41 protein-coding genes and 1 pseudogene (1 of these 42 running past the window's edge) are annotated in these 45,820 nt (G+C 40.2%); 20 read left to right on the forward strand and 22 right to left on the reverse strand.

Translation table 11 applies throughout. The features are described from left to right. The 3 genes from GN217_RS09175 to GN217_RS09185 form a co-directional block, all read right to left on the reverse strand. Window positions 1-581: the 5' portion of a PucR family transcriptional regulator gene (locus GN217_RS09175; RefSeq protein ID WP_156856387.1), read on the reverse strand. Its footprint begins 298 nt before the window's first position; 581 of the gene's 879 nt are visible here — the first part of the coding sequence; it begins with the start codon at window positions 579-581; its stop codon lies beyond the left edge, outside the window. Between the two features lie 143 nt (window positions 582-724). Further along, window positions 725-973 carry a DNA alkylation repair protein gene (locus GN217_RS09180; protein WP_156856388.1) on the reverse strand — a complete coding sequence of 83 codons (249 nt, stop codon included), beginning with the start codon at window positions 971-973 and terminating at the stop codon, window positions 725-727. A gap of 116 nt (window positions 974-1,089) precedes the next feature. Then, window positions 1,090-2,433: a sodium-dependent transporter gene (locus tag GN217_RS09185; protein ID WP_156856389.1), complete on the reverse strand. Its 1,344-nt coding sequence runs from the start codon at window positions 2,431-2,433 to the stop codon at window positions 1,090-1,092. A gap of 268 nt (window positions 2,434-2,701) precedes the next feature. On the opposite strand from GN217_RS09185, the gene GN217_RS09190 reads away from it, so the two are divergent. Further along, window positions 2,702-4,009: a S8 family serine peptidase gene (locus GN217_RS09190; RefSeq protein ID WP_156856390.1), complete on the forward strand. Its 1,308-nt coding sequence runs from the start codon at window positions 2,702-2,704 to the stop codon at window positions 4,007-4,009. A 296-nt stretch (window positions 4,010-4,305) separates the two neighbouring features. Here the strand turns inward: GN217_RS09190 and GN217_RS09195 are convergent, their stop codons facing one another. The 5 genes from GN217_RS09195 to GN217_RS09215 all read right to left on the reverse strand — a co-directional run bounded on the left by GN217_RS09195 (window position 4,306) and on the right by GN217_RS09215 (window position 8,875). Then, complete coding sequence (locus GN217_RS09195; protein ID WP_156856391.1) at window positions 4,306-4,599, reverse strand: helix-turn-helix domain-containing protein; 294 nt, start codon at window positions 4,597-4,599, stop codon at window positions 4,306-4,308. After that, window positions 4,596-4,769 (reverse strand): YvrJ family protein, encoded by a 174-nt coding sequence (locus GN217_RS09200; protein WP_156856392.1) that lies wholly within the window; start codon window positions 4,767-4,769, stop codon window positions 4,596-4,598. The genes GN217_RS09195 and GN217_RS09200 overlap by 4 nt, the downstream gene beginning before the upstream one ends. Next, complete coding sequence (locus GN217_RS09205) at window positions 4,766-5,401, reverse strand: sigma factor-like helix-turn-helix DNA-binding protein (protein ID WP_156856393.1); 636 nt, start codon at window positions 5,399-5,401, stop codon at window positions 4,766-4,768. Before GN217_RS09205 ends, GN217_RS09200 begins: the two co-directional genes overlap by 4 nt. Before the next feature lie 478 nt (window positions 5,402-5,879). Continuing rightward, window positions 5,880-7,838 carry a TRAP transporter permease gene (locus GN217_RS09210; RefSeq protein WP_156856394.1) on the reverse strand — a complete coding sequence of 653 codons (1,959 nt, stop codon included), beginning with the start codon at window positions 7,836-7,838 and terminating at the stop codon, window positions 5,880-5,882. Between the two features lie 80 nt (window positions 7,839-7,918). Further along, the gene (locus GN217_RS09215; RefSeq protein WP_156856395.1) at window positions 7,919-8,875 is read right to left on the reverse strand and encodes a TAXI family TRAP transporter solute-binding subunit; all 957 of its coding nucleotides are present in this window, start codon (window positions 8,873-8,875) and stop codon (window positions 7,919-7,921) included. Window positions 8,876-9,146: 271 nt separating this feature from the next. Between GN217_RS09215 and GN217_RS09220 the strand changes: the two genes are divergently transcribed. Then, the gene (locus tag GN217_RS09220) at window positions 9,147-10,325 is read left to right on the forward strand and encodes an LL-diaminopimelate aminotransferase (RefSeq protein WP_156856396.1); all 1,179 of its coding nucleotides are present in this window, start codon (window positions 9,147-9,149) and stop codon (window positions 10,323-10,325) included. Between the two features lie 200 nt (window positions 10,326-10,525). On the opposite strand, the pseudogene GN217_RS18950 reads toward GN217_RS09220, so the two are convergent. Both GN217_RS18950 and GN217_RS09240 read right to left on the reverse strand, forming a co-directional pair. Beyond that, window positions 10,526-11,035: pseudogene (locus tag GN217_RS18950) on the reverse strand (transposase); the annotation flags it as partial. Window positions 11,036-11,263: 228 nt separating this feature from the next. Beyond that, on the reverse strand, window positions 11,264-12,061 hold the full coding sequence (locus GN217_RS09240; RefSeq protein WP_198042624.1) for a MurR/RpiR family transcriptional regulator: 798 nt from the start codon (window positions 12,059-12,061) through the stop codon (window positions 11,264-11,266). Between the two features lie 123 nt (window positions 12,062-12,184). On the opposite strand from GN217_RS09240, the gene ptsG reads away from it, so the two are divergent. From ptsG to GN217_RS09270, 6 genes are all read left to right on the forward strand, one after another. Further along, window positions 12,185-13,735 (forward strand): glucose-specific PTS transporter subunit IIBC, encoded by a 1,551-nt coding sequence (ptsG, locus tag GN217_RS09245; protein WP_156856401.1) that lies wholly within the window; start codon window positions 12,185-12,187, stop codon window positions 13,733-13,735. 6 nt (window positions 13,736-13,741) lie between these two features. Continuing rightward, a complete protein-coding gene (locus GN217_RS09250) occupies window positions 13,742-14,428 on the forward strand; it encodes an N-acetylmannosamine-6-phosphate 2-epimerase (RefSeq protein WP_156856402.1) in 687 nt (228 codons plus the stop codon). Window positions 14,429-14,470: 42 nt separating this feature from the next. Continuing rightward, window positions 14,471-14,962: a PTS sugar transporter subunit IIA gene (locus GN217_RS09255; protein WP_156856432.1), complete on the forward strand. Its 492-nt coding sequence runs from the start codon at window positions 14,471-14,473 to the stop codon at window positions 14,960-14,962. 33 nt (window positions 14,963-14,995) lie between these two features. Continuing rightward, window positions 14,996-16,177: an N-acetylglucosamine-6-phosphate deacetylase gene (gene nagA / locus GN217_RS09260; RefSeq protein ID WP_156856403.1), complete on the forward strand. Its 1,182-nt coding sequence runs from the start codon at window positions 14,996-14,998 to the stop codon at window positions 16,175-16,177. An 87-nt stretch (window positions 16,178-16,264) separates the two neighbouring features. Further along, on the forward strand, window positions 16,265-16,996 hold the full coding sequence (nagB, locus tag GN217_RS09265) for a glucosamine-6-phosphate deaminase (protein ID WP_156856404.1): 732 nt from the start codon (window positions 16,265-16,267) through the stop codon (window positions 16,994-16,996). A gap of 261 nt (window positions 16,997-17,257) precedes the next feature. Next, window positions 17,258-17,575 carry a DUF3870 domain-containing protein gene (locus GN217_RS09270; RefSeq protein WP_156856405.1) on the forward strand — a complete coding sequence of 106 codons (318 nt, stop codon included), beginning with the start codon at window positions 17,258-17,260 and terminating at the stop codon, window positions 17,573-17,575. A gap of 58 nt (window positions 17,576-17,633) precedes the next feature. Here GN217_RS09270 and GN217_RS09275 read toward each other — a convergent pair whose 3' ends face one another. From GN217_RS09275 to GN217_RS09325, 11 genes are all read right to left on the reverse strand, one after another. Continuing rightward, complete coding sequence (locus GN217_RS09275) at window positions 17,634-19,076, reverse strand: NAD-dependent succinate-semialdehyde dehydrogenase (protein ID WP_156856406.1); 1,443 nt, start codon at window positions 19,074-19,076, stop codon at window positions 17,634-17,636. 24 nt (window positions 19,077-19,100) lie between these two features. After that, a complete protein-coding gene (locus GN217_RS09280; RefSeq protein ID WP_156856407.1) occupies window positions 19,101-20,312 on the reverse strand; it encodes an acyl-CoA dehydrogenase family protein in 1,212 nt (403 codons plus the stop codon). Between the two features lie 17 nt (window positions 20,313-20,329). After that, window positions 20,330-21,472: a CaiB/BaiF CoA transferase family protein gene (locus tag GN217_RS09285; protein ID WP_156856408.1), complete on the reverse strand. Its 1,143-nt coding sequence runs from the start codon at window positions 21,470-21,472 to the stop codon at window positions 20,330-20,332. A gap of 233 nt (window positions 21,473-21,705) precedes the next feature. After that, window positions 21,706-23,112, reverse strand: a complete 1,407-nt coding sequence (locus GN217_RS09290) for an APC family permease (RefSeq protein ID WP_156856409.1) — start codon at window positions 23,110-23,112, stop codon at window positions 21,706-21,708. An 86-nt stretch (window positions 23,113-23,198) separates the two neighbouring features. After that, entirely contained in the window at window positions 23,199-25,160 is a 1,962-nt protein-coding gene (locus tag GN217_RS09295) for a hydantoinase B/oxoprolinase family protein (protein WP_156856410.1), read from the reverse strand. Beyond that, window positions 25,161-27,203 (reverse strand): hydantoinase/oxoprolinase family protein, encoded by a 2,043-nt coding sequence (locus GN217_RS09300; RefSeq protein WP_156856411.1) that lies wholly within the window; start codon window positions 27,201-27,203, stop codon window positions 25,161-25,163. A gap of 38 nt (window positions 27,204-27,241) precedes the next feature. Continuing rightward, window positions 27,242-28,594 (reverse strand): aminotransferase family protein, encoded by a 1,353-nt coding sequence (locus GN217_RS09305; RefSeq protein ID WP_156856412.1) that lies wholly within the window; start codon window positions 28,592-28,594, stop codon window positions 27,242-27,244. A gap of 255 nt (window positions 28,595-28,849) precedes the next feature. After that, window positions 28,850-29,200: a hypothetical protein gene (locus tag GN217_RS09310; protein WP_156856413.1), complete on the reverse strand. Its 351-nt coding sequence runs from the start codon at window positions 29,198-29,200 to the stop codon at window positions 28,850-28,852. A gap of 201 nt (window positions 29,201-29,401) precedes the next feature. Beyond that, on the reverse strand, window positions 29,402-30,355 hold the full coding sequence (locus GN217_RS09315) for a bile acid:sodium symporter family protein (RefSeq protein WP_156856414.1): 954 nt from the start codon (window positions 30,353-30,355) through the stop codon (window positions 29,402-29,404). A 93-nt stretch (window positions 30,356-30,448) separates the two neighbouring features. Beyond that, window positions 30,449-30,754: an MGMT family protein gene (locus GN217_RS09320; protein ID WP_156856415.1), complete on the reverse strand. Its 306-nt coding sequence runs from the start codon at window positions 30,752-30,754 to the stop codon at window positions 30,449-30,451. Between the two features lie 603 nt (window positions 30,755-31,357). Next, complete coding sequence (locus GN217_RS09325) at window positions 31,358-32,227, reverse strand: LysR family transcriptional regulator (RefSeq protein ID WP_156856416.1); 870 nt, start codon at window positions 32,225-32,227, stop codon at window positions 31,358-31,360. A gap of 175 nt (window positions 32,228-32,402) precedes the next feature. Between GN217_RS09325 and mmgD the strand changes: the two genes are divergently transcribed. The 5 genes from mmgD (at window position 32,403) to GN217_RS09350 (ending at window position 38,784) form a co-directional block, all read left to right on the forward strand. Continuing rightward, window positions 32,403-33,512: a citrate synthase gene (mmgD, locus tag GN217_RS09330; RefSeq protein ID WP_156856417.1), complete on the forward strand. Its 1,110-nt coding sequence runs from the start codon at window positions 32,403-32,405 to the stop codon at window positions 33,510-33,512. A 39-nt stretch (window positions 33,513-33,551) separates the two neighbouring features. Further along, complete coding sequence (locus tag GN217_RS09335) at window positions 33,552-34,991, forward strand: bifunctional 2-methylcitrate dehydratase/aconitate hydratase (RefSeq protein WP_156856433.1); 1,440 nt, start codon at window positions 33,552-33,554, stop codon at window positions 34,989-34,991. 33 nt (window positions 34,992-35,024) lie between these two features. After that, window positions 35,025-35,927, forward strand: coding sequence for a methylisocitrate lyase (gene prpB, locus GN217_RS09340; RefSeq protein ID WP_156856418.1), 903 nt, complete (start codon window positions 35,025-35,027; stop codon window positions 35,925-35,927). Between the two features lie 233 nt (window positions 35,928-36,160). Beyond that, entirely contained in the window at window positions 36,161-38,104 is a 1,944-nt protein-coding gene (nrdD, locus tag GN217_RS09345) for an anaerobic ribonucleoside-triphosphate reductase (RefSeq protein ID WP_156856419.1), read from the forward strand. Window positions 38,105-38,118: 14 nt separating this feature from the next. Beyond that, entirely contained in the window at window positions 38,119-38,784 is a 666-nt protein-coding gene (locus GN217_RS09350) for a 4Fe-4S cluster-binding domain-containing protein (protein ID WP_232334388.1), read from the forward strand. Between the two features lie 147 nt (window positions 38,785-38,931). On the opposite strand, the gene GN217_RS09355 is transcribed toward GN217_RS09350, so the two are convergent. Then, window positions 38,932-39,729, reverse strand: a complete 798-nt coding sequence (locus GN217_RS09355) for an arginase family protein (protein WP_156856421.1) — start codon at window positions 39,727-39,729, stop codon at window positions 38,932-38,934. Window positions 39,730-39,975: 246 nt separating this feature from the next. Between GN217_RS09355 and GN217_RS09360 the strand changes: the two genes are divergently transcribed. The 7 genes from GN217_RS09360 (at window position 39,976) to ssuE (ending at window position 45,710) form a co-directional block, all read left to right on the forward strand. Then, a complete protein-coding gene (locus tag GN217_RS09360) occupies window positions 39,976-40,770 on the forward strand; it encodes an amino acid ABC transporter ATP-binding protein (RefSeq protein WP_156856422.1) in 795 nt (264 codons plus the stop codon). Window positions 40,771-40,798: 28 nt separating this feature from the next. Then, window positions 40,799-41,803 (forward strand): LLM class flavin-dependent oxidoreductase, encoded by a 1,005-nt coding sequence (locus tag GN217_RS09365; protein WP_156856423.1) that lies wholly within the window; start codon window positions 40,799-40,801, stop codon window positions 41,801-41,803. A gap of 31 nt (window positions 41,804-41,834) precedes the next feature. Then, the gene (locus GN217_RS09370) at window positions 41,835-42,506 is read left to right on the forward strand and encodes an amino acid ABC transporter permease (protein WP_156856424.1); all 672 of its coding nucleotides are present in this window, start codon (window positions 41,835-41,837) and stop codon (window positions 42,504-42,506) included. 29 nt (window positions 42,507-42,535) lie between these two features. Next, window positions 42,536-43,330, forward strand: a complete 795-nt coding sequence (locus GN217_RS09375) for a transporter substrate-binding domain-containing protein (RefSeq protein WP_156856425.1) — start codon at window positions 42,536-42,538, stop codon at window positions 43,328-43,330. 18 nt (window positions 43,331-43,348) lie between these two features. Beyond that, on the forward strand, window positions 43,349-44,680 hold the full coding sequence (locus GN217_RS09380) for an LLM class flavin-dependent oxidoreductase (protein ID WP_156856426.1): 1,332 nt from the start codon (window positions 43,349-43,351) through the stop codon (window positions 44,678-44,680). Window positions 44,681-44,851: 171 nt separating this feature from the next. Continuing rightward, window positions 44,852-45,109, forward strand: a complete 258-nt coding sequence (locus GN217_RS09385) for a glutaredoxin family protein (RefSeq protein WP_156856427.1) — start codon at window positions 44,852-44,854, stop codon at window positions 45,107-45,109. A gap of 52 nt (window positions 45,110-45,161) precedes the next feature. Then, window positions 45,162-45,710: an NADPH-dependent FMN reductase gene (gene ssuE, locus GN217_RS09390; RefSeq protein WP_156856428.1), complete on the forward strand. Its 549-nt coding sequence runs from the start codon at window positions 45,162-45,164 to the stop codon at window positions 45,708-45,710. The last annotated feature ends 110 nt before the right edge of the window (window positions 45,711-45,820 follow it).

The following is a 45,820-nucleotide window of genomic DNA, read 5'->3' on the forward strand; positions in this document are numbered from 1 at the left end:
TGCTCCGAGTAGGAGAAGACAATGCTTGCTTGAGAAGTTAATTGGTTATAATAATGTTTCGCTTGTCGGAGTTCCGTAAGATATGGGCTCACGAAAAAGCGGATTTTTATGTATAGATCACTCATTAAAATGTCGATGATTTCCTCTAATGAAATATCTTCTTCATAGTCGGTGAGCTCTTTATCAACAATGACTCCTTCCGTTTCACTTTCCCATAGGATAATCATCTCTTTATGAAATAATTGATTAAGGGCGTCCTTGAAGTCTGCTGGTTGTAGTTGATCTGGCGGGATTTGGAAAAAGATTAGGCGAAACATGTTTTCTGTTTCCGGTAGCTCACCGTCAGCTTGAATGTATTGCTGCCATAATTTTTCTGCTTTTGTCATAGGCGGAAAATTATGTTGATACGGTTTTAGAAACATATGTAATAAAGCGGAATCCTTTTCAGTGATTTCGGACGGATCGATACTGATAATTTGGCCATTCTCTGCAATAAACCATGTCAGTTTATCATCGATTTCCGTTGGTGTTTTTTTATAAGATTGTAAGGAAGGAAAATGTTTTTTTAATTGTTGGAGCATGGGATAGACCTCCTAGTTGAGGAGTTAGACACCTCAAAAAAATGGTAAACCATATCATAATATAGTTTACCATTTTTCTATTGGAGGTGTTTGGCGGAAGAATATATTCTTGCAAAATTTGAGTTCTGCCAGACACCAAATACTCAATTCCCATCATACTCCGCAAACTGTTCGAACATCTTTTCATTTTCAATTAATCCACATACCCCGCACTGAATTCTGTATTGCGGTCCATTATAAGCTTGGTGAAAAAGAAGCGTATCTTCACTCGTATATTCTTCTAAGATTTCACCCGTTTTTGCATCGAGTTTGACGGGAGTTGCGGTCTGTTCGATCAGGTTAAAGCGTGATCTGTTTGTTTTGCAATTTGGACACCGGTACGGTTTATTCATGCTGCACCTCCGTATATTTGTATCAATCTATGCCTTTTTATTTTGACTATTTATACAGTTACTATACGGAAATACGGCGATAAAATTTAGAAAGTGGCATGTATTGCTTCGCGGGCTTACCAGATTTCAAGTACATCGAGCATGACGAAAATAATCAACGCTGGAACGAGGTAGCGAACGAGGAAGAACCAAGCTTGGAAGATGCCGTACATTAAGTTGCTGCCCCGTTTTAATTCTTCGTACATCGCTGATTTTTTCATTTTAACAGACACGAAAATTGCGATGAATAATGCCCCTGTTGGCAGTAAAATATTACTCACGGTGTAATCCGCTAAGTCAAAGATTGATTTGCCGAATAACGAAACATCACTCAAAATACCGAAAGAGAGTGCAGACGGCACACCGAAGAGAAAGATTGCTAATCCGACAATCCAGGCCCATTTTTTCCTTTTTACAGGGTCGCCTTTGGAAATGACGGCTACAATAATTTCCAGCATGGAAAAAGCCGATGTTAAGGTCGCAAATAAAAAGACTATGAGAAACGCTGCGAAAAACAGCATCCCGGCTGGCATTTGACTGAAAATCGTAGGAAGCACATTAAATAAAAGGGTCGGCCCTGCATCCGGCTCCATTCCAAACGAGAATACTGCAGGAAATATCACAAGACCCGACAAGAGAACAACCATTATATTCATAAGGACAATCGATACAGCGGAACTTGGCAGACTCTGGTCTTTTGACAAATAAGCACTGTATGTAATCATGACGGAAACACCGACACTTAACGTGAAGAAGGATTGTCCCATCGCTTCAAGAATTGTGCTTGATGTCACTTTTGATAAATCAGGTTGAAATAGAAAAGCAACACCTGCAGAAGCCCCATCAAGGGTGACCGAGCGAATTACGAGAATGACGAAAAGGATCGCAAGTGCTGGCATCATGATTTTATTTGTTTGCTCAATTCCATTTTGTACGCCTCTACTAATAACGAAAATGGTCATGATGATAAATATCAGTTGCGCACCGATACTTATCGCTGGATTCGCTATTGTATTTGCGAACAGCTCTGCATATTGAACTTCATTTAAACCGGTTAATCCTCCAGTCACGACTTTCCATAGATATGTAATGATCCAACCGCCAATAACACTGTAGAAGGAAAGTAAAATAAAAACACTGATCATGCCAAGAATTCCGATAAAATACCATTTTGTTCTGGGAGCGATTACTTGGAAAGAACGAACGGCATCTTGCTGTGCTGTTCTACCTATCGTAAATTCGGCTAACAGTAAGGGAAGGCCGAGTATAACGGTAAACAAAAGAAAAATAATGAGAAATGCGCCACCGCCATTTTGTCCTGCGATGTATGGGAATTTCCAAATGGCACCAAGGCCAATTGCGGCTCCTGCGGCCGATAAAATAAATCCTATCCTGGATGAAAATTGCTCTTGCTGATCCAAATAAAACTTCCTCTCATGTAGAATATCTATACCATTTTCTATTATCTAGAGGGAAATGTCAAAGGAGTACTAAGTTACCTGGCATTCCTTAGGTTGTTTCGAAAACCTGCAACTATTTACCGGAGGAGCGTATTTTAGAATAAGATCATTTAATTTTAGTTGTGCGTTGTTATTTAGAACGAAAGGGTGCCCTTATAGTCAATAAGGGTGCCCCAATTTAAAGTTTGACTATTGGTGAGGGATAGGTTTATAACAAAGGAGGAATAACATGAGCAATCAAAAAAAGGTATGGTATGAAAATGCAGAGTCTAAACTAGATCCAGGCTTAGTGGAACATTTACGGGATATTCAAAAAGTAAACCTGAAATTGACGAATAGCAATGAGATTCCCATTATCCTTTATCTGAAAAAGAATTGCCAGCAGGATAAAAAAGATGACCTCCTCAAAATATGTAACAAGGATTCTCCTAACAAACTAAGTAAAGGATTACCCAGTATTAACGGATTAAAAGGCCATTTAACACCTGATAAAATCAAACAGATTAAGGATCATGAAGCGGTAGAACGGATTTTTTACGACCGGATTGTAACATCTTTTCTGGATATCGCCAGTGAACAAATAGGTGCGATTCAGGTGCGAGAGCAGTTAGGTTTAACAGGGAAAGGGATTGCCATTGCTGTGATTGATACAGGTGTCCATCCACATGACGACCTTGTTCAACCCTCAAATAGAATAATAGCTTTCCATGATTTTATAAATGGGAAAGAAGATCCATATGACGATAATGGGCATGGAACACACTGCGCAGGAAATGCTGCTGGAAATGGCAGTCTTTCTAATGGGAAATATACGGGTCCTGCATCAGAAGCTTCGATCATTGGATTAAAAGTGTTAGATAAACAAGGTGAAGGCAGGCTGTCAACGATTATTGAAAGTCTGGAATGGTGTATGGAACATAAAGAAGAGCATCGTATTCGAATTATCTCCCTTTCACTCGGAGCTCCTGCCTACGAGTCTTTCAGGGATGATCCGTTGTGTTTAGCTGCTCAAGTTGCTTGGCATCAAGGAATCGTTGTATGTGCCGCTGCTGGAAATAATGGTCCTGATCAAACAACAATCAGTACGCCAGCAATTGATCCGTTCATTATAACGGTGGGATCAACAGATGATCAGAACACATTAGACCGGGCAGACGATCGAATAGCCGATTATTCCAGTAGAGGACCTACAATTGATTCGTTCGTCAAGCCTGACATTTATGCACCAGGAACCAATATTGTATCGCTGCTTGCACCAGGCTCAAGCATCGAAACGGAATTGCCAGAGATGATTAGGGATGAGAAATATATTGAGTTATCAGGTACATCGATGGCAACCCCAATTTGCGCAGGAGTCATTGCTCTTATGCTTGAAGCGAATCCGGATCTTAGTCCAAATGATGTAAAGAGCATTCTGAAAGCTACTGCCCACCCGATTCTCGATGATATATGGGGATATATTGACGCGGAACGTGCCGTAGAAATGGCGAAAAACCACCGATTACACTCTTCAACAGAAGTTGTTCAGGAAGGATAAATTTTAAATAAAGGGAGGACAATACGTTCTCCCTTTTTCATTGGTTTAGGAATGACTCGAGGGAATATTCCTGATCTATTAGAATGAGACTTGAGCATGTACAACAATTGACGATAAGAGTAGAAAGCAAGAGAAACAAAGAAGCATGGGGCATTCATCTCCACTTGAAGAATGCTTGAGGAGACTTGCTTTATGTAGCCGTTCCCTGGAAGATGAAAGGGAACGGGACTTAGTGGCTGATGACAAATGAATTTAATAACCCTATGATTATATAGAATTTGTATCCTATCCCCCTATCATGAATTTTTAACTGGATGATCAGAATTTTCTTTTGCTGTCTGTTCGACTACATGCAGTTCTTTTAGACGATTGGTAAATTCCCAAAAACCGTACGTATTATTGTAGTCATACTTCCTAATGATTTCTATTACTCTAATTTTTAGTTCTTGATATAAATCGACTTGTTCCTGTGGTGAGGTTTCTTTTAATGATGCTCTGATTTTAGGTTCGAACAGGGTAAGAACAATTTCTAATGATTCGGCATCATTGTACTTTTGCACTTTTTTCGTTAGATCAATGAGACTCGTCATGAAAGATCCCTCCTTAATTTGTTGATTGTATCTGATAAATCTTTAGAGTGTTTTTCCAAACGTTCCATCCTGATTTCATAGCGTATTAATAAAAACAAAGCCACGATGACGGGGAATCCAACATTTTCTACCATATCAATCAAACCGGAGAGAGCAGAGATATCAATCATGTTTTATCCTCCTCTGCCAATAGTTGTTTTCTTAGCTCCCTTAAAGCTCTGTTTCTCGTCTTGGAAATGGATTGCTGGGATACACCTTCTTTAGCGGCAATTTCTGTATCAGACATCTTGAAAAGATACGCTTGATTTAAAATTTGTTTCTGCCTAGAAGTAAGGGAAGAAAAAGCTTGAAAAAGAGTTGGATTTTCAAGATAGCATTGCAAATCCTGGTTATTTTCTAGCGCCGCTTCATCAACAGGGATAGCATGCTTATCTGTGATAACATCTTTGAAAGATATGCTATTCTCTGTTTCGTCATGGATTGGCTGGTCCAAAATTAGTAATTGACTTCTTCTGTACAAGTTAACCTTCTTGTCATAACGAATGGCATGTCTTCTCAATTCATTTGATAATTGACTAATTAACCTGATCTCGGCAAAATGATCTTGGAATGCCTTATCTAAAGCATTATTCGTTTCTGGCGTTGGATGGCGGATGGATTGATTTAGCAAAAAATAATTTTCCTTCTTAAGCAAAAATGACTTTATTAAACGATTCCGGAAAATTAATTCATTTTCTGCTATAAATTTATTTGCCCACATGAACTCACAATGTTTCCCATCAGAAATTGTGGTTTCTTCCATCCTTTTTTCCTCCTTTCTATATTAATAAAGGCAAAATTGATGATTATAATACAACCTTAAACAGGCTTCAATTAGTTAATTATAATAAATATTTACAATAATTTCTATAAAACCTAAAATTGCACACTTTGACGAAAAAAGTTTTATTCGGGACATTTATGCTACTTTTAGGAAAGATGGGGAGAATATAACTAAGCTTGAGGTACTAGATTGGTGAGGAAAGGGGGAGAGGATATAAAAAGTCAGTAGATTCATTCGACAATCGAGTGTGATGAATTAGGACTAATATACCTAAAAATTTTACAATTCATTGGATATTGGGGGAGATGTTTTAGGAGGTTATGTGTTGTCTTTCGTTGTTGTTAAAAAAGCTAGATAAGATGAAGGTAGTGATCACCAATTCTAGCTTTTTTTCCGTTATTTTTTTATTGTTTAATCCGTTTTTGTCAATTTGTTATTTTGGTACTTTAAAACTTTCTTATACCGACACATTCATCCCCATATTTCCATTGTCGTCCTTACGTCGTTTTTGAATGTACCAGATCCCTAATACTAAAACGAAACCGATCGTACTGCTTATTATATTTGGAACGATCAAGATAATACCAGCGACGAAAAGAATGATCCGCTCCCAAGAATAAGAATTCCGGACAAAGAAGCCGATGACTGCACTGCTAACAGCGATCATACCCAATAATGCTGTTGCAAGAGCAATGACAAGCCTTACTGGTGTAACATCTATTAGAACGAGAATTGAATCATAAACAAATATATACGGTATAATAAATGCCGCAATTGCGAGCTTCACTGCGATGACTCCGGATTTAAATGGATTCGCCCTCGCTATTCCCGCTCCAGCATATGCGGCAAGACAGACAGGTGGTGTAATATCTGCTGCAATTCCAAAATAAAAAACAAACATATGTGCAGCGATTGGAGCTACACCGAATTCAATAATAAGTGCTGGTGCTGCAATCGTTGCTGTTACCACGTAATTAGCCGTTGTCGGTAATCCCATTCCAAGAATCAGACAAGCGATCATCGTGAAAAATAGCGCTAAAAATAAATGTCCACTTGATAATGCAATAATACCGGAAGCAAATTTAGAACCGAGACCGGTGATACTGACTACTCCAGCAATAATACCAGCCGTAGCAACTGCAGCTATTACCGGTAAAGCGACACGCGCTCCTTGTTCAAGTACATGAATCGTTTGCCTAAAATTGAGCCTCGTTTCTTTTCTAACTAAACTTATCAAAAAAGCTGACAAAATCCCTAATAAAGCAGCCCGCTGTGGGGTGAACCCAATCATGACTGTGCCGATGACGATGACTAATGGTAAAAGCATATATCCATTTTTAATCATTAATTTACGGAAACTCGGGAGTTCTGACTTTGGCAGACCAACAATACCTAATCGCTTCGCCTCAAAGTGTGTTCCGATAAATATCCCTGTAAAATATAAGACAGCTGGAACTGCAGCAGCAATCATGATTGTTGCGTAGGACACGCCTAAGTATTCCATCATAATAAATGCTGCGGCTCCCATTACCGGAGGCATAATTTGTCCACCTGTTGACGCTGATGCTTCTGTTGCCGCAGCAAACTCTGGTTTAAATCCTGCCTTCTTCATCATCGGAATGGTAAAGGAACCGGAAGCGACGGTATTACCAACAGAACTTCCAGAAACCATTCCTTGCAATGCACTAGCCGCGACGGCTGCTTTTGCCGTTCCACCTGTATATCTCCCTGTTAACGCGAATGCAAGGTCATTGAAAAATTTACCAATTTTTGTTTGTACGAGGACTACACCGAAAAACAGAAAGAGGAAAATAAACTTAGCTGAAATTTGAATGGGTGTCCCGAAAACACCACTTTCCTTATACCATAAATCTGTTGCCAAGCGGTCAAAAGCAAAACCAGGATGAGACAAGATCTGTGTTGGTATGATATTACCAAATAAAGCATAAAGTAGCGTAACTCCAGCTACAATTACAATTGGTAAACCAACTGTACGACGGGTTGCTTCGAGTAAGAGAAAGATACCGAGTATGGAAATGATTGTATCGAGCATACTGTAGCCTGCAATCCGACTCTCGAGAACTGAATCAAAAAAGATGACTTTATGATAAGTCACATACATGGCCAAAAATGCGAGAAGAACGTCATACCATGGTACCGTCTTCTGTATTTTTTGCAGACCACTTTTTGCCGGGAAAAGCAAAAAGATAATACCAAGCGCAGTTCCTAGGTGGACAGCACCTTGCTGTTGGGATGGGAGGTTTCCAAAGTATCCTGTATATAAATGGAAAGTGGTTAAGGCAACACCTAAAAATGTTACAATCCATGCCCATTTGCCGATATTCTCCCGGAAATTACTTTCTTTATCGTATTTCTCTAAAATTTCCTTTACGTTGATTTCTTGGTTTTCTTTCATCTAATCACACCCTTACGGAGAAGCTAAACGATGAGGGACCTTCCTGGTTAAAAGATCCCCAACATTTGCGAATGATGAAATTAAAAGTCATCAAGGCTCTCGATACCAGTACTTTCACGGGTTATAATTTGAATAACCTCTGGATAAATATGACCGATAAAAGCGGCGTTCTCAACTTTCTCTCCTTCAAAATCCGCTTCCCCATTAATTGCAGCTTGTGCTGGAACATGAACGGTCATACCAAGGTCAATATCCCCGTTACGAATTCCAACAAGGTTTTCAATCGATGCTCCAGTTTCCGTATTCGTTATATTGATGCCATCGAAATGGTTATTCCAAATATTAGCCATTTCTCCTCCAAGAGGATAATAGGTTCCGCCTTGACTGCCCGTTCCTAATATAAGCTCAGGTTTCGCTTCCGTTGTATTTAATTCTGCTACAGGATTGTCTACTGTTAAGCCTTGTTCTTCATAATAACGTTTTGCACCTGGATGAATTGGTAGTCCCTCTGCCCCAAGAAGAGCATTTTCTAATGTCATATGTTCGGACTGTGCATGTGTATTTTCGTTCGCATTCTCAACCATACTTTTTGCAAGCTCATAACCAAGCTCTTCATCAATTGTATCGGTGCTTGCCATTAGAATTGCATAAGCCGTAACAGTTTCAACATCTGATTCAAGAAAATCGTACGTATCTTGTGGAATGGTGAAACGTTTGTACCCACTATTTTCTTCAATATGTGCGATCGCTTCATCCGAGAGTCCTAGCATTTTCACATCCCCAACAGATGCTTGCAGGCTTTCAATGTTACCTGCAGGCAAGCCTAAAATACCAATTGATATATCAATATTTCCATCCTGTACGCCATCTGCTGCATCACCAAATCCTTCTTGATACGCATTGTAATCACCATCATCGATCCCATATGCATCAAGAATTAAACTTGATGCCGTATTCGTCTCACTTGCTGGAGGACCAATTGCTATATTTTTCTTCCCCTCTCCACAAGCAGCAAGTACGAGTAATATACATCCCATCAACAAAAAAATAAATTAAATTCTTTATCCTCAACTTTATCGATCCCCTTTTTCCTCTTTATTTTGTCCACATTTTAAATGTTCTTTGTTAACTCATAGAAAAGGCAAGCTATCCAAGTTATTACAAATTATGTTGGAAAGCTTAGGAGTATTACAAAACTTTGAAAAGTGGAGTTTCTAGAAGAGGATTGTTCTTTCCTTTTCTTCTAAAAAAGCGATACCTTCAATACGATAGAAATAAGAAAAGAATGACCTATTTGGGAGGTTAAAAATGATTACGATAGCGGATAGGGTGAAAAGTTTACCAGCCTACGTATTTTCCGAATTCCAACGTAAAAAAGCGGAACTCGAGAAAGAGGGAGTCGATGTTATTGATCTAGGGATTGGTGCTCCTGATTTACCTACACCCGATTTTGTTTATGAGCGGCTCGTGCTTGAGGCAAAGAATCCTGATAACCATCGTTATTCCCCGTACAGTGGCTGTTCTGAATTTAAAGAGGCGGTTGCGGAATTTTATAAAAAACAATATGCTGTTGATCTGGATCCCGATACAGAGGTTTTGGCACTAATCGGTTCGAAGGAAGGGATTGTTAATCTGTTTCAGGCGGTTTTAAACCCGGGTGACGCGGTATTTGTCCCTGATCCGGGCTATCCAGTATATCAAAAAGGGGTCCTTTTGGCTGGTGGTGAAAGTATATTATTGCCTTTAAATGAAGAAAAGGGTTATATTCCAGAGTTTGGCAGGATCTCTAAAAGGAACAAGCAACGGGCCAAACTTTTGATGTTAAATTATCCAAGCAATCCGCTAGGTGCCACTGTTGAATTAAACACGTTTCGGGAAGCAGCAACTTTTTCAAAGAATAATAAAATTTTGCTTGCGAGCGATGCGGCATATAATCTGATAACATTTGACGGTTATAAAGCTCCGAGTGTCCTGCAAGTCCCAGACGCCAAGGATTATGCAGTGGAATTTGGTTCATTATCAAAGAGCTTTAATATGGCAGGCTGGCGAATCGGCTATGTGGTTGGAAATAAGCATGTCATTCAAGCCTTGGCCACATTGAAAAGTAATATTGATTCTTCCCAGTTTCTTGCTGTACAAAAGGCGGCGGCTACAGCTTTAAAGAGTGATTTATCCGTAGTCAAGGAGCATAATGCCATTTATCAAGAGCGGATGGAAAAGCTATACACGGCGCTAAACGAATTAGGGATTTCTACAGAAAAAACGAGAGGAACCATTTTTCTTTGGGCGAAGGTTCCCACTGGATTTACGGCGAACAGTTTTGCTAACAAATTGCTAGAGGAGGCTGGAGTGATTGTTACCCCAGGAACAGCTTTTGGACCATCAGGTGAAGGCTATATTCGAATTGCTCTAACGGTTAGTAAAGAGCGATTAGATGAAGTAGTTCGTCGGTTGAGGGAACTTCGATTGAAGGAGGAGAGCCGGTAATGTCTGTCGAACATTTCAGCATGTCTGCAGCTGGGGCCATTGTAGAACTGGCTTTAATCTAAGGTTAACAGAGTCCATTAGTTACCTAAGTTGATCACTGCAGTTTTACTGCTCGAATTTGGACAAATGCCGAAAACTCGCAGTGTCAATTCACAGGATTAAAAATAGAGCGATAACAATGGCTATTACTTTTACCATTGCTATTGCTCTATTTTCGTAGACAAGCAATAAAAATTTGCTCGGAACCTTTTTTTGTGATTTTTCCTATCCCGGCACAATTTTCCGTTCATGGTGGCGTTTTCACTCAAATTCACCGCCATCAATGCAAAGGCTAATTCATTCTACACTATCTGTTTTCCTCTGACGGAAAAACGAATGAAACCCAAATTAGCCTTCAGGAAACCGAACGCTGGTTCAACGTCGATTTTACGTTTTCCATAAATTTTACCAGTTTTCTCGTCTGAAAACTTCGTTCGTATATATTCTTTTTGGGACTCCACTTTTCATTAATTTGTAGACTCTTCGGTTGTTCCCTTCTTTTGCTTTCGTGCATAAATCCCGGAGTAGACAGCCCGAACAGTCCTCACATTCGTACACTTTAAATTCACGGGTGAATCCGTACCTGTCTGTTCGTGTTTAATGATGGCTAAACCGTACTTCTCGTCCATTTGGGCCAAAAAGGTATCTTCGTCAGCATTATATTCCCAATCTTTTCTCGACTCGATTGAAGAAAATTTTTTCGAACTGCCGGAACACATTGTCGCGGATGCAGGATATGGCAGTGAACAGAGGCGTGAGGTTTACACTTTTTTTCAGTGTTAGCTCCCACGCCTTATTTTACTCGTTTAAACGTCAACATTTCTTGAATTTTGTAGAAGATCATGCTAGCAGCTATTTTCGTATCTCATAATTTAGTTTTCAGAACTCCAGCCTATTCATTAACTATATTTCTCAATGGCATCTAATGTTCGTTGACGTGCCTGCATTAAATCTTCATGATTAAGTAATTTGTAGGTTAATAAATCAAGCAGGAAGAGTCCTGGTAATTGAGAATTTATGAACTTGGCATCATCAATGTATTTATAGCTTGAGATGAGAACAACCTCGTCCGCGAGTTCGGTTAAAGCTGTTTGTTCAAAATTAGTTACGACAATAATTGTTGCGTTATTGGATTTTGCTATTTTTGCCGAATCGATAACTGGTTTAGTTTTACCAGAATTAGAGAAGCAAACGAGCAAATCATTTTCTTTCAGTAGACTGCTTTTCATTAACAGATCATGTGCATCGGTTACAGATTCTGAAGTGATTCCCATTCGATATATTCTGCTGTTGAACTCATGTGCAACCAATCCGGAGTTGCCAATTCCACAAAATAATACCTTATTTGAGTCTAAAATAAGATTTACAATTCTAGCTGTTTGTTCTTCGCTGAAAAATTGCTGGGTTGATTTGATAATCGTCTGATAATAGTTATAGACTGTATCGAATGTATGATCACTTTTCTTATTCTCTGTACTTGTGCCGATTAAGGAGTATTTCATTTGCTGAAACGTGCTGAAATCAATTTTTTTGCAAAACCTGGTTATACTAGCTGGAGATACTTGAATTTCCTCTGCTAAATCGATAATGGTTTTATCACGTATAGTAACTTTATTTGCAAGTAGATACTTTGTAATTTTTCGATCGCTTTCGGTCAGTACAGCGTTATATTTTTGAATCCTATTTTCGAAATTCAACGGCTTCATCTCCCTTCTTAACTTTAAACATTATACCATCATTGCGATTCAATATTATATTGACATAAATGAAAGCGGTTGTTAAGATGTTTATGAAAATAATTTTCCGGAGGTGTTATTTTTATGAAAAAGTTTTTCGGTAAAGCGCAGCAATTTGGGAAATCGTTTATGCTTCCAATTGCTATTCTGCCTGCAGCAGGTCTTTTGCTTGGTATCGGTGGTGCTTTATCTAATCCAAATACAGTTAGTGTTTATCCAATTTTAGACCAAAGTTGGCTTCAAGCAATTTTTACGATAATGAGTTCTGCTGGGGACATTGTGTTTGCGAATCTACCGGTTATCTTTGCGGTAGGTGTTGCCATTGGTCTCGCTAAATCAGATAAAGGTACCGCAGGGTTAGCTGCATTAATTGGTTACCTTGTCATGAATGCAACAATTAATGCTATTTTAATTATTACAGATAGCCTTGCAGCAGATAATCTTTCAGCAGTTGGGCAAGGTGTTACATTAGGAATTCAAACATTAGAGTCGGGTGTTTTTGGCGGAATTCTTGTTGGGATTATGGCAGGTATGCTGCATAATAGATTTAATAAAATTGAGTTGCCACAGTTCTTAGGATTCTTTGGAGGATCACGATTTGTTCCAATTGTAACTTCTTTTTCTGCAATTATTCTTGGAACGGTCATGTATTTTGTATGGCCGATTATTCAAAATGGTATTTTTAGCTTTGGGGATATTGTTAATGCAACAGGATATATTGGTACATTCTTCTATGGCTTTATCTTGCGTTTATTAGGCCCATTTGGACTGCATCACATTTTCTATTTACCTTTCTGGCAAACCGGCTTAGGTGGAGCGTTAGAAATTGGTGGGCAATTAATCCAGGGAACACAAAATATTTTCTTTGCGCAATTGGGTGATCCAACGACAACGAAATTCTTTGAAGGTACTTCACGTTTTATGTCTGGGCGATTTATCACGATGATGTTTGGATTATTAGGGGCAGCTTATGCCATCTATAGAACTGCGAAGCCTGAAAATAAAAAGGTTGTCGGTGGATTAATGCTTTCAGCTGGATTGACGTCCTTTTTAACGGGTATTACAGAGCCATTGGAATTCTCATTCTTATTTATCGCACCAGTGCTTTATGTGATCCATGCAATTTTTGACGGTTTAGCATTTATGCTAGCACATATTTTCCAAATAACAATCGGACAAACCTTCTCAGGAGGATTTATTGACTTTATTTTATTTGGAATATTACAAGGTCAGGCTTTAACGAACTGGATGTATGTTATCCCAATCGGAGTCATTTGGTTCTTCTTATATTTCTTTACGTTCACTTTCTTGATTAGGAAGTTTAATTTTAAAACACCTGGACGTGAAGACAAGAAGGCAGAAGATGATACGACAGTACAAACAACTCAAGGTTCCGGTGAGGAGCGACCACTTGCAATTATTCAAGCATTGGGTGGAAAAGATAACCTTGTTGATGTCGATAATTGTGCGACGAGATTGCGTGTCACGGTTAAAGATGGCGAAATGGTAGACAAGGATGCCTTACAGCAAACAGGAAGTAAAGGTGTTATTGTAAAAGGTGAAGGCGTACAAGTAATCTACGGACCACAGGTTTCTGTTATTAAAAATGAGGTTGAGGAAGAATTGGAGAAGTAATAGGAGATGACTGTTTTGAAATTACCGAGAAATTTAATTGTATCGTGTCAAGCATTAGAAGACGAACCGCTTCATTCGTCCTTTATCATGAGTAAGATGGCACTTGCTGCTGCTCAAGGTGGGGGAAAAGGAATTCGAGCCAATTCAAAAGAAGATATTATCGAAATAAAAAAAGAAGTAGATCTTCCTGTTATTGGAATTGTAAAGCGGGATTATGAAGGATCTGATGTCTATATCACTGCAACGAGTAAAGAGATTGATGAATTAATTGAAAGTGGCTGTGAAGTTATTGCAATGGACGCCACAATCAGCCAAAGACCCGAAAAAACTTTGGAGGAATTAGTTTTCTATGCAAGAGAGAAAGCACCAAATGTTGAATTGATGGCAGATATATCAACAATGGAAGAAGCTGTTATTGCTGAAAAATTAGGATTTGATTACATCGGAACGACATTACATGGTTATACCAAGCATACAAAAGGTAAGAAATTATATGATGATGATTTTGCCTTTTTAAAAGAGATACTACGTGCCGTCGATAAGCCAGTAATTGCCGAAGGAAATATTATGACACCGCAAATGCTGAAACGCGTTTTTGAATTAGGTGTATATGCGACAGTCGTCGGTGGTGCAATTACAAGGCCAAAAGATATTACTGCCCGATTTGCTCATGAAATTAAAGATATGATTTAATAGTAGATAGTGATGATCCTAAAACAAGAAAGGAAATCAGCCGTGTTTAAAAAATTATTCAAGCAAAAAAAGGAAGAAAATATAGTTGCACCAGTAAATGGAAAGATTGTACCTTTGGAAGAAGTTCCGGATCCAGTATTTAGCGAAAAAATGATGGGTGAAGGGATTGCCATTATTCCGGAAGATGGAAAGATCTATTCGCCTGTAGACGGAAAGGTAATTCAAGTTGCTGAAACGAAGCATGCGATCGGACTAGTTACAGAAGGTGGCGTAGAAATTCTAATCCATATTGGACTGGAGACAGTTGGACTTAAAGGTAAAGGATTTATAGCAAAGATAAATGTTGATGATGAAGTAAAAGCTGGTCAGCTTTTGATGGAAGCAGATTTGGAATACATTGGTGAACATGCATCAAATACAATTACGCCAATTGTCATTACCAATAGTGCAGAAGGAAAGAAAAATTATCACTTTACATCTGAAAAGACAGCTAAAGCAGGAGAAACGGTTATTATAACAGCTGAAGACAAATAGCATTAGCAGAAATTTGGGGAGAGGGCGCGAACAATGGAAACCAATAAGTCCATTCTTATAAAAAATGCTAAAATCTATCTGGAAGATAAAGTTATCCCAAATGGTGGGATTTACATTGAAAATGAACAGATTCAAAGCCTTTTGGAGGGAGAGTCCTTCACACAGACTCTTCCTGAGGACGCTCACATTATTGATGCGACCGGGTTAAACGCCATCCCTGGATTTATCGATGGTCACATCCACGGTGCAAATGGGGCAGATACGATGGATGCAACGGAAGAAGCGCTAGACAAAATTGCATCGATTTTACCAATGGAAGGCACGACAAGCTTTCTCGCAACAACGATTACGCAGTCACCCGATAACATTTCGAAAGCCTTAGAAAATGCTGCGCGTTATCTAAATAAACCGGGTCAGGCGGAAATGGTTGGTGTCCATTTAGAAGGTCCCTTTGTAGAAAAGTCAAGAGCAGGGGCACAGCCAAAGGAGTATATTGTTAAACCGGATTTAGAACAATTTAAGAAATGGCAGGCACAATCAGGCAGCAATATAAAAACAATTACGATGGCTCCAGAGCATGATGAAGAAGGTCTTTTTATAAAACATCTCGCACAGTCTGGTGTAAATGTATCAGCAGGACATACAGATGTTGGGTTTGCTGGAATAAAAACGGCAGTATCACAAGGAGTTAGCCAACTTACCCACCTTTGCAATGCAATGAACGGAATCCATCACCGTGATATTGGTGCAGTTGGCGCTGCATTTCAATTGGAAGACTTACGAGCAGAGCTGATTGCGGATGGAATTCATGTTATCCCAGAAATGCTGCAATTAATTTATAATAACATGGGCAGTGAGCGGATTATTTTAATTACGGATGCGATGCGGGCTAAAGGGCTGCCAGATGGAGACTATGAGCTTGGTGGTCAGCCAGTTAAAGTAAAAAATGATAGAGCTGTTTTAGAAGATGGAACATTAGCGGGCAGTATTTTGAAAATGCATGAAGGCGCAAAACAAATGCTTAAGCTAGAAGGTGTTACGCTACGTAATATTGTTGAGATGGCTTCTGTTAATCCGGCGAAACAAATTGGTATTTACGATCAAAAAGGTAGTATTACACTAGGGAAGGACGCCGACATCCTATTGGTCGATGATGATCTAAACATTAAATATACGATATGCCGCGGCGCATTAGCATACCAACATCAGGATTAAAAAATAACGACATGGGAAATTAAACGTGGGTAAAATAAAGCACGTAGTTAATTTGACATGTACCAGCCCGGGGGAGGAAATTGTATAGTGAACGTTATCAAAGTAAAAGACTATGATGAGATGAGCGAAAAAGCAACCGAATTTATGGTTGATCGTATCAATTCGTTGAAAAACCCGGTTCTTGGTTTAGCAACTGGTTCCACACCAGAAGGGCTCTATCAACGAATTATTGAAAAGCACCAGCAAGACGAGGTATCGTTTAAAAATGTAACTACTTTCAATTTGGATGAATATGTCGGATTAGAACAAAATGATCCAAATAGCTATTATAATTTTATGAATGAAAAACTATTTAGCCAGGTAGATATTGCCGCAGACCGTGTTCACATCCCAAACGGGGTTGCTGCGGATTTGGAAAAGGAATGCATGGAACATGAACGTGCAATTGAACAGGCAGGCGGAATTGATGTTCAAGTACTAGGGATTGGCGGAAATGGACATATTGGTTTCAATGAACCAGGAACGTCTTTCGATAGTAAGACACATATTGTTGATTTAGATGAGTCCACCATTCAAGCAAATGCACGATTCTTCCATTCCATTGAGGAAGTGCCAACACAAGCAATTTCGATGGGCATTGAGACAATCATGAACAGTAAAGAAATTCTTTTACTCGTTTCCGGGGAAACCAAAGCAGATGCAACAGCAAAATTGCTACATGGCGATATATCAGAGGACTTCCCAGCATCAATTTTGAAAAAGCATGAAAACGTTACGGTTATTGTTGATGAAGCCGCGCTTGAGTGGTGTAGAGGGTAAATAATTATTTTGACAAGCGTCCGAAGTCTGGGCGCTTTTATTATTTGCTAGCTCCCACACTCTCTTGATTGCGATCTTTGGGGTACTTAGAAAGGTTGCTGCTCGATTTGTCCGCTGCACGTAATTTATCATAGTAGTTTTTTTGCCTTGACTCTTCCCATAATCTTAGTATCTTTTGTAATACTAAAGAAATTATAAAAAGATATACAAATCATGGTATATTAATAATATAGAGAATTCAAAATTAGAGGAGATGGAGAGATGAACACAGTCTTTATCGCAGGACATTCGAGACTACCATCAGGGATGGCAGCAAAAAATATCTATGAAACGCTGACCATTACTGCGGAAATCGATAAGAAGTATGGGGTAATCGTGACGGCAAGTTGTACACTCGCAACAGAGCATGGTAGAGATTTTGTTCAATATTTACTAAAGGGGCATAGTTTGCAAGATGGAATTGATAAGCCTGTGCAAGCAATTAAAGAGCATTATTTAGGAAAAGCAGGTAATGCGCTTGCTTCAGCAATGAAGGATTTATATAAACAGTACGAGAATGTGGTAAAAACACCTAAATAACAGAATGAAAAATGGTGAGTCCTCTCTGGCATGCCAGAGGACTCACCATAATTATTTACTAAATCCCAATCGAAACAAATTGCTGTTCAAGGAATTCATCCATCCCGTGATGTCCGCCTTCTTTACCGTTTCCAGATTGTTTGATACCACCGAAAGGAGCTTCTGGACTGGCAGGAAAGACATCATTGACACCGACAATACCGTAGTCCAACTTTTCCGTAACTCGGATTGCCCGACTCGTATTCTCTGTGAAGATAAAAGAGGCTAATCCATAGTCTGTATCATTTGCCTTATTAATTACGTCGCTTTCATCGTTAAATGTTTGAATCGGAATGATCGGTCCAAAGGTTTCTTCATTCATAATAACCATATCGTTTGTCACTTCAGACAGAATCGTAGGCTGATAGAAATGCCCTTTTAAAGTACCATCCCATGAAGCGCCTCCATTCAGAACTTTTGCTCCTTTATTTACAGCATCTTCCAAATGGTAATGGACTTTATCTAAAGCTTTCTTATTGATTAAAGGTCCAATCTCCGTACCTTTCTCTAAGCCTGAACCAATCTTTAATTGTGCTACTTTTGCTGTTAATTTTGCAGTAAATTGTTCGGCAATGGATTCGTGGACATATAGACGGTTCGTACAGATACACGTCTGACCGTTATTTCTGAATTTACTTCCTAGCACGAGTGTTGCTGCTTTCTCAAGATCAGCATCCTCAAAAACAATACTTGGTGCATGGCCACCAAGTTCAAGTGACAGCTTTTTCACATGGTTGGCACTTTCTTGCATTAAATATTTTCCAACTGCGGTTGATCCGGTAAATGTAATATGGCGTACTTCTTTACTTTCAAGCAGAGCCTCGCCAATTGCTTTGGAATCACCAGTAATTAAGTTGACAACTCCATTAGGCATACCAGCTTCCTCAAAAACTTTCATAATCTCGATAGCAGAAAGCGGTGTTTCAGGAGCTGGCTTCAAGACGACGGTACATCCTGCTGCTAAAGCAGGAGCAATTTTTCGAGTGATCATAGAGGCTGGGAAGTTCCAAGGCGTAATTGCTCCAACAACTCCAACAGGGCGTGGGATGACGAGCATCCGTTTACCCTTATTGGAAGAAGGGATCCATTCCCCGTAACCTCTGCTTGCTTCTTCGGCATACCAGAGTAAGAAGGCGGCTGCACCTTTTACTTCGCCGATTGCTTCATTTAATGGCTTTCCTTGTTCCATTGTCAAAATTTCGCCAAGCCGTTCTGCATCTTCCAACATGAGCTGGTGTGCTTTATACAAAATGGTCGAACGCTCACGTCCTGTCGTCTCACTCCAGGAGAGAAAAGCTTCTGCTGCAGCTTCAATTGCTTCTTCCGTTTCTTTTTTTCCGGCATAAGCAACTTCTGTGATTGGTTCTAGCGTGGCTGGGTTATAGACTGTTTCTGTTTTTCCGTCAACATCTCTCCAGGAACCATTAATGAATAAGCTTTTTGTCATCGTCTCAATCTGCATTTAAACACCCTCCTTCACTAATAATTAGAGACCAGGAACGGTTGATGATTCTTCCCAAGCTGGCAGCATTCGATTAAGCGTTTTATCCTGACGGTAGCCAAGAACATATTCCGCTTGCATAATCGTATGAATTTCTCTCGTCCCTTCATAAATAACAGGGGCTTTTGAGTTACGTAAATATCTTTCTACCGGGTATTCATCAGAGTAGCCGTATGCCCCGTGGATTTGGACGGCGTCATCCGCAGCCCGGTTGGCAAAATCACAAGCCTGCCATTTGGCAAGGGATGTTTCTCTCGTGTTCCGTTTGCCTTGATTTTTTAACGCCCCCGCACGATAAACGAGCAGTCTGCTCATTTGAAAACCAGCTTCCATTTTGGCAATCATCTGTTGTACAAGTTGATGCTTCCCAATTTCTTTCCCGAAAGTTTCCCGTTCCTGACAGTATTTCACACTAGCCTCGAGACAAGCCATAATTTGCCCAACGGCACCGGCTGCAACGGTAAAGCGTCCATTGTCAAGGGCTGACATGGCAATCTTAAAGCCTTCTCCTTCTTCACCAAGCAGGTTTTCTTTCGGTACCTTCACGTTATCGAAAAAGATTTCCCCAGTATTCCCAGAACGGATACCATGTTTCCCTTTAATTGCTTTAGAGGAAAAACCATCCCACTCCCGCTCCACGATAAAAGCGGAAATTCCTTTATGTTTTTCTGACCTATCACCAGTATAGGCAAACACTAAAAAGTTGTCTGCGAGATCACAAAGGGAAATCCATGTCTTTTGACCGTTTAAAATATAATGGTCTCCATCTTTAACAGCGCTCGTTTCTAAAGCTGCAACATCCGATCCGGCAGCTGGTTCCGTAAGACCGAATGCGCCGATTTTTTCCCCCTTTGCTTGTGGAACGAGATATTTCTGCTTTTGTTCTTCTGTCCCCCATTGCAGCAACGTCATGCTATTTAATCCGGTATGGACGGAAACGGCAGTACGGAATGCCGTATCGCCGCGTTCAAGCTCTTCACAGACAATCGCAAGGGAATTGTAATCCATGCCGCTACCGCCATATTCCTCTGGGATACATACCCCCATGAGACCGAGTTCGGAAATTTTGTCAATTATACGTGGATCAAATTGTCCTGTGCGGTCCCAATCGGCAATATACGGCATGATTTCTTTATCGGTAAAATCTCTAACTGTTTTACGTAGCATATTTTGTTCTTCCGTGAATTCAAAGTTCATCTGATCATCTCCCAAATTTAGTTTTTTGTTTTTTGATTCATGAATTCCTCATTATGCTCCCCAACGTTAGGCGGGTGGTGACGGTATGTTACGGGAGTTCTCGATAATTTGAGTGGACTGCCAATCATTTTAATATGTCCGGCAGTCGGATGTTCGGTACTGATAAACATTTCTCGAGCAAGGAGCTGCGGGTCTTTCGTTACCTCTTCTAAATTTTGTATCGGTCCGCATGGAATATTATTTTCATTACAACGCTTTTGCCAATAGTTGGTGGGTTTCGTTGCAAATACTTCTTCTAACAATGGAACTAATTGTTCTCGGTGCTGTACGCGATCTGGGTTCGTTAAAAATCTAACATCTGTACTTAATTCTGGTTTTCCGAGAACGGTACATAATGCTTTATATTGGTTATCATTGCCAACCGCAATAACAATTTCGCCATCTATTGTTTTAAATGTCTGGTATGGCACGATATTGGCGTGATGATTACCGAGTGCTTCAGGGATTTTCCCTGACAGTAAATAATTACTCCCAATATTAACGAGCGAGCTGACCGCGCTGTCATAGAGTGAAATATCAAGTTTCTGTCCCTTGCCAGAGAAGTTTCTTTCAAGCAGTGCAGCTTGGATGCCGATACAGGCATATAGCCCTGTTAACACATCTGTAATAGCGACACCAACTTTTTGCGGTCCAGAATGTTTATCTCCTGTGATACTCATCAAGCCGCTCATTGCTTGCACGATAAAATCATAGCCGGGCATCGCCTTATTTGGTCCTGTTTCGCCAAAACCGGTGATGGAGCAGAATACAATTCCAGGATTTAAGTTTGAAACGGTTTCAAACCCGAGTCCAAGTCTTTCCATTGTGCCAGTTTTGAAGTTGTTGATAATGACATCACTTTCTTTTACTAATTTCTTAATGAAGCTGATTCCTTCCTCCGTCTTTAAATCGACCGTAATACTTTTCTTGTTCCGATTCGCACTTAGGTAATAAGCGCTCACACCTTCTTGGAAGGGAGGACCCCATTTACGGGTATCATCACTCCCGCCGGGTGCTTCGACTTTAATCACTTCTGCACCGAGGTCACCTAGAATCATCGTGCAATAAGGACCGGCGAGTACCCGGGACAGATCTAGAACTTTAAAATTGGAAAGAGCCATGGATGAACCTCCTTTCAAATGTATTAAAAAAGCCAGCTCAAATGATATACAGCATCCTGTAAATCAATTTGAACTGGCTTTTGACTGTTGGAACAATCCTGGTAGGGACTGTAAACAGATTAGGCAGTTTACTATTTAAATTGCTACATTGATCATGTGACATGGGCGTGGATGCGCCTTAACACGATTCATTAGTTTTATTATAGTATATTCTAAAATTTTTGTAAACAATATTAAGCGATGCGGTCAATTTCTTTTTTCATATGTTCTTCTACGTTTTCTTTTCCATATTTACGCATAGAATAATTATAAAAAGCTGCTCCAATTAAGAACCAGAATCCGATAATGATCCATTCTGGAATACCTAAAGCGGATGGCATGCCTGGTAAATATAAAGTGGCGATTCCAAATGCGAGGATGGTTGCAATCCAGCCAAGTACCGATCCGCCGCGAAGTTTGAATGGCCGCTCCATTTCCGGTGCTTTTTTTCTGAGGATGACAAAGGAAAGTGCGACCATGGACCAACCAATCACAAGCCCGATTCCACCAGCATCGACAAACCAGACAAGAGCAGGGCGGCCGAGCAGTGGTGCCATCGTGGACATAACTGCGATAAGAATGATTGCCTTATGTGGAGTCCGGTATTTAGGGTGTAACTCGCCTAGGAATTTTGGTAACATGCCAGCTTTTGCGAGGGCATAAATTGCTCTACTACCACCAACGTAAAAACCTAACCAGCTTGTCAAAATCCCGCCGATTCCGCCAAGGACAAGAATATTAGCCATTAATTGACTTCCGCCATAAGCGTTACTCATCGCATCCGCAGTTGCTAAGTTTGTTGCTGCAAGTTCTGAAGGTGTCATGACCCGTGAAACACCAAAAATAATAGAAACATACCAGATAACCGCCAAAATAACAGAAAAAATAAGTAGTTGACCAATTCGTTTTTTCGGTAGATTTATTTCTTCTGCAGCTTGAGGGATCACATCAAAGCCAACAAACATGAATGGAGTCATGACGATAACGGTCAGTAATCCGGAAAATCCTTTTTGAAAGAATGGTTCCATTGTTGCAGTTGTGCCGGAAACACTACTGCCTGTAATAAGTAAAATACCTGCGATAATTATTAATAATGTCAGTACGATATTGATGAAAGAAGTTAGTTTGATACCGCGATAGTTCACCCATGCAATAAGAATCGAGCCAACCATTCCAGTACCTGCCCAAGTAAGCGTTACATCCCAGCCTTGGATTGTGTACAAATAGCCTTGGCTGAAATTGGGAATTAAATATTCGAACACGGTCGGTAAGGCAACCGCTTCAAAAGCGACAACAGATACATAACCGAAGATGATGGCCCATGTTGTGATAAAGGACAGTACCCTGCCCATCGCTTTATACGTATAGACAAATTCTCCACCAACGAGCGGCATCGCAGCAGCGAGTTCCGCATAAGTAAGACCTACGAAGATTACCATGATCCCACCGATAACAAAAGCTAAAATTGCTCCTAATGACCCAGCTTCATTAATCCAAATCCCTGTCGTGACAACCCAGCCCCAGCCAATCATAGCGCCAAAAGCAAGTGCCAATACGTCTTTATTGCCTAACAGTTTTAGTAGCTTTTGATCTGAATCCATTTAAGCCCTCCTTGCTGGAATTTGGAATGGAGAGTGGGATTCATTGTAAGAATGGAATCCCACCTAAAGATAGTTTAATAGGGAATCTAGTCCCAGTACGATGCTGAACGTTTTTGTAGCATTTCTCTGAATTGTTCAGTTGATTTATGCAATAATTCACCAGTTGCAAAATCAATTAGCACTCCGTATTGACGAATTAAATCTAATTCATCTACCCCTCCCTTTTTATATAAATCATGAACTACATTTACATCTTCACGTAACCAATCTTTTCGGTTTCTTCGGATATATTCTCTTTCCTTAGCTGTTTCATTCTCTAGCACTTCGTATAAATCTAGTTCAACATCGATTTCTTTGATGATGACCCCATAATCCTTTTTTGCTCGCTCAATTGATACATATCCATCAATAACATCTTCTAAGATGGCTTCTGGAAGTCGATTCAATGGATCACCAAGACCACCACCACCTGCTGAGGGTCTAGAGAAGCTGTCGCCTTCTTCTACTTTTATATTAGAAAAGAAAGCGCCAAGAAATTGTTCCTTCTCTGTTCCGGGATTTAACCAGTTTCCATGCGGGTTAGAAGGGAGTCCACCATAAATACCCCAAGTTACAGAACGTGAACGGTCACAACAAACGGACATAACCGTATCGGTAATGTTAGTTAATGTCCCGCCTTTTTCTACACCACACCCACCTCTGAATTCACCAGGTCCACCTGAATCCGTAATGATTTGATGATAAGAAGTAACAACTGGGGTTAAGCGTTCTTGACCTTCACACGGCTGCACACTCAATCCGGCTCCAAATAGAGGTGACATTGCATTTGCACCATCTCTGTTGCTTCTACCACCATGCCCACCAGCCATCCAGTCGTACCACATGAAGAAGTTATCGTAGCGGTCACGTTGATCCCATCCACCGATTAATAGATATTCAAGGTTAAAAGAACAGGCAAGTGCTCGTTCGGGTATCACATAAGACCATAACTCAAAGCATGCGTTCATAATCTTTTCATAGGGACCTGAACAGAAACCGGTAACAGCAACTGGCCAGGGTGCATTAACAACAGAATTCTCGGGAAGGTTAGCATGTACAACACGATAGAATCCTGAGTTTAAAGGAATATCGGGAAAAAATGTTTTTGTCCCTGCATACAAGCCTGATAAGGAGGCCCCAAAAGATGAGTTAAGGAAACAGCTGATAGAAGCATGGGTTCCACCCAAATCATAGAAAATCTCGTCATCATTGATTGTCATTTTTACTTTAATAGGGATTAATCCATCACCGAGTTCTGGATCCATGTCTATATAGTCAACAGTTTCCCAAGTCCCGTTTGGAAGCTCCTTGATGTTTTCTCTAGTCAGGCGCTCGACATAATCCTGGACTTCATCAAAAGCTGTTAATACTGTATCCACACCATATTTATCAACCAATCGAAGGAGCTCTTTTTCTCCGACCTTTGTCGCTTCGGCTTGCGATCGTAAATCACCAAGTCTTTCTTCTGGAACCCTCATATTAGAAATGAGTAAGTTTGCGACATCTTCCAAATACTTACCTTTACTCCATACGCGCACAGGTGGTATCCGAACCCCTTCACCGTAATGATCTCTTAAACCCACATCAAATGATCCTGGAACCGATCCACCCATATCTGCCCAGTGTCCATTTGATTGCATAAAAGCAATTAGTTTACCTTTATGAAAAACGGGACGAATGACTCGTACATCATTAAAATGTGTACCTCCGCGGTAGGGATCATTTACTAAGAAAACGTCCCCTGGATGAATGTCGTTCCCAAAATCTTCAATAACTGCCTTAGCTGTTAAGTGAAGAGTACCAACGTGAACAGCAATATCCTGGGTTCCTTGCATGACTGTATTTCCATCCGCATCACATAATGATGAACTGAAGTCACGGTTATAAATTACAAAGGAATAGCAGGTACGAAGAATTTGTTCGGACATTTGGTCTACCAAATTAACAAAACCATTTTTCAAAACTTCAAAGGTAACAGGATCTAGTTTTGTCTTAAATATATTCTCCATTTATTCCACCACACCTTTTAATGAAATAATTATATTTTTATAGTTATCCACCTTAGCAACAAAGTCTGGAGGTATAATGACAGTAGAATCCAATTGCTCGACCACTGCTGGCCCACTTATAATAGAGCCTACTGGTACAGATGGACGATGATAAATTGGGGTATTTATGAAGCCACCAGTTTCTTCAAAATATACATTTCGGTATTCCCTTAAGGCTTCAATCAAGGTTCCTACAGGTTCTTCTTTCGGTAGTTCGGGCTTTGGTACAATGCCTACAGCCTCTATACGGAAGCCGTAGACTTCCACACTTTGGTCAGGATTGGAAAAAGCATAAGCTCGCTCATGTTCCTTGTGAAAGTTTTCCAATGCAGCATCCAGAGATGTTAAATGCCTACCTACAGTGACTTCTAAAGAGCGCCACTGGCCAACATAACGCATTTCCAGATGACGGATTAAATTCATAGATTTCTTGTCTATGCCCTCATTTTTCAATAGTTTTATAGCTTCTTGTTCCATTTTTAAAAATTCCTGTTCAATGGTGTCTGTTTCTATATCTTCCGTATTCGCTACATATGTTTTGGTTAAGTCGTGGCGAAAATCAACAAGCAAACAACCCAAAGCGGCTGCAACACCAGGATGTGCTGGAACGATAACCTTAGGTATACTTAACTCTTTTGCTAGATAGGCACTATGAAGAGCACCTGCTCCTCCAAAAGCAACTAATGCAAAGTCACGAGGGTCGTATCCTTTACGAACAGAAATGAGCCGCAGAGCATCAGACATATTTGCATTTGCAACTTTTAATATTGCATTAGCTGCTTCAAATTCGTTATAGCCATACATTTCGCAAATTGGTTCCAGTGCTTTTTGTGAAGCATCTTTATTTAGAGTCATCTCTCCGCCTAATAAAGATTCATTGAGTCGTCCTAATATTAAATTGGCATCTGTATTTGTCGGTTCTGTCCCGCCAAGATCATAACAGGCAGGACCAGGTTCGGAACCCGCACTTTCAGGTCCGTTTCGTAATGATCCACCTTTATCTATTCGGGCAATACTTCCGCCGCCTGCTCCTATAGTCATAATTTCGATACTCGGAAAACCAATTGGATAACCATATTCGATATACCATTCTTTTGTTGTTTTTAATTCGCCATCATAAACTAAAGAAATGTCTGTACTTGTACCGCCCATATCCAGTCCAATCGCATTTTTAAATCCACATAGTTCCGCGATATATTTACTGGCGATTGCTCCTGCAGCTATCCCAGAGCTGGCGAGGCGCCCTGCATACTTCTGGACGTTTTCGGAAGTCATAACTCCACCGCCGGAATGAAGAACCAAAATCTCTCCATCATAGCCTTTTGCTTTAATCTGATTTTGGAGCACGTCAATATATTTAGTTACTTTTGGCCCTAAGACTGAATTAATAATAGTAGTACTTGTCCGTTCATGCTCAAAAATCTCGGGTAAAACTTCACTTGAGGACGAAATATACACGTCAGGTAGTTCTCTCTGTAAAATTTCTTTTACGCTCCGTTCATTATCACCATTAACATAGGCATTCATAAAGCTGATTGCGATGGACTCCACATTTCTCCTTTTTAGAATTCTTGCAAGTTCGATTACTTCTTGTTCATCAACTGAAACAAGGATATTCCCCGAGTAGTCCACACGTTCATTTATTTCAAAACGGTCTCGTCTTCTTATATAAGGAGGTGCGACGTCTTTATAAGCGTCCCATAAGTCTAATTTCGTTCCTCTTCGGATTTCCGTTACATCCCGAAATCCTTTTGTAGTCACTAGAGCAGTCTTTGGGAGTTTTCTTTCGATTAAAGCATTTGTTCCAGCCGTTGTACCGTGAGAAAAGACTGATATGTCGTCACCAGAAATATTTGCAGCTTCAATTCCATTAATGACTCCAATTTCAGGATTTGTTGGAGTTGACGCAGTCTTTGCGATAAAGATATCTTTGGATTTCTCATCAAACACAAATACATCTGTAAATGTGCCTCCAACATCTACTGCAACTCTATATTTACCCATGATATTCCTCCCGTTTTTATCAAATTTCAATATGTCTATTATTTTAAAACAGCAGATAATCCCTTTCTCACTTCTTGTATCGCATCATGCAGTTTCCCGATCATTGTCTCAATTTGTTGTTCATTTATAATGAGAGGCGGACAGAAACAGATAATATCGGTTCCTTCATATGTTACCGCTCGGCAGATCACACCGCGCTGATGCAGTGCTTCGATTACTTTCGGAGCTACTTGCAAATCACTTGCAAACCGCTTATTTGTGGCAGGATCTTCCACAAGCTCCACGGCACCAAGTAAGCCAACAGCACGAACATCTCCAACAATGTCGAGTTCTTCTTTTAGCTTTTTAAAACCATTAAGCATTACTTCTCCCATTTTCCGTGCGTTCTCTAGCAGTCCTTCATTTTCCATGATTTCAATATTTTTTAGACCAACAGCAGTCGCAGTAGGGTGGCCACTATACGTGTAACCATGGAAAAGAGTACCAGCAGACTTTTCTTTTAATACATTATGGATTTGATCAGAGACAATAACGCCACCAAGCTGGATATACCCGCTTGTAACCCCTTTTGCAAAGGAAATAATGTCAGGAGTAACGCAATAATGTTCAACACCAAACCACTTTCCAGTTCGTCCAAATCCAGTGATTACTTCATCTGCAATATACAAAATTCCATATTCGTCACAAAGGTTCCGGACTTCTTGCAAGTAGCCTTCTGGTGGCACGAGCACACCGCCGGCTCCTTGAATCGGTTCTGCAATAAAGGCGGCGACTGTTTCAGGACCTTCACTTTCAATAACGGACCGGAGTGAGGAAAGGGCTTTATCTTTGCCATTGCCATATGGATTATCTGCATGATAAATATCTGTCATCATTTTCCCTGCCATATTCCAAAATTCAGGAATCCCTGTAGCGCTTGTCGAGGCAGCAGCAACGCCATGATAAGCTCGGTTGATTCCAATAATTTTCCGTCTCTCCGGCTTATCCTGAACACGCCAATAATGTCTTGCGAGTTTGATTGCTGTATCATTCGATTCAGAGCCACCGGATGTAAAGAAGACTGCGTTTAATCCTTCGGGAGCAAGAGAGCTGATTTTTTCAGCAAGTACTATCGCTGGCTCATGGCTGAAAGTAGAAAAAGTTGAACTAAAAGCTAACTTTTTCATTTGTTCTGCGGCCGCGGCAGCGAGTTCATCTCTTCCGTGTCCCACATTCACATTCCAAAGAGATGACATCGCATCGATGTAAACGTTATCATTTTTATCCGTCAGATAAATACCATCTCCTTTCTCAACAATCATTTTCGCTCCGTCTTTCTGCTGTTGCTGAATCGATGAAGTTGGATGGATGAAATGCCTCTTGTCTAACTCAATTAATTTTTCTTGATCCATATTCACGCCTCCTTAAAATGATGGAAAATATAAAAAACCAGCAATACTGGCAGAGGCATAGGGAAGAATATTTCCATACATCTGCACAATATAACTGGTTTTATCTAATGGATTGCTCTATTTCTGCAATAGAGTCAATTAGACTAAGCAGCTTATAATATTCTATTATTTTCAATTTAACGAATATTGAATTGCTTGTCAAGGAGAATTTGTAGTAGGTTCTAATATATTTCCTCAGTAAAATACGAGATATACCTACCGCTCCGCCAAAATGTCTTGAATAATTTTCACATGCACGACAGCCCATGCTTTTTCTTTAAAATGTAAGATTAAACTGATGCTGAGAAGAACTAAATAAAGGAATGCGAAAATTATCCAGTAGGAACTTCCATCTTGAAAAAGAAAACTTTCCAACGGATTAGCAAAGAGAAAGAGGAGCCAGGGAATCGCTGTTGCAAAGATTGGGATGATCCCGGTACCGTTCTTTTCTTTTGCTATTTGGTAATAAATTAATTGTAATGTTTCCTTGTCGAGCGTTTGGTAAAATTCTTTTATTGCTTTCGTTTCTTGTAAATAACGACTCTTTTTTATCTCTTCAGTTGGCATTTCTTTTAAACGAAGATAGAGTTTATGAGCGTCTCCACGAATAGAAAATTTCAGAGAACATCCTCCTCATCTTTGAGTGTATGTTATTATCCATTCGCAAAAAGATGTGAAATCATACATAGGAATCGATTCATTCATGGAAAAAACCTGCATAATAGGGAGGTTAATCCTATCATACAGGTCTTGGAATGGTAAAAGATATTATGCTGCTTTCTTATCGTCTGAATCATCCTGGCTTCTTTTTGCCCACCAGTTTGCAAGGAGCGGACCTGAAATATTATGCCAGACACTAAAGATAGCACCAGGTACGGCAGCAATTGGTGTAAAGTGAGCGAGACCAAGAGAGGCTGCGAGCCCTGAGTTCTGCATTCCAACTTCAATGGAAATTGCTTTTTGATCTTTGAAATCCAGCTTAAGTGCTTTTGCAGCGATGTATCCGAGTAAATATCCAATACAATTATGGAGGACGACGACTGCAAAAATTAATAGTCCAGACGTCATGATCGATTCTTTATTGACCGCTACAACAGCTGAAGCAACCGCAACTATCCCGACGACGGAAATGAGAGGTAAGACATCCATGCTTTTGTTGACTTGCTTACTAAACAGCATTCGAATAACGACACCTAGAATAATTGGCAGTAACACAACTTGGACGATCGATAAGAACATGTCCATGAAGGAAACCGATAGCCATTGGCTTGCGAGTAAATAAGTGAGTGTTGGTGTCATGATTGGTGCAAGTAATGTGGAAACCGCAGTGATTGTTACAGATAATGCGGTATTTCCCTTTGCCATAAACGTCATGACGTTAGAGGATGTGCCTCCAGGACAACAACCTACTAAGATTACTCCCGCTGCAATTTCAGGAGGTAAGTTAAAAGCATACGCCAGTGCAAAAGCCGTGAGAGGCATGATTGTATATTGGGCAACGACACCAATTAATACACTTTTTGGAGCAAGAAACACACCTTTAAAATCATCAACGGTAAGGGTAAGTCCCATCCCGAACATAATAATACCTAATAATAGCGATACGTGAGGCGCAATCCACGCAAAACCTTGTGGGATAAAGAAACTAAGTGCTGCAAATATAATAACCCATAAAGCAAATGTACTTGTGGCAAATCTACTTATTTTACCTAATGTTTCCAAAATGAATTACCTCCCCCTAAATAAAAACTATAAATATTGCGAATACTAATTGTGTGTATAATTGAAAATAATAGCATAAATAACTCAATTAATCTAGGGTTCTTCTCTATATTTCATTAAATCAACTTTTCCAGCATTGTTGACTTCAATACCCTCTGCTTCCAAAGACAAGCGCTGTTCATTGAACTTTCCTTCGTCTTTCATCGCGATCTGTCCTTTAGCATTAATGACCCGATGCCATGGCAGGTGATGTTTTCTGCTCATCGTATGAAGAATCCGAGCAACTTGCCGAGCTGCGCGTGGATTCCCCGCGAGCTTTGCTACTTGTCCATAAGTCATAACTTTTCCCTCGGGGATATCTTTGATAATTTGAATGACCTTTTCCGTAAATGGTAGCATCAAAATCTCCTCTCTCACTCAAAATCAACTGACAATTACTTTCATTCAGCGTAAGTATTTTGTGCATTCATTTTATTGGCGTTCTAATTACCGTTCAGTTGCCCGGCGGACGGATGCGCATCCTAAGGCACGGCCTCAGCCTCGACTCACAGGACGTTAATGTCAGACGTTGCCACATACGAGAGCGTTCTTAGTCTGCTCTCGGAAGAAAACCGCTTCCTGCTCAGGTCTGGACACGTGCTTTTCCCGTAGGAGTCACCGTCCGCCGGGCAACTAAACTGGTAGAGAACGTTATTATTAATGGAAACTATCGCATTGTAATAAGCTATTTATTTCTAAATGAAAAATAGTGTACCAAGTTGGGCTTTCCCTCGGAGCAGTCCAGACACCTCGAGACTCCTGCAGGAGGCCGTCTAAGAACGGTCACGTCCTGTGACCAACGCCGGCATTAGAACTTCCTGTTCGTCGAAAGGCATAGGTGAGACCCCTTAGTGCTTAGCCCGAGGAGGCTCACCAGCCGCCTGCGGAAAGCGAGAGGTGTCTGGACTGCGGACCTCCAGGAGAAGGTTGCACTTACGCTGAATGAAAGGATACAGTAAATGACTATATTGCTTTAACATCCAACCCTCTAATAAAACGAATAAAGGCATGGACAATGTTTAATTGTAATGAGTCTTCATGATAATACATCCACGTTTTCCTTATCATTGGCTCTCCTTTTGGTTTATAGAGTGGTTTTACAAATAGCTCTGGATAGGGACGGACAACTAAATTTGCAAGAATGGAAAAACCAAGACCATTTACAATCATCTCTTTGCATGTTTCGACTTGATTGACTTGAATTGTCGTATTTGGACGCTCGGAATATTGATGGTACCACCATTCATCCACCAAATTCTTCATATTTTCGTCGGTATGATAATCAATCCGGGGCATATTGGGGAGATCGTCCCATGTGAAATCCCACGGTGAGGCAACACAGATTTCTTCCTCATATAAAAGCTCCCTTTTTCCTTTCCATGGATAGTCCCCTTTAATAAAACTTAGATGCACTTCGTTGTTTAAAACGAGGCGGTGCATGGCACTGCTCCATCCGGTAACCATTTGGAATTCTACATGAGGATATTCCTGTTTAAATAATCGCAATAACTTCGGCATTTTATTAAGTGCAAAGAAATTGGATACGCCGACTCGTAGTGTACCGGTGACTTGATTTTTCATATTGTTAATTTTTTCTTCAATCATGCGTTGTTCGCGAATCATATTCTGTGCATGCTGCGCTAATTGTTCTCCTTCTGGTGTGAAGGTAACTCCTCTTCGTTTCCGGATAATGAGTTGTACATCATAATGTTCTTCCAATTTCTGAATACGCGAGGTTAGGGTAGGCTGTGAGACAAATAACTGTTCTGCGGCTTTCGTAATGTTCTCGGTGGTATAGAGAGCGGCTAACATTTCCCAATCCTGATAATTCACGAAGTACATCCTCCTCTATGATATAGGAAAAACCTATGGCTAATTATTAATATTATATATTTTTCCAATCTTACAATCAATATTATAATGATGGCAGATGAGAAAAAATCACTAGATCACTTCTTTGTCAACGCTCTCAGGCGGGTAAGAAAATAAAAAGCGAGGGATGGTATTCATGGAAACAAAGGAAAAATTTGTTCCGGGGTTAGAAGGAGTCATTGCGGCAGAGACATCAATCTCATTTCTAGATGTAGATGAAGAGAAAATCATCATTCAAGGCCATGATCTGATTGAGCTATCTAAGAGTAAGGAGTATGCGGAAATTGTACATTTATTATTGGAGGGTACCTTACCCACAGCGACGGAAAAAGTCTCCATAGAAGGAACACTGAAACAGCATTATGATGTTCCGGAAGTTGTAATCGAAGTGCTTCGTTTATTACCAAAGCAGACACATCCAATGGATGGAATGCGTACTGGGTTATCCATTCTTGCTGGTTTCGATGAGGATATAGAAGACCGAACGCTTACGGCAAATAAAAAACGGGCCTATCAATTATTAGGGCAACTACCGACGATTACGGTTAATAGTTATCGAATTATCCATGGGGAGGAGCCAATTTATCCGCAAGCCGATTTATCCTACAGTGCAAACTTTTTAAACATGATTACCGGAAAGAAACCAAGTGATTTAGAAGCAGCGATTTTTGATCGTTTGCTCCTTTTATATAGCGAGCATGAAATGCCGAATTCCACCTTTACTGCAAGAGTAATTGCCTCCACGAACTCGGATATCTACGGCGCATTAACCGGAGCAATTGCCTCGTTAAAAGGGAATTTGCATGGCGGAGCGAATGAAGCGGTGATGTATATGCTAAATGAAGTGCAAACCGTAGAAGAATTTGAGGAATTACTTCTAAATAAGCTGCAACAAAAGGAAAAAGTGATGGGATTTGGCCACAGGGTTTATATGAAGAAAATAGATCCGAGAGCCCTCATTACGAAAGAAGCTCTCCGGCAGCTCTGCATGCGAGATGGCGATTATTCCCTGCTAGAGATGTGTGAAGCTGGCGAGAGAATAATGGAAAGGGAAAAAGGGCTTTATCCGAATTTAGACTATTACGCAGCGCCCGTGTACTGGAAACTGGGAATCCCGATTCCGCTTTATACACCTATTTTCTTCAGTGCACGGACAGCTGGATTAGCTGCTCATGTCATTGAGCAGCACAGTAATAACCGGCTTTATAGACCTCGTGTGAACTATATCGGTGCACGTTACGCTTAGTCAATCATGGATAAAAAATGGAAATGGAGAGGACAAATGATGCTACAAACAGATGATTATCAAAAAACAGACATGTTAATAGAAGAAATCACGGATTATGTATTAAATAAGGATATTACGAGTGAAGAAGCTTTTCAAACAGCGCAATATGTATTACTCGATACGTTGGGCTGTGGTATTTTAGCGCTTGATTATCCTGAATGTACGAAATTGCTTGGACCAGTCGTGCCAGGGACAATTGTTCCGAATGGGGCGCGAGTTCCCGGAACTTCTCATGTACTTGACCCTATTCAAGCAGCGTTCAATATTGGAGCGATGATTCGCTGGCTCGACTATAATGATACATGGCTTGCTGCGGAATGGGGCCATCCATCCGATAACTTAGGCGGAATTCTCGCGGTTGCTGATTACCTTAGCCAAGTAAGAATTCAGAAGGGGAAAGAACCGCTTAAAGTTGAAGAAGTACTGGAAATGATGATCAAAGCACATGAAATCCAAGGGGTGCTTGCGCTCGAGAATAGTTTGAATCGGGTAGGACTTGATCATGTCCTTTTTGTTAAGATAGCATCAACAGCTGTTGTCACGAAAATGCTTGGTGGTGGACGGGAAGAAATAACGAATGCACTTACGAATGCTTGGATTGATAATGGAAGCTTACGAACGTATCGTCATGCCCCGAATACTGGATCACGAAAATCCTGGGCCGCTGGTGACGCAACGAGTAGAGCAGTACGCCTAGCGTTGATGGCCATGCAAGGTGAAATGGGTTATCCAACTGCACTTAGTGCTCCGGGTTGGGGATTCCAAGATGTTTTATTTAATAAGAAAGAACTATTGCTTAGTCAGCCGCTGGATAGTTATGTAATGGAAAATGTGTTGTTCAAAGTTTCCTTCCCAGCTGAATTTCATGCACAAACAGCAGCAGAAGCAGGCGTACAGTTACATCCAGAAGTCGCTAGTCGCTTAGAGGAAATAGATAAAATTACGATTACAACTCATGAATCTGCTATTCGCATTATTGATAAAAAAGGACCTTTGAATAATCCGGCAGACCGGGATCACTGTTTACAATATATAACGGCTATCGCCCTGCTTGAAGGAGATATACGGGCAGAACATTATGAGGATGATTTTGCAGCAAATCCAATCATTGATATTCTGCGTGATAAGATGATCGTCGTAGAAAATAAAGAATATACAAAGGACTATCTAGATCCTGCTAAACGTTCAATCGCGAATGCTGTTCAAGTTCATTTTAAAGACGGGTCATCGACAGAAGAAGTAGAACGCGAGTATCCATTAGGGCACCGCTTCAGACGTGAGGAAGCCATTCCGAAAATAATGGAGAAGTATACGGAAAACTTAGCAACCCATTATACAGATAAACAACGCAAGAAGATTGAAGCGATAAGCTATGATTATGAAAAGTTAGCAAACATGAATGTGAATGAATTTGTTGAGTTATTTCTTATAAATTAATACGTGTCAATGATGGAGAAGGAGGACGCAGGTATGGCGTGGATTGTGGATCAACAGTCAACACAGAAGGAATTAGCTGAAAAATTAAAAGAAGAAATGGAAGCGGAGGATATTTTACAAATACCGGGGGCACATGATGCGATGGCTGCCTTAGTTGCAAGGGACGCAGGTTTCTCCGTTTTATATTTATCTGGCGGAGCTTATACGGCGAGCAGAGGACTGCCGGATCTTGGTATCGTTACATCAACAGAGATAGCAGAACGGGCAAGGGATCTTGTCAGGGCAACGAATTTACCAGTACTCGTTGATATTGATACAGGGTTTGGCGGTGTATTAAACGTGGCACGCACAGCGCGGGAAATGGTGGAAGCAAATGTAGCTGCCGTTCAGATTGAAGACCAGCAGCTTCCCAAGAAATGTGGACATTTAAATGGAAAACAGCTCGTTACGACAGAGGAAATGGTACAAAAGATTAAAGCAATTAAAGAAGTTGCTCCTTCCTTAGTTGTCGTCGCCAGAACGGATGCACGGGCGGTGGAAGGACTAGATGCAGCAATCCGGCGCGCAGCAAGTTATGTTGAAGCTGGTGCCGATGCAATCTTCCCTGAAGCTTTACAAACGGATGAAGAATTCCGTCTGTTTGCTGAAAAAGTGGATGCCCCGTTGCTGGCGAATATGACGGAGTTTGGGAAGACACCATTTATTACTGCAGAAGAATTTCAGAATATGGGCTTCCGTATGGTCATTTATCCGGTAACTTCTTTGAGAGTAGCAGCAAAGGCATATGAACGGATCTTTACCCTAATCAAAGAGCAAGGCTCGCAAGCAGATGGTGTATTTAATATGCAGACGAGAAAAGAACTATACGAAACGATTTCTTATGATGACTTTGAAGAATTAGATCAGACGATTGCGAAGACAGTATTAGAAGACTAGTCTATTGAAAAAGATAGGTGCCAAAGAGGAATTTGCCTCCGCACCTATCTTTTTCAAATTAGTTAAAAATGCAGGGGACCGTGAGTAACCTCACAAAACTGTCAAATAGTCGTACTCTTTTCGACGCAATCTATATATAGTGATGGAAGTCACTTAGTGGTACAATATATTGTGTTAAGGTGAAGGTGGTTCATCAAGTTATGGATTAAAATGTCTAAAGGAGAGGGATTAATATGTTCCAAAGTACAATGGATATTGTTCAGAAATTCACATCACAGCAAGAGAATAAGCAAACAGATTATTTAAGACATGAAAATAGTAATTATGTCTATTCCTTACCACTTTTAAGGCACAATCTAACGAATCATGCAGAGGAAGAATTTTTATTTACACAAATTCTACCACCAAGAATGAAAGAGCTTTATGATGACGGTGTCGTTTATGTCCATGACAAACAGCTTGCCCCGTATTGTGTATCCATCAGTTGTATGGATATCGCGACAAAAGGAATTCCAACGCTTGCTAAAAACATGATTACTTCTAAACCAGCGAAGCGGATACCTACTTTACTCAGGCATTTCAGTAATGTTGTTACATTAGTATCCCAACAGGTTTCCGGTGCGGTGATGTTGGCACAGCTTTCTACCATTACAGCTTCTTATTTATTCGATGAAGAAAGCAGGGGCACTACGTATACTGATGAGGAATTAGCAGAACTGTTTCAAAGTCTGATTTGGGAGCTTAATATGCCGCTTCGGTCCGGAGCTCAGAGTAGTTTTTCAAATATTACGTTAGAGTTTGGGAAGCCGTCTGAGGAAATCAAGGATGAATACGTTGTAATCGGCGGAGAAGGAAGGAATATACAATATAAAGATATTCCAGAGGTTTACTTTGACCGAATGAACCGGGCAATTATTGAGGTAATGAGGAACGGAACAGGAAGCAATGGCATTCCATTTACCTTCCCATTATTAACGGTGCAAATTGATGATTACTTCAATTATGAAAATCCCGTGTTTATCGAACTATTGGATAAAATGTATCAATGGGGTGGTGTCTATTTCGAAAACTTTAAAACAAAGCCATTTGAAGATCCGTATTATAAAACTCTGAATCCGCTAATCCAGGCGAAAGATCCTGAAGTGAGCAGAAGTCTTTGCTGCAGACTGCAAATTAATTTAGAAACGCTCTCGAAAGCGGGAGGAGGCGTGTTCGGATCATCAACCGGTTCAACAGGCGCTGTCCAAGTACTGAATTTAAATATGAACCGAGTTCTTCTGGAATTCGGACATGATATGGAACTTGTGAAAGTGAAGATCCGTGAATATATGGAAGTCATGCAAGAAGCGCATATGGCAAAAAGAAAATGGATAGAAGCGAACAAAGAATTATATCCTACTTTCTTTGCTTATAATAAAGATTTAAAAAACTATTTTAACGTGTTTGCCCTTACAGGTATGAATGAAGGATTAATTAACTTAGGATATCAAGACGGGATGAAAGATAAAGCTGGCAAAATGGTTGCTCATGCTATTATGCAATATATGACCGAGATTGTAAATGAATTCATTGTACGCGATAAAGTTGCCTGCGGGATTGAATATGCACCAGCTGAAAATGCAGCGATTAAATTAGCCCGCCATGACCTGAAATGGGGAAAAGCAAACGAGCGGGAAGTGTTTGTACAAGGTGAAGGAGAGAATCCATATTTGACGAGCGGTTGTATGACGCCATTTTCGGAAGAGGATTTTCTGGAACAGTTGGAGAATAGCGCTGAATTTCAAGGATATGCAACCTCTGGAAGTGTTTTACACCACTTCTTGGAAGCGAAGGTAAAACCGGAAAGTTTGGCGAAATATTTGGATAAAATCTTTGAGAAGCCGATCAATTATATTACATTAACACCGACGATTACTTCTTGCATGGAGTGTGGCCAAAGAATCGTTGCGGAAGATGCAAAAAATATAGATCAGTGTCCGGTCTGCGATTCTGAAGATATTGCGACCTTCAGCAGAGTGATCGGGTATTTGAAAATGATCTCAAGAAACAGGATCCACGTCGATGAGAAGGGCTATTATGAAGGAAAATATAATTTCTGGTCTAAAGCAAGAAGGCATGATTGGACCATTAGAAAAAGATTGAAAGAAGATGCGTTAAAGGAGGTTGTTCGTCGTTAATACACGGTGAACATATGATAATGAAACTATATAATACCTTTATTCGCACATTTACCGATTTGCCTGATCATACGGCTTTATTGATTCATTCTTTATCTGGTTGTCCACTCCATTGTTTCGGGTGTCATAATTATGATGAAATCGTTGCAAACACACCGAAAGAATATAAAACGCTAGATGATCTTTATGACTATTTAAAGAAAAGTGGTTTTCTGTTTGATGCAATTATGTTCAGCGGTGGGGAATTCCTCATTAACCCATTGGACAAGGTTTGCGATTTATTGAGGCAAGTAAGAAATCTTTTTGATGGGAAAATCATCGTAACGACAAGCGGTATTTATTATAATAAGTTACGGACTTTATATGACAAGCAGCTTGTTGATGGTATCCATATCGATATGAAGTTGCCGTATCACGCATTGGACACTGAAAAAGATGCACAAATTTATAATGACATTATGGGAATCACGCCGAGTGAAAAACTTGTGGACCAATTAATCGCTAGTGTTGACGCGGTTATTGAACATAATTCGGTGTTGGATCAAGTTCGGACCGTTCGTTATCCTTTGCTGGATGATGCATTTTTTACAGAGATAAGACATTTTGTTGAAGAGAGAAAAGCTTATTATGATAGTATTGTACCTTATTACCTGAATGAATTTATTTATCCGGAAAATTAGTGGAACAGGTCTAGCTTCTTTAGCTATTTGGATAAGGAATAAGACAGAACCCCTCCTGAGTTGGATTAGGCTCAAGAGGGGTTCATTATTTACTTAAATTTGCTTCATTCTATTTGGGTTAGAGGTTATTGTCTATACCCCATTGTATTAAGCGTGTAAAACTTCTGGGTCGTGATCCGTCTTTCTTAACCAATGCAGTATATGTTTTACTAAAAATTCGTTTGCGTAACTGTTTTTCTTTATTGCTGTTACGATCTCCCGTTCAAATTCCGTCATCGGACTTACCGGATATTCTCCGCAAATATCAATTCCGCTTATCTTCCGGTATTTCATAATTTCTTTAACGATAATAAGAAGTTGCCGTAATCGCATATTTCCGTGGTCCCAAGCAGTAATTGCTTCTTTTCTGTCTAATACATCTTTATCTATGCTGATGTAGACGAGATCAGTGGAAATTTCTTTTAAAATCGAATGAAGCGCCTTTTTAAAGTTTAAGCGAAGAAAGTGTTTTGTATAAAGCATCACTTTTCCGTACATTGAAGGCGGGATATATTTTTCCCCTTCCTCACTTATCCCGATTATTAATACTTTCATTAAATTAGGGAGGCGTTCCAACGATTCCAGAACCCAGGAACCGCAAGAAATCAAGTCTTCACTAGGACTTTTCAGTGTATCTGTATGGTGATCGAACAATACTAATGTGAAGGGTTGTTGGATTTTCGAAAGCAGGATGTAGGAGATATAATGATAATTTCCATTTCCGATGAAGGTTACTTTGTTTGTGTCGCCTATTTTTCTAGCGATGTTCCTCAACGTGTCCCGTTCACAAAATAAGTTCGTGCTAGGGACGGATTGCAAGTTAATCCGGTGAACATGCTGATCTTTAAGAAAAGATTGTTTTTCGTATGTCTGGTCGAAATCAAGTACGGTGATATTATTTAGCATCTATTATTTATCTTCTCCTTTTTAGTGAAAAAAGTCACAATTAAATATTGAATCGTATATGTACTATTATAACATTAAGATTATTTTCAGCATTAATTCCCCTTTTTCATCTTGAAAAATAATATATTAGACTTTTGCCTATTGTCAGTTGACTGATTAGGTGCTATAATCAATTCAATTTCTAAACCTGAGTAAATTGGTGTGAATACTAGTATATTAATTTGCGCACTTGAAAGGTGGATATTGATGATAAAAGTATCGAACATACGGAAGAGCTTTAAAGACCATGTTGTCTTGAAAGACATTAGTTTTGATGTCGATGAGGGAGAAGTTGTCGTAATTATTGGACCGTCTGGTTCCGGGAAATCAACACTCCTGCGTTGCATGAATTTTTTAGAAAGACCGGATTCAGGTCAAATAGAAATTGGTGGTGTTGCGATAGATGTGAATCAAACGAAACGGACAACGATAAATAAATTAAGAATGCAAACCTCTATGGTGTTTCAGCATTATAATTTATTTAAAAATAAAACAGCATTAGAAAATGTCACCCATGCTTTAGTCGTAGCGAAGAAGATGAAAAAAGAAGCTGCGAAAAAAATGGGAAGAGATTTACTGAGTCAAGTAGGAATCTTGGATAAAGCGAATCAATATCCGATTGCACTGTCTGGCGGGCAACAACAGCGGGTTGGAATAGCCCGGGCGCTTGCAGTAAATCCATATGCGATTCTCTTCGATGAACCGACTTCTTCACTTGATCCCGAGTGGGTGGGAGAAGTGCTTCGTGTCATTTCTAAAATTGCGAATCACAATAAAACGATGATTATCGTCACGCATGAAATGAACTTTGCCCGTGATATCGCGGATAAAGTAATTTTCATGGCCGATGGAGCAATTGTTGAGCAAGGGACACCAGAGGAGATATTCGATCATCCCAAGAAGGAGCGGACGAAAAAGTTTTTAAAGGACTTCCATCGAAATCATGGCTCTGCTGACGACTCGGTTACTCCAACTGAACATGTAAAGGAGCTAGCCTTGTAATCGTAAAGTATAGGAGGGGGAGAATATTTTGACATATAAATTAGGAATACTTGATCAAAGCCCGATTTCACCGGGGAAAACAGCGGGAGATGCGTTGAGACGGACGGTCGAATTGGTGCAAAAAGCAGAAGAATGGGGTTACGAACGCTTTTGGGTTTCAGAACACCATCAGACGCTTGACCTTGCAGGGACTTCACCAGAAGTGCTCGTCTCTCATTTATTAGCAAAAACAACTTCGATTAAAGTTGGTTCAGGCGGAGTGATGCTCCAGCATTATAGTCCGTTCAAGGTAGTAGAAGATTTCCAGCTATTATCCTTGCTCTTCCCTGGGAGAGTTGAGCTCGGGATAGGGAAGGCGCCAGGCGGTTTTTCATTGGCTACGCAAGCCTTGCGTTACGGTGGCGCTGGCAGTGATGTTAAGTTTGATGAACGATTTAGGACGCTTCATCATTTTATTCATGACACAATGCCGGAAGACCATGAATTGTATGGCGCGGAGGCTCTTCCGAAACCAGACGAAAAAGTACCTGTATTTCTGCTTGGAGCAAGTGCAAACAGTGCGAAGCTTGCGGCAGAGCAGGGCGCGAACTTCGTATATGCTCACTTTTTAAACAGTAATAATGATTTTCTCAAAGAAGCTATTCAGCAATATCGAGAGATCTACCCAGAAGGGAAATTTATCGTTGCGGTTGCTTCCTTTGCTGCAGAAACGCAAACAGTGGCAGAGCAAGAAGCAAGTGATTATAAAATTTATAAAATCTTCACCGAAAGTGGCCGGTCGATGTCTGTAAGGACTCTTGATCAAGTTGAAGCCTTCCGCGAACAGACGGATGAAACCATCACAGAAATTAAGGAACAGGAAGTGGAGATGATTGCGGGCAGTCCGGATTTTGTGAAAAATGAATTTGATAAGCTTGCATCTGCCTTTGGGGTCGAGGAATTCATTATCCACACTCCAATATTAGATGAAGAAAAGCGGTTGAAATCATATGAGCTATTGAGTCAGTTAGCAGTACCTGTTTTAGGTAAATAAGAGGGGCAGTTAAAAAGAGGAGGTGGTTTTTTTGAATATTGATTTCGGATATGTTGTGCAAATTATTCCGGAATTACTCACCTATTTGCCGATTACATTATATTTAACGATCGTATCGATGGTGATTGCGATTACTATTGGTGTCGTTCTTGCAATCATTCTCGTCAATAAAGTGCCAGTTCTATTACAAGTGGCCAAAGTATATATTTCTTTTTTCCGAGGGACGCCTGTGCTTGTTCAACTATTAATGATCTATTTCGGGCTCCCGCAATTGTTCCCGGTTTTCAATGACCTGGGAGCAGGAGCGGCAGCAATCGTCGCTTTCAGCTTAAATACGTCATCCTATCTAGCAGAGATTTTCCGTGCAGGCTTAGAGTCTGTAGATAGGGGGCAGGCGGAAGCAGCTACATCGGTTGGCATGAGTTATGCTCAAGCGATGCGGGGGATTGTTTTACCGCAAGCAGTAAGGAATGCGCTGCCGGCGACAGGGAATATGTTCATCGGGTTAATCAAAAACTCATCTCTTGCATTCACAATTGGGGTTACGGAGTTATTAGCGCAAGGGAAATTACTGGCATCGGCAAATTTACGATTTTTTGAAGCTTATCTAGCGGTTGGCCTGATTTATTGGGCGATTACTTTCTTATATAGCCAATTACAAGGCTGGTATGAACAGCGGATAAGTAAACCATATATCGCTTAATCGTCAAAACAAAAAGGGGAGAAAAATAGATGAATAGATTCATATTGTTTCTCGCAGCAGGTTTATTGTTAGTTGTTGCGGGCTGTGGGGGAAGCGGAGAGAGTGAAGCTTCAGAAGGTACTAAGGGGGATAACGTCATTACGGTAGGCGCAGTACCGGATGGCTTTCCGACATCTTTTAAAGAAAATGATGAATTGAAAGGTTTCAGTGTCGATATTATTAAAGCAATTGTGGAAGAAGCGGGTTATGAAATCGAATTTGTCCTTACAGATTGGAATGGGGTCCTTGCCAATTTACAATCAGGGAAGGTGGATACAGCATCTAACTTTGCCGCAACAGAAGAAAGAGGGCAAGATTATAATTTTACAGATCCTTATTATAGTTCCAAAGCAGCGATTGCGACAGCGGCAGATGACGATACACTACAGAAAGTAGAAGATCTGACCGGTAAGCAGATCGGCAATATCATGGGCACGAATTTTGAAAATGTATTAAAGGAGCAATACCCAGATTTAGATTATGAACCTGTAACGTATGAATCTACGGATGTTATCTACACGGATGTGGGAGCAGGCAAGGTGGAAGGTATCATACATGGCAGAGAACATTTAATGGCACAAATCAGTAAAAGGGATCTGCCGTTACGAATTGTAGGAGACCCGTTTGGAAACCAGCCAGTAGCATTGCCATTTAAAAAAACGGAAGAAAATGATGCAATTATCGCAGATTTAAATAAAGCAATAGAAACATTGAAAGAAGACGGGAAGTTCACGGAAATATCTTTGGAATACTTTGGTGTGGATTTACTGGAAGATGAGCAATAAGAAAAGGAAGTGGCTGAAATGTCTAAGAAAAATATGAAACTTGGTGTTATTATCCAGGGGCCGGGCGGTCATATGAACTCCTGGAAATCAGAAGATGTTCCTGCAGATGGAAGTATCAATTTAGAACATTACATTAATGTGACACAGAAGGCTGAAAAATCGGGGATGGACTTTATATTTATTGCAGATGGATTACACATTCATGAAAAATCGATTCCTCATTTTTTGAATCGCTTTGAGCCAATCACTTTATTAGCTACACTTGCTGCTGTAACAAAACAAATTGGCTTAGTTGGAACGGTATCAACAACGTACAGTGAACCATTTAATATTGCGCGGCAATTTGCATCATTGGATAAGATTTCCGGTGGCCGGGCCGGCTGGAACGTTGTAACGACCCCCCTTGAAGGTACAGCGTCGAATTTCAATAAAGGAAATCATCCAGACCACTCTTTACGTTATAAGATGGCAGATGAATATTTGGAAGTTGCGAAAGGATTATGGGATTCTTGGGAAGATAATGCCTTTGTCAGAAACCGTGAAACAGGACAATTTTTCGATGCGGATAAGATGCATCGCTTAAACCATGAAGGTGAATTTTTTAAAGCACATGGTCCGTTAAATATTGAACGTTCGAAACAAGGGCAGCCGGTTATATTCCAGGCAGGAGCATCGAAAACAGGAATCGCTTTTGCAGCGAAACATGGAGAGGCTATTTTCACGAATAAGGCGACATTGGAAAGCGCCCAAGAATATTATCGCGATTTAAAGGATCAAGCAGCCCAAAATGGCAGGAAACGCGATGAGGTTGCTATTTTACCGTCACTTTCTCCAATCATTGGTGCAACCGAGGAAGAAGCAAATGCGAAATATGAGGAAATAAAAAACTTAATCAGCATTGAGGAAGCATTAAATTACCTTGGACGTTACTTCGATCATTTTGATTTCAGTCAGTTTCCGCTGGATGAAGCTTTCCCAGACATTGGCGATGTGGGGAAAAATAGTTTCCAGTCAACGACAGATGAAATTAAAGCGATGGCGCAGGACGAAAATTTAACATTAAGAGAAGTGGCATTACGTGTAGCGACCCCGAAAAGTGAATTTTTCGGTACGTATGAACAAGTGGCAGGTAAAATGATCGAATGGGTAGATAACGAAGCTGCTGACGGATTCGTTATCAGCATGTATGTCATGGGGAAACAATATGATGACTTTCTCCAGTTCGTCGTTCCGATTTTAGAAGAAAAAGGGTATTTCAGCCGCAACTATGAAAGTGATACACTGCGCGGAAATCTAAATTTACCATTTATCGAAAATCGATACCGGAAGAAAGCTGAAACATCACAATAAAAAAAGAAATATAGATTATAGGTACAACTGAATGAATTTCATAATTACCAAAGTCGGCATTTCCATCACCATATGTAGTTGGGAACGAACCAACTCAACTACATATGGTGATGGTGAAGCATTAAATACGTATTATGAAATTCATTAAACTAATTAAAGCGAGGGATAAAGTTGGCAAAACAGCAATCCATTGTCGTTTGGTCGAAAGAAGGATGCAGTTATTGTAATGAGGTAAAAAGTTATTTGGAGGAAAATAATTTAGCTTATGAAACGATTGATGTGACAAAAAATGATGATCGCAGGGATATCTTGGAAGCAAAATATGGCGTGCGTCATGTTCCAGTTGTTGAAATCGGCAAAGGAAATGTGTTTCAAGCGGTGACAGAAGTCGGGATTGAGCATTTGGAAAAGGCTTTAGCAAATAAGTAAACCGTGCTTGAGTGTCATAGGGTCACGTTGATAAGCGGAAAGGGGGATGATGATGAGTCAAATTGTAATTGTGTCAGGCAGTCCATCTGCATTATCAAGATCGGAACGCATCCTTTATTATTTAGGCGACCTTGCGGAAGAGGAAGGATATTCCGTTAAGCATATTTCCGTGAAAGATATCGATGCAGAGGATTTGCTTTTCGCAAACTTCAACAGTCCGAAAATAAAGGAAATCGCCGAGACATTAGAAAAAGCGGATGGAATAATTGTCGATTCACCGGTATATAAAGCTTCATATTCTGGTGTACTAAAAGCATTATTCGATATCTTGCCGCAAGATGTTTTACAAGATACGTATGTACTACCTGTCATGACAGGAGGCAGTTCGTCTCATTTATTGGCGCTCGATTATGCGTTGAAACCGTTACTTGCGACGATGAAAGCTCAAAATTTAAAAGGGCTTTATTATAAAGACAGTGACATTGATAAGACAGGGAATCATGTTATTGTTGACGAAGATGTACTGAACCGGACTAAAAAGCAAGTCAACTATTTTTTAGAGAAAATCAAAGGAAATATTGGCGGCTTCATTGTAAAATGAAATGCAACAGCTAAATAAATAGAAAGCCATCGTGAAACCACGTATAGTTAAAGTTGACCAAAACCATAAACATACGGAGGTAAATCACGATGACTCACTCTCATTCTAAC

This window comes from Oceanobacillus sp. AG, from assembly GCF_009746545.1.
Classification (GTDB): domain Bacteria; phylum Bacillota; class Bacilli; order Bacillales; family Amphibacillaceae; genus Oceanobacillus; species Oceanobacillus indicireducens.

Coding starts and splice junctions, on each gene's coding strand:
- GN217_RS09180 (WP_156856388.1), bottom strand. CDS start 973: ATGAATAAACCGTACCGGTGTCCAAATTGCAAAACAAACAGATCACGC.
- GN217_RS09190 (WP_156856390.1), top strand. CDS start 2,702: ATGAGCAATCAAAAAAAGGTATGGTATGAAAATGCAGAGTCTAAACTA.
- GN217_RS09195 (WP_156856391.1), bottom strand. CDS start 4,599: ATGACGAGTCTCATTGATCTAACGAAAAAAGTGCAAAAGTACAATGAT.
- GN217_RS09200 (WP_156856392.1), bottom strand. CDS start 4,769: ATGATTGATATCTCTGCTCTCTCCGGTTTGATTGATATGGTAGAAAAT.
- GN217_RS09205 (WP_156856393.1), bottom strand. CDS start 5,401: ATGGAAGAAACCACAATTTCTGATGGGAAACATTGTGAGTTCATGTGG.
- GN217_RS09210 (WP_156856394.1), bottom strand. CDS start 7,838: ATGAAAGAAAACCAAGAAATCAACGTAAAGGAAATTTTAGAGAAATAC.
- GN217_RS09215 (WP_156856395.1), bottom strand. CDS start 8,875: ATGGGATGTATATTACTCGTACTTGCTGCTTGTGGAGAGGGGAAGAAA.
- GN217_RS09220 (WP_156856396.1), top strand. CDS start 9,147: ATGATTACGATAGCGGATAGGGTGAAAAGTTTACCAGCCTACGTATTT.
- ptsG (WP_156856401.1), top strand. CDS start 12,185: ATGAAAAAGTTTTTCGGTAAAGCGCAGCAATTTGGGAAATCGTTTATG.
- GN217_RS09250 (WP_156856402.1), top strand. CDS start 13,742: ATGACTGTTTTGAAATTACCGAGAAATTTAATTGTATCGTGTCAAGCA.
- nagA (WP_156856403.1), top strand. CDS start 14,996: ATGGAAACCAATAAGTCCATTCTTATAAAAAATGCTAAAATCTATCTG.
- GN217_RS09270 (WP_156856405.1), top strand. CDS start 17,258: ATGAACACAGTCTTTATCGCAGGACATTCGAGACTACCATCAGGGATG.
- GN217_RS09275 (WP_156856406.1), bottom strand. CDS start 19,076: ATGCAGATTGAGACGATGACAAAAAGCTTATTCATTAATGGTTCCTGG.
- GN217_RS09280 (WP_156856407.1), bottom strand. CDS start 20,312: ATGAACTTTGAATTCACGGAAGAACAAAATATGCTACGTAAAACAGTT.
- GN217_RS09285 (WP_156856408.1), bottom strand. CDS start 21,472: ATGGCTCTTTCCAATTTTAAAGTTCTAGATCTGTCCCGGGTACTCGCC.
- GN217_RS09290 (WP_156856409.1), bottom strand. CDS start 23,112: ATGGATTCAGATCAAAAGCTACTAAAACTGTTAGGCAATAAAGACGTA.
- GN217_RS09295 (WP_156856410.1), bottom strand. CDS start 25,160: ATGGAGAATATATTTAAGACAAAACTAGATCCTGTTACCTTTGAAGTT.
- GN217_RS09300 (WP_156856411.1), bottom strand. CDS start 27,203: ATGGGTAAATATAGAGTTGCAGTAGATGTTGGAGGCACATTTACAGAT.
- GN217_RS09305 (WP_156856412.1), bottom strand. CDS start 28,594: ATGGATCAAGAAAAATTAATTGAGTTAGACAAGAGGCATTTCATCCAT.
- GN217_RS09310 (WP_156856413.1), bottom strand. CDS start 29,200: ATGCCAACTGAAGAGATAAAAAAGAGTCGTTATTTACAAGAAACGAAA.
- GN217_RS09320 (WP_156856415.1), bottom strand. CDS start 30,754: ATGCTACCATTTACGGAAAAGGTCATTCAAATTATCAAAGATATCCCC.
- mmgD (WP_156856417.1), top strand. CDS start 32,403: ATGGAAACAAAGGAAAAATTTGTTCCGGGGTTAGAAGGAGTCATTGCG.
- GN217_RS09335 (WP_156856433.1), top strand. CDS start 33,552: ATGCTACAAACAGATGATTATCAAAAAACAGACATGTTAATAGAAGAA.
- prpB (WP_156856418.1), top strand. CDS start 35,025: ATGGCGTGGATTGTGGATCAACAGTCAACACAGAAGGAATTAGCTGAA.
- nrdD (WP_156856419.1), top strand. CDS start 36,161: ATGTTCCAAAGTACAATGGATATTGTTCAGAAATTCACATCACAGCAA.
- GN217_RS09350 (WP_232334388.1), top strand. CDS start 38,119: ATGATAATGAAACTATATAATACCTTTATTCGCACATTTACCGATTTG.
- GN217_RS09355 (WP_156856421.1), bottom strand. CDS start 39,729: ATGCTAAATAATATCACCGTACTTGATTTCGACCAGACATACGAAAAA.
- GN217_RS09360 (WP_156856422.1), top strand. CDS start 39,976: ATGATAAAAGTATCGAACATACGGAAGAGCTTTAAAGACCATGTTGTC.
- GN217_RS09375 (WP_156856425.1), top strand. CDS start 42,536: ATGAATAGATTCATATTGTTTCTCGCAGCAGGTTTATTGTTAGTTGTT.
- GN217_RS09380 (WP_156856426.1), top strand. CDS start 43,349: ATGTCTAAGAAAAATATGAAACTTGGTGTTATTATCCAGGGGCCGGGC.
- ssuE (WP_156856428.1), top strand. CDS start 45,162: ATGAGTCAAATTGTAATTGTGTCAGGCAGTCCATCTGCATTATCAAGA.